The 56,413-nt window shown below is 70.9% G+C and carries 54 protein-coding genes and 2 riboswitches (1 of these 56 cut by a window edge); of the genes, 22 read left to right on the top strand and 32 right to left on the bottom strand.

From position 1 onward, the window contains the following. Positions 1 to 142: 142 nt before the first annotated feature. The 4 genes from IT780_RS39205 (at position 143) to IT780_RS39220 (ending at position 4,132) form a co-directional block, all read left to right on the top strand. Positions 143 to 1,684, top strand: a complete 1,542-nt coding sequence (locus IT780_RS39205) for a sugar ABC transporter ATP-binding protein (protein WP_199516953.1) — start codon at positions 143 to 145, stop codon at positions 1,682 to 1,684. After that, positions 1,674 to 2,645 (top strand): ABC transporter permease, encoded by a 972-nt coding sequence (locus IT780_RS39210; RefSeq protein WP_199516954.1) that lies wholly within the window; start codon positions 1,674 to 1,676, stop codon positions 2,643 to 2,645. Before IT780_RS39205 ends, IT780_RS39210 begins: the two co-directional genes overlap by 11 nt. Then, on the top strand, positions 2,642 to 3,661 hold the full coding sequence (locus IT780_RS39215) for an ABC transporter permease (protein ID WP_307831624.1): 1,020 nt from the start codon (positions 2,642 to 2,644) through the stop codon (positions 3,659 to 3,661). Before IT780_RS39210 ends, IT780_RS39215 begins: the two co-directional genes overlap by 4 nt. 69 nt (positions 3,662 to 3,730) lie before the next feature. After that, on the top strand, positions 3,731 to 4,132 hold the full coding sequence (locus IT780_RS39220; RefSeq protein ID WP_199516955.1) for a thiol-disulfide oxidoreductase DCC family protein: 402 nt from the start codon (positions 3,731 to 3,733) through the stop codon (positions 4,130 to 4,132). 3 nt (positions 4,133 to 4,135) lie between these two features. Here the strand turns inward: IT780_RS39220 and IT780_RS39225 are convergent, their stop codons facing one another. The 3 genes from IT780_RS39225 to IT780_RS39235 form a co-directional block, all read right to left on the bottom strand. Further along, the gene (locus tag IT780_RS39225; RefSeq protein ID WP_199516956.1) at positions 4,136 to 4,831 is read right to left on the bottom strand and encodes a zf-HC2 domain-containing protein; all 696 of its coding nucleotides are present in this window, start codon (positions 4,829 to 4,831) and stop codon (positions 4,136 to 4,138) included. Further along, positions 4,828 to 5,349 (bottom strand): sigma-70 family RNA polymerase sigma factor, encoded by a 522-nt coding sequence (locus tag IT780_RS39230; RefSeq protein ID WP_199516957.1) that lies wholly within the window; start codon positions 5,347 to 5,349, stop codon positions 4,828 to 4,830. Before IT780_RS39230 ends, IT780_RS39225 begins: the two co-directional genes overlap by 4 nt. A gap of 130 nt (positions 5,350 to 5,479) precedes the next feature. After that, positions 5,480 to 6,670: a neprosin family prolyl endopeptidase gene (locus IT780_RS39235; RefSeq protein WP_199516958.1), complete on the bottom strand. Its 1,191-nt coding sequence runs from the start codon at positions 6,668 to 6,670 to the stop codon at positions 5,480 to 5,482. A 644-nt stretch (positions 6,671 to 7,314) separates the two neighbouring features. Here IT780_RS39235 and IT780_RS39240 point away from each other — a divergent pair. Both IT780_RS39240 and IT780_RS39245 read left to right on the top strand, forming a co-directional pair. Continuing rightward, the gene (locus IT780_RS39240; protein ID WP_199516959.1) at positions 7,315 to 7,788 is read left to right on the top strand and encodes a cysteine dioxygenase; all 474 of its coding nucleotides are present in this window, start codon (positions 7,315 to 7,317) and stop codon (positions 7,786 to 7,788) included. Continuing rightward, positions 7,785 to 8,192, top strand: coding sequence for a rhodanese-like domain-containing protein (locus tag IT780_RS39245; protein ID WP_199516960.1), 408 nt, complete (start codon positions 7,785 to 7,787; stop codon positions 8,190 to 8,192). Before IT780_RS39240 ends, IT780_RS39245 begins: the two co-directional genes overlap by 4 nt. A gap of 39 nt (positions 8,193 to 8,231) precedes the next feature. Here IT780_RS39245 and IT780_RS39250 read toward each other — a convergent pair whose 3' ends face one another. Continuing rightward, complete coding sequence (locus tag IT780_RS39250) at positions 8,232 to 8,936, bottom strand: anti-sigma factor family protein (protein ID WP_233414256.1); 705 nt, start codon at positions 8,934 to 8,936, stop codon at positions 8,232 to 8,234. Then, positions 8,933 to 9,436, bottom strand: a complete 504-nt coding sequence (locus IT780_RS39255; protein ID WP_233414268.1) for a sigma-70 family RNA polymerase sigma factor — start codon at positions 9,434 to 9,436, stop codon at positions 8,933 to 8,935. The genes IT780_RS39250 and IT780_RS39255 overlap by 4 nt, the downstream gene beginning before the upstream one ends. 253 nt (positions 9,437 to 9,689) lie before the next feature. Between IT780_RS39255 and IT780_RS39260 the strand changes: the two genes are divergently transcribed. Next, positions 9,690 to 10,412, top strand: a complete 723-nt coding sequence (locus IT780_RS39260; protein ID WP_199516962.1) for a hypothetical protein — start codon at positions 9,690 to 9,692, stop codon at positions 10,410 to 10,412. Here IT780_RS39260 and IT780_RS39265 read toward each other — a convergent pair. Then, positions 10,396 to 11,328 (bottom strand): DUF1996 domain-containing protein, encoded by a 933-nt coding sequence (locus tag IT780_RS39265; protein ID WP_199516963.1) that lies wholly within the window; start codon positions 11,326 to 11,328, stop codon positions 10,396 to 10,398. The two genes, IT780_RS39260 and IT780_RS39265, sit on opposite strands and share 17 nt — an antisense overlap. A 116-nt stretch (positions 11,329 to 11,444) precedes the next feature. Here IT780_RS39265 and IT780_RS39270 point away from each other — a divergent pair, with 116 nt between their 5' ends. Then, positions 11,445 to 12,992 carry a GGDEF domain-containing protein gene (locus IT780_RS39270; protein WP_233414257.1) on the top strand — a complete coding sequence of 516 codons (1,548 nt, stop codon included), beginning with the start codon at positions 11,445 to 11,447 and terminating at the stop codon, positions 12,990 to 12,992. Here IT780_RS39270 and IT780_RS39275 read toward each other — a convergent pair. Continuing rightward, positions 12,989 to 13,555, bottom strand: a complete 567-nt coding sequence (locus IT780_RS39275; RefSeq protein WP_199516964.1) for a hypothetical protein — start codon at positions 13,553 to 13,555, stop codon at positions 12,989 to 12,991. The genes IT780_RS39270 and IT780_RS39275 overlap by 4 nt on opposite strands. A gap of 39 nt (positions 13,556 to 13,594) precedes the next feature. Next, positions 13,595 to 13,939: a hypothetical protein gene (locus IT780_RS39280; RefSeq protein ID WP_199516965.1), complete on the bottom strand. Its 345-nt coding sequence runs from the start codon at positions 13,937 to 13,939 to the stop codon at positions 13,595 to 13,597. 149 nt (positions 13,940 to 14,088) lie between these two features. Here IT780_RS39280 and IT780_RS39285 point away from each other — a divergent pair, with 149 nt between their 5' ends. Continuing rightward, a complete protein-coding gene (locus IT780_RS39285) occupies positions 14,089 to 15,525 on the top strand; it encodes a glycoside hydrolase family 76 protein (RefSeq protein WP_199516966.1) in 1,437 nt (478 codons plus the stop codon). On the opposite strand, the gene IT780_RS39290 is transcribed toward IT780_RS39285, so the two are convergent. Then, a complete protein-coding gene (locus IT780_RS39290) occupies positions 15,522 to 16,127 on the bottom strand; it encodes a TetR/AcrR family transcriptional regulator (protein WP_233414269.1) in 606 nt (201 codons plus the stop codon). The genes IT780_RS39285 and IT780_RS39290 overlap by 4 nt on opposite strands. 165 nt (positions 16,128 to 16,292) lie before the next feature. On the opposite strand from IT780_RS39290, the gene IT780_RS39295 reads away from it, so the two are divergent. Both IT780_RS39295 and IT780_RS39300 read left to right on the top strand, forming a co-directional pair. After that, positions 16,293 to 17,201, top strand: a complete 909-nt coding sequence (locus tag IT780_RS39295) for an ABC transporter permease (protein WP_199516968.1) — start codon at positions 16,293 to 16,295, stop codon at positions 17,199 to 17,201. Continuing rightward, complete coding sequence (locus IT780_RS39300; RefSeq protein WP_199516969.1) at positions 17,158 to 17,964, top strand: ABC transporter ATP-binding protein; 807 nt, start codon at positions 17,158 to 17,160, stop codon at positions 17,962 to 17,964. Before IT780_RS39295 ends, IT780_RS39300 begins: the two co-directional genes overlap by 44 nt. Positions 17,965 to 18,019: 55 nt before the next feature. On the opposite strand, the gene IT780_RS39305 is transcribed toward IT780_RS39300, so the two are convergent. After that, positions 18,020 to 19,096 (bottom strand): coiled-coil domain-containing protein, encoded by a 1,077-nt coding sequence (locus tag IT780_RS39305; RefSeq protein WP_199516970.1) that lies wholly within the window; start codon positions 19,094 to 19,096, stop codon positions 18,020 to 18,022. A gap of 3 nt (positions 19,097 to 19,099) precedes the next feature. After that, positions 19,100 to 19,234, bottom strand: a riboswitch (cyclic di-AMP (ydaO/yuaA leader). A 281-nt stretch (positions 19,235 to 19,515) separates the two neighbouring features. Further along, a riboswitch (cyclic di-AMP (ydaO/yuaA leader) is annotated at positions 19,516 to 19,652 on the top strand. 4 nt (positions 19,653 to 19,656) lie between these two features. Between IT780_RS39305 and IT780_RS39310 the strand changes: the two genes are divergently transcribed. Both IT780_RS39310 and IT780_RS39315 read left to right on the top strand, forming a co-directional pair. Then, positions 19,657 to 20,676, top strand: a complete 1,020-nt coding sequence (locus IT780_RS39310; RefSeq protein WP_199516971.1) for a coiled-coil domain-containing protein — start codon at positions 19,657 to 19,659, stop codon at positions 20,674 to 20,676. Between the two features lie 2,108 nt (positions 20,677 to 22,784). Continuing rightward, positions 22,785 to 23,351, top strand: coding sequence for a hypothetical protein (locus IT780_RS39315; protein ID WP_199516972.1), 567 nt, complete (start codon positions 22,785 to 22,787; stop codon positions 23,349 to 23,351). 284 nt (positions 23,352 to 23,635) lie between these two features. Here IT780_RS39315 and IT780_RS39320 read toward each other — a convergent pair whose 3' ends face one another. The 7 genes from IT780_RS39320 to IT780_RS39350 form a co-directional block, all read right to left on the bottom strand. Then, the gene (locus IT780_RS39320) at positions 23,636 to 26,002 is read right to left on the bottom strand and encodes a glycoside hydrolase family 65 protein (protein ID WP_199516973.1); all 2,367 of its coding nucleotides are present in this window, start codon (positions 26,000 to 26,002) and stop codon (positions 23,636 to 23,638) included. A 47-nt stretch (positions 26,003 to 26,049) separates the two neighbouring features. Beyond that, positions 26,050 to 26,790 carry an HAD family hydrolase gene (locus IT780_RS39325; protein WP_199516974.1) on the bottom strand — a complete coding sequence of 247 codons (741 nt, stop codon included), beginning with the start codon at positions 26,788 to 26,790 and terminating at the stop codon, positions 26,050 to 26,052. Between the two features lie 78 nt (positions 26,791 to 26,868). Beyond that, on the bottom strand, positions 26,869 to 27,381 hold the full coding sequence (locus tag IT780_RS39330) for an ATP-binding protein (RefSeq protein ID WP_199516975.1): 513 nt from the start codon (positions 27,379 to 27,381) through the stop codon (positions 26,869 to 26,871). 61 nt (positions 27,382 to 27,442) lie between these two features. Continuing rightward, the gene (locus IT780_RS39335; RefSeq protein ID WP_199516976.1) at positions 27,443 to 28,336 is read right to left on the bottom strand and encodes a hypothetical protein; all 894 of its coding nucleotides are present in this window, start codon (positions 28,334 to 28,336) and stop codon (positions 27,443 to 27,445) included. A gap of 131 nt (positions 28,337 to 28,467) precedes the next feature. Beyond that, the gene (locus IT780_RS39340) at positions 28,468 to 29,766 is read right to left on the bottom strand and encodes an ABC transporter ATP-binding protein (protein WP_199516977.1); all 1,299 of its coding nucleotides are present in this window, start codon (positions 29,764 to 29,766) and stop codon (positions 28,468 to 28,470) included. 210 nt (positions 29,767 to 29,976) lie between these two features. Beyond that, the gene (locus IT780_RS39345; protein WP_199516978.1) at positions 29,977 to 32,151 is read right to left on the bottom strand and encodes a bifunctional glycosyltransferase/CDP-glycerol:glycerophosphate glycerophosphotransferase; all 2,175 of its coding nucleotides are present in this window, start codon (positions 32,149 to 32,151) and stop codon (positions 29,977 to 29,979) included. Then, the gene (locus tag IT780_RS39350; protein ID WP_199516979.1) at positions 32,148 to 34,163 is read right to left on the bottom strand and encodes a DUF5941 domain-containing protein; all 2,016 of its coding nucleotides are present in this window, start codon (positions 34,161 to 34,163) and stop codon (positions 32,148 to 32,150) included. Before IT780_RS39350 ends, IT780_RS39345 begins: the two co-directional genes overlap by 4 nt. A gap of 218 nt (positions 34,164 to 34,381) precedes the next feature. Here IT780_RS39350 and IT780_RS39355 point away from each other — a divergent pair, with 218 nt between their 5' ends. Together IT780_RS39355 and IT780_RS39360 are read left to right on the top strand one after the other, a co-directional pair. Further along, positions 34,382 to 34,564 (top strand): PspC domain-containing protein, encoded by a 183-nt coding sequence (locus IT780_RS39355; protein WP_199516980.1) that lies wholly within the window; start codon positions 34,382 to 34,384, stop codon positions 34,562 to 34,564. A gap of 138 nt (positions 34,565 to 34,702) precedes the next feature. Next, positions 34,703 to 35,344, top strand: coding sequence for a hypothetical protein (locus IT780_RS39360; RefSeq protein ID WP_199516981.1), 642 nt, complete (start codon positions 34,703 to 34,705; stop codon positions 35,342 to 35,344). 275 nt (positions 35,345 to 35,619) lie between these two features. Here the strand turns inward: IT780_RS39360 and IT780_RS39365 are convergent, their stop codons facing one another. The 7 genes from IT780_RS39365 to pdxH form a co-directional block, all read right to left on the bottom strand. Beyond that, positions 35,620 to 36,402, bottom strand: a complete 783-nt coding sequence (locus IT780_RS39365; protein ID WP_199516982.1) for a DUF4230 domain-containing protein — start codon at positions 36,400 to 36,402, stop codon at positions 35,620 to 35,622. A 110-nt stretch (positions 36,403 to 36,512) separates the two neighbouring features. Further along, positions 36,513 to 37,676: an acyl-CoA dehydrogenase family protein gene (locus IT780_RS39370; protein WP_199517027.1), complete on the bottom strand. Its 1,164-nt coding sequence runs from the start codon at positions 37,674 to 37,676 to the stop codon at positions 36,513 to 36,515. Between the two features lie 25 nt (positions 37,677 to 37,701). Next, positions 37,702 to 37,998, bottom strand: a complete 297-nt coding sequence (locus tag IT780_RS39375; protein ID WP_199516983.1) for a type II toxin-antitoxin system VapB family antitoxin — start codon at positions 37,996 to 37,998, stop codon at positions 37,702 to 37,704. A 114-nt stretch (positions 37,999 to 38,112) separates the two neighbouring features. After that, positions 38,113 to 38,742, bottom strand: coding sequence for a nitroreductase family protein (locus IT780_RS39380; RefSeq protein ID WP_199516984.1), 630 nt, complete (start codon positions 38,740 to 38,742; stop codon positions 38,113 to 38,115). A gap of 3 nt (positions 38,743 to 38,745) precedes the next feature. Next, positions 38,746 to 39,675 carry an aldose 1-epimerase family protein gene (locus tag IT780_RS39385; RefSeq protein WP_199516985.1) on the bottom strand — a complete coding sequence of 310 codons (930 nt, stop codon included), beginning with the start codon at positions 39,673 to 39,675 and terminating at the stop codon, positions 38,746 to 38,748. A 90-nt stretch (positions 39,676 to 39,765) separates the two neighbouring features. Next, positions 39,766 to 41,013 carry an MFS transporter gene (locus IT780_RS39390; protein WP_372443912.1) on the bottom strand — a complete coding sequence of 416 codons (1,248 nt, stop codon included), beginning with the start codon at positions 41,011 to 41,013 and terminating at the stop codon, positions 39,766 to 39,768. A 71-nt stretch (positions 41,014 to 41,084) separates the two neighbouring features. Then, a complete protein-coding gene (pdxH, locus tag IT780_RS39395; RefSeq protein WP_199517028.1) occupies positions 41,085 to 41,711 on the bottom strand; it encodes a pyridoxamine 5'-phosphate oxidase in 627 nt (208 codons plus the stop codon). A gap of 181 nt (positions 41,712 to 41,892) precedes the next feature. On the opposite strand from pdxH, the gene IT780_RS39400 reads away from it, so the two are divergent. The 3 genes from IT780_RS39400 (at position 41,893) to IT780_RS39410 (ending at position 45,500) form a co-directional block, all read left to right on the top strand. Then, complete coding sequence (locus IT780_RS39400) at positions 41,893 to 42,999, top strand: citrate synthase 2 (RefSeq protein ID WP_199516987.1); 1,107 nt, start codon at positions 41,893 to 41,895, stop codon at positions 42,997 to 42,999. Between the two features lie 57 nt (positions 43,000 to 43,056). Beyond that, positions 43,057 to 44,178, top strand: coding sequence for a phosphoserine transaminase (gene serC, locus IT780_RS39405; RefSeq protein ID WP_199516988.1), 1,122 nt, complete (start codon positions 43,057 to 43,059; stop codon positions 44,176 to 44,178). 62 nt (positions 44,179 to 44,240) lie between these two features. After that, positions 44,241 to 45,500: a pyridoxal phosphate-dependent aminotransferase gene (locus tag IT780_RS39410; RefSeq protein ID WP_199516989.1), complete on the top strand. Its 1,260-nt coding sequence runs from the start codon at positions 44,241 to 44,243 to the stop codon at positions 45,498 to 45,500. On the opposite strand, the gene IT780_RS39415 is transcribed toward IT780_RS39410, so the two are convergent. Next, on the bottom strand, positions 45,497 to 45,940 hold the full coding sequence (locus IT780_RS39415) for a GNAT family N-acetyltransferase (protein WP_199516990.1): 444 nt from the start codon (positions 45,938 to 45,940) through the stop codon (positions 45,497 to 45,499). The two genes, IT780_RS39410 and IT780_RS39415, sit on opposite strands and share 4 nt — an antisense overlap. Positions 45,941 to 46,195: 255 nt before the next feature. Between IT780_RS39415 and sepH the strand changes: the two genes are divergently transcribed. Then, entirely contained in the window at positions 46,196 to 47,281 is a 1,086-nt protein-coding gene (sepH, locus tag IT780_RS39420; RefSeq protein WP_199516991.1) for a septation protein SepH, read from the top strand. Here the strand turns inward: sepH and thpR are convergent. The 3 genes from thpR to IT780_RS39435 all read right to left on the bottom strand — a co-directional run bounded on the left by thpR (position 47,278) and on the right by IT780_RS39435 (position 49,554). After that, positions 47,278 to 47,769, bottom strand: coding sequence for an RNA 2',3'-cyclic phosphodiesterase (gene thpR, locus IT780_RS39425; RefSeq protein WP_199516992.1), 492 nt, complete (start codon positions 47,767 to 47,769; stop codon positions 47,278 to 47,280). The two genes, sepH and thpR, sit on opposite strands and share 4 nt — an antisense overlap. Positions 47,770 to 47,778: 9 nt before the next feature. Next, on the bottom strand, positions 47,779 to 48,219 hold the full coding sequence (locus tag IT780_RS39430; RefSeq protein WP_199516993.1) for a hypothetical protein: 441 nt from the start codon (positions 48,217 to 48,219) through the stop codon (positions 47,779 to 47,781). A 129-nt stretch (positions 48,220 to 48,348) separates the two neighbouring features. Next, a complete protein-coding gene (locus tag IT780_RS39435) occupies positions 48,349 to 49,554 on the bottom strand; it encodes an MFS transporter (RefSeq protein WP_233414260.1) in 1,206 nt (401 codons plus the stop codon). 22 nt (positions 49,555 to 49,576) lie between these two features. Between IT780_RS39435 and IT780_RS39440 the strand changes: the two genes are divergently transcribed. After that, positions 49,577 to 50,239 (top strand): FadR/GntR family transcriptional regulator, encoded by a 663-nt coding sequence (locus IT780_RS39440; RefSeq protein WP_199516994.1) that lies wholly within the window; start codon positions 49,577 to 49,579, stop codon positions 50,237 to 50,239. A 1-nt stretch (position 50,240) separates the two neighbouring features. Here IT780_RS39440 and IT780_RS39445 read toward each other — a convergent pair whose 3' ends face one another. The 3 genes from IT780_RS39445 to IT780_RS39455 form a co-directional block, all read right to left on the bottom strand. Then, positions 50,241 to 51,551: an MFS transporter gene (locus IT780_RS39445; protein ID WP_199516995.1), complete on the bottom strand. Its 1,311-nt coding sequence runs from the start codon at positions 51,549 to 51,551 to the stop codon at positions 50,241 to 50,243. A 73-nt stretch (positions 51,552 to 51,624) separates the two neighbouring features. Further along, positions 51,625 to 52,071, bottom strand: a complete 447-nt coding sequence (locus IT780_RS39450) for a MarR family winged helix-turn-helix transcriptional regulator (RefSeq protein ID WP_199516996.1) — start codon at positions 52,069 to 52,071, stop codon at positions 51,625 to 51,627. Between the two features lie 102 nt (positions 52,072 to 52,173). After that, positions 52,174 to 53,652, bottom strand: a complete 1,479-nt coding sequence (locus IT780_RS39455) for an NCS2 family permease (RefSeq protein WP_199516997.1) — start codon at positions 53,650 to 53,652, stop codon at positions 52,174 to 52,176. 260 nt (positions 53,653 to 53,912) lie between these two features. On the opposite strand from IT780_RS39455, the gene IT780_RS39460 reads away from it, so the two are divergent. Further along, the gene (locus tag IT780_RS39460; protein WP_199517030.1) at positions 53,913 to 54,128 is read left to right on the top strand and encodes a DUF2530 domain-containing protein; all 216 of its coding nucleotides are present in this window, start codon (positions 53,913 to 53,915) and stop codon (positions 54,126 to 54,128) included. Positions 54,129 to 54,170: 42 nt separating this feature from the next. On the opposite strand, the gene IT780_RS39465 is transcribed toward IT780_RS39460, so the two are convergent. Next, entirely contained in the window at positions 54,171 to 55,043 is an 873-nt protein-coding gene (locus IT780_RS39465) for a DUF3027 domain-containing protein (RefSeq protein WP_199516998.1), read from the bottom strand. Between the two features lie 42 nt (positions 55,044 to 55,085). Between IT780_RS39465 and IT780_RS39470 the strand changes: the two genes are divergently transcribed. Next, on the top strand, positions 55,086 to 56,413 hold the 5' portion of the coding sequence (locus IT780_RS39470) for an MFS transporter (RefSeq protein ID WP_199516999.1). It continues 532 nt past the right edge of the window; the window shows 1,328 of its 1,860 coding nt (coding positions 1-1,328); its start codon is at positions 55,086 to 55,088; the stop codon falls past the right edge of the window.

Consider the following 56,413-nt stretch of genomic DNA (forward strand, 5'->3'; position numbering starts at 1 on the left):
GGGGGGGGGGCCCCCCCCCCCCCCCCCCCCCGCCCCCCGGCCGCCCCCCCCCCCCCCCCCCCCCCCCCCCACCCCCCCACCGCAACCCCAAGACAATGTTCAACTCTTGACGGATTATGTTGAGAAGTGAGTGAATGCGTTCATGGCGCTGCTAGAAGTCGTCGATGTCTCCAAAGTGTTCCCGGGCGTCCGAGCCCTGGACGACGTGTCCTTCACCCTGCAACCCGGTGAGGTCCACGCGCTCGTCGGCGAGAACGGCGCCGGGAAGTCCACCTTGATCAAGGTCCTCACCGGCGTCTACCAGCCCGACGGCGGCGAGCTGCGCTACCGCGACCAGGCGACCCGCTTCGACACCCCGATGGCCGCCCAGCATGCCGGGATCTCCACGATCTACCAGGAGGTCAACCTCATCCCGCTGATGAGCGTGGCCCACAACCTCTTCCTGGGTCGCGAGCCGCGTAACGCGTTCGGCCTGCTCGACGAGAAGCGCATGTTCCGCGAGGCCCAGGAGATCCTGCTGCGCTACGGCGTCACCACCGACGTCCGGCGGCAGCTCGGCACGTTGGCGCTGGGCGCTCAGCAGATGGTCGCCCTCGCCCGGGCCGTCATGATCGACGCGAAGGTCGTGATCATGGACGAGCCCACCTCGTCGCTGGAGCCGCGCGAGGTGGAGACCCTCTTCGGCGTCATCCGGGACCTGCACGCGCAGGGCATCGGCATCATCTACGTGAGCCACCGCCTCGACGAGCTGTACCAGATCTGCGACGCGGTCACGATTCTGCGCGACGGCAAGGTGGTGCACACCGGCAGGCTCGCCGACCTGGAACGGATCAAGCTGGTGTCGCTGATGCTGGGCCGCGACATGTCGGCCGTACGCCGCGAGGGCTTCACCGGGTTCGCCGGCGAGCACCCTGAGGCCGTCGACGCCGCGCCGGTCCTGAAGGTCACGGACCTCAACAGCCGGCACAAGCTGCACGACATCAGCTTCGCCGTGAAGCCCGGTGAGGTGGTCGGGCTGGGCGGGCTGCTCGGCGCCGGGCGCAGCGAGACGATCAAGGCGATCGGCGGCGCGTACCCGGTGGACAGCGGCGAGATCCAGGTCGACGGCAGGGACCTGAAGCGGCCCACCACCGTGCAGGCCGTCAAGGCCGGCATCGCGGTGCAGCCCGAGGACCGTAAGGCCGAGGGCATCGTGGCCGGCCTGTCCGTCCGCGAGAACATCGCCTTGGCCGTGCTGCCGCGCATGTCGAAGCTCGGCCTGGTCTCCGACAAGAAGATCGACGAGATCGTCGACACGTACATGAAGCGGCTTCAGATCAAGGCGTCCAGCCCGGACCAGCGCGTCGGCGACCTGTCCGGCGGCAACCAGCAGAAGGTGCTGCTGGCCCGCCTGCTCGCCACCCAGCCGAAGGTGCTGCTGCTCGACGAACCCACCCGCGGCATCGACGTCGGCGCGAAGGCGGAGGTCCAGGGGCTCATCGACGAGCTGGCTGCCGAGGGTCTCGGCGTGGTTCTGGTCTCCTCGGACGCCGAGGAGCTCGTCGAGGGCTCGGACCGGGTGGTGGTGCTGCGCGACGGCGCGGTGGTCGGCGAGCTGCGCGGCGACGACGTGACCACCGAGGCGCTGCTCGAGACGATCGCCGCGGCGGCGGTCGAAGCGAAAGAGGTAGGCAATGACGACTGAGGCTGCGACCGCCCCGCGGCCCGCCCTCGACCTCGCCCGGGTCCGCGCCTGGCTGCCGAAGTACGGCGTCTACGTCGCGATCCTGGTGCTGGTCGGCTACAACGTGCTGTTCACCCCCAACTTCCTGACCCTGAGCAACCTGCGCATCCAGCTCGTCCAGGTCGCCCCGATCGTCATCGTGGCGCTGGGCATGGCCCTGGTCATCGGCACCGAGGGCATCGACCTGTCGGTGGGTTCGGTCATGGCCCTGGCCGCGGCGCTGATCCCGCTCTACCTCGGGTACGGCGTCATCGCCGCGATCCTCATGTCGCTGGTCGCCGGCGTGCTGGTGGGCCTCGTCAACGGCACCCTGGTGGCCCGGGTGGGGCTGCAACCCATCGTGGCCACCCTGGCCCTGTTCGTCGGCGGCCGCGGCCTGGCCCTGGTGATCTCCAACGGTCAGCTCAAGGATGTCCGTAACGAGGACCTCATCTTCCTCGGCTCCGGCAACGTCTTCGGCATCCCGATGCTGGTCTGGATCGCCGCGCTGCTGGTACTCGTGGTCGCGTTCGTGGTGCGGCGTACGGTCTTCGGCCGCCGGCTCCTGGCGATCGGCGGCAACCGGCCGGCGACGGAGCTGGCCGGCGTCCCGGTGAAGCGGGTCCTGATCACGGTCTACGTGATCTGTTCGGTCCTGGCCTCCATCGCCGGCGTGCTCGCCGTGGCACGCATCCAGTCCAGCGACGCTTCGGCGGTCGGCCTGCTCATCGAGCTCTCCGCGATCACCGCGGTGGTGGTCGGCGGCACCCCGCTCACCGGCGGCAAGGTCCGGGTGCTGGGTACGGTGGCCGGCGCCCTGCTCATGCAGCTCGTGGTCGCCACCATGATCAAGCACAACCTGCAGCCGTCCACGACCGAGATGGTGCAGGCCGTCATCATCCTCATCGCCGTGTACGTCGCCCGAGAGAGGAAGAGCCGGTGACCCAGCAGATGACGTCGCCACCGCCCGCCGCCGCGGTGGTGGCAGCCGACGAGCGCCGGGCCCAGCGCACTGATCGCGTCGTCGGCCTGGTGCAGCGGCAGGGCGCCCTTGCCGTGCTCATCACCGTCGTGGTCATCGCCTCCGTGGCCTTCCCGAACTTCCGCAGTTACGACAACGCCGGCACGATCCTGGTCGCGGCGGCCCCGCCCGCCCTCATCGCGCTCGGCATGACATTCGTGATCATCACCGGTGGCATCGACCTCTCCGTGGGCTCGCTCTACGTCCTGGGTGGAGTGGTCTCAGCCTATGCGTCGCAGTGGGGACTGATTCCTGCATTCCTCTTACCGTTGGGCGTGTGCGGGCTGATCGGCGTGGTGAACGGGCTGCTGATCGCGTACACGAGGATGGCGCCCTTCATCGTCACGCTGGCCGCGCTGCTCGGCGCCCGGGGGCTCATGCGGGCCCTGAGCGACGAGGGCTCGACGACGTACCTGGTCACGAACGACGCGTTCCGCAGCTTCGGCACCGGCTCCTTCCTCGGCATCGGCTACCCGGTGTGGCTCGTCGTGGTCGTCTTCGCGCTGGGCATGGTGCTGCTGTCGCGGACGCGCTTCGGGCACGCCGTCTACGCGGTCGGCGGCAGCGAGGACGCGGCGAGCCTGATGGGCATCGCCGTACGCCGCACCAAGGTCTGGGTCTACATCATGTCCGGCCTGCTCGCCGGCCTGGCCGGGGCGATCAACGCGGCGAAGCTCGGCTCGGGCGTCACGGTGCTCGGCACCGGCATGGAGCTCGACGCGATCGCGGCCGTGGTCATCGGCGGCACGCTGCTGACCGGCGGCGCGGGCACGATCGCCGGCACCATCGCGGGCGTCCTGCTGCTGGGCGTGATCCAGAACATGATCAACCAGGTCGGCAACGTGCCGAGCAGCTACCAGCAGGTCATCAGCGGCGCGTTCCTGGCCGTGGTGGTCGTCGCCCAGACGTACCTGGTCAAGCTCCGCCGCGTGACCTGACAAACCCGGCATGACCGACTGCACCGCAGCGAAGCAAGGGCCAGGAGGGCATGCCATTAGGCTCGGCCCATGAACACCCCGACCTTCGTGTACGACGGCGACTGCTCCTTCTGCACGACGTGCGCGCAGTTCATCGAGCGTCGCATCCCGTCCCGCGCGACGGTGGTCCCGTGGCAGTTCGCCGACCTCGACGCCCTCGGCCTGACGCTGGAGCAGGTCGAGGAGGCGGTGCAGTGGGTAGGCCCGGACGGCACGGTCGCCTCCGGGCCGGACGCCATCGCGCTGCTCCTGCGCGACGCCGGCCGGCTGTGGGAGGTGCCGGGCCGCGCGCTGCAGGTCAAGCCGGTCGGGCTGCTGGCCTGGCCGATCTACCGCTGGATCGCCGGCCACCGTCACCTGCTCCCCGGCGGCACCGCGGCCTGCTCACTCCCCCAGGCCCAGCGCGAGAAGCTGTACGGCCCCGGCGCCTGAGCGTCACCGCACCCGGGCCGTACCCAGGATGTGCCCTTCCTGGTCGGCCACCGCGACCGTGCTGACGCTCGGCAGCTGGATCGAGCTGGCGCCGGTGACCCGGGCGTTGCCGCTCGGCGTGGGTCCCCAGATCGCGGCCTGCTCCGTCATGCCGTCGGCCCGGCGCACCTGGCAGACGAACGGCCCCCGGCCGCTCAGCCGGGACACAGTGAGATCCACCGACACCCCCCACGTCTTGCCGGTGAGCACCGCCCGGCCCGCGAGCCCGCTGCCGTCGGCCGCCTCGAACTGCGCGGTGACCAGCGGCGGACGGCTCGCCGCGGCCTGCGGCGACTCGGGCACGTCCCGGTCCCGGGTCAGCACGACGCCGAGGGACACCGCGGCGAGCAGCAGGACGGCGGCCGCGGCCAGCCACCGGACGCCGGCGCGGCGGCGTTCGCGCGCCCGTTCGGCGCGCATCCGGCCGAGCAGACCCTCGACGCGGGCCTGGCTGGGCCGGGTGCCCGGCGCGACGACCAGCGGCGGGGCGTTGGTGAGGGACCGGAGCAGCTCCGGTACGGGCCCCAGCCGCTCCAGTTCGGCACGGCATCCGTCGCAGTGCAGCAGGTGCGCGTCGAGGCGGTCGGTGTCGCCGTCGTCCAGGCCGCCGAGCAGGTAACCGCCGAGCAGGCGGCGCAGCTCGTCGTGGTCGGCACTCACCGCAGCACCCCCATCTCCTCGAAGGCCTGCCGAAGGGCCCGTACGGCGTAGTACGCCCGCGACTTCACCGTGCCCTCCGGCACCGACAGCTTCCGGGCCGCGTCCGCGACGGTCTGGCCCTCGTAGTACATGGCCTGCACGACCGCGCGGTGGTCGGCGGAGAGCCGCTCCAGCGCCTCGGCGACCAGCCAGCCCTCGACCAGCTGGTCGACGTTGTCGGCGGCCGGGGCCGACTCCACCGCCGCGTCGTCCGCCACGAGGTGCGGGCGGCGCTGCTCGGCCCGCCAGGCGTTGGTCACCACGTTGCGCGCGATGGTCAGCAGGTACGAGCGGGTCCGCCCGGGATCGGGCTCCAGGTGGTCGATGTGCCGCCACGCGCGCAGCAGCGTCTCCTGCACCAGGTCCTCGGCCTTGTGCCGGTCGGACACGTAGCGCGAGACGAAGCTGAGCAGCACCGCGTAGTGCTCCGTGTAGAGCGCGGTCATCAGCTCCTCGGCGGGACTCACCCGTCGCCTCATTCGCTGCCTCCCACCAGGGGTGTCGCCTCGTTGTACCCCGGCGGGCGGCTTCCGGTTCGACACCTGCGGACACAAAGCTGCCCGGCCCCCTCGGGCGGGGACCGGGCATCGCGTCCGGCGCGTACGCGGCTCAGCAGGCTCCCGATCCGCCGAACCGGAACGTCCGGTCGGTCAGCGACTGCACGCTGTAGTAGGGGCTCGTGGCCCGTACGGCGGCCAGCGGCAGCGGCCCGTTGGTCATGGAGATCGACCCGATCCGCGCCGCCGAGATGTCACCGGCGGGCAGGCTGTTGCCCATGTCGGTGCAGGGCTGGTTGGTCGAGGCGGCCACCTCGCCGAACCACTGGGTCAGTCCGGCCCGGGTGTACGTGCCGTTCCAGAGCGAGTCGGGGAAGTACCCGATCCACTCCGAGTCGTACGCGATCCACCAGACCCCGTCGAAGTGCTGGATGCCGAAGCGCTTCGTGGCCCCGACGGGCAGCGTGTCACCGGGCTTGACCGAGCTGCTGTACATCGTGAAGCCGCAGGCGTTGTAGCAGCTGGGCACCCGGTCCTTCCAGTAGTACACGAACAGGTGCGGGTCGCTGTCGCCGTTGACCCCCCGGTCGACGGTCCAGCCGACCTCCACGATCTGACGGCCGTCGGCGGACTGCACCGCGATCTCCGTCAGGGTGTGGAAGTCGCCGCTCGCGAGGTACGGCTTGGCGATCGTCAGGTTCGCCCAGCTGCCGTCGGTGTCGCCGATCTGGGTTCCGACCGAGTAGTGGAAGAAGACGTCGTCGAGGGCGGCCGCCGCGCCGGCCACCGGCGGGGCCGGCGGCACCACGGTCGTCCTGGCGCGCTTGAGGATGCCGGAGCGCGAACTGCGCCCCTTGGGCGCGTACTCGGGCACCGGCTCCAGAGATCCGCTGGTGTCGGCCGGTGCGGCATCCGCGTCGGCGGCGGCGACCTCCTTGCTGGTCGCTCCGGCCCAGGCGCGCTTGAGCTTCGAGGGCCGCTGGCCCCACGGCAGCAGCCTCGGCGGCACGGGGGCGTCGACGCCCCTCGCCGCCGGTACGGGTACGGGATCGGCCGCCGGCTCCACGGCGGCGGGTGACGTGACGTCGGCCGGCTGGGCCACCTCGGCCGGCTGGGTGACGTCGGCGGAGGGCGCCGCGGCATCTGCGTCGCCCGCCGGGTCGGCGGACGCGGTGACGGCGGCGGGCGTCTCCGGAGCGGGAAGTTCGTCGGCATCGGCGTTCAGGGTCCACACGACCCCCATGGAGCCGACTACGGCGGCGGCCAGGCCGGCGGCGAGCAAACCGCGGCGGGAGTTCGACACGTGTCCGTCCTCGTTCATCGGGGGGCTCGGAGGTGGCGGGCGAGGGGTGACCTCCGGGCACCGGCTCTCGCAGGCGTCGCCGACCATATAACGCTGCGGATAGCGACTGCTGCCGTCGTCACTCCATTCCGCCTGAACGGTTGAGGTCATAGGCCGATCCGGTGATTCAACAGCCGTCGGGAAAAACGCAGAGTATTCGTACGGTCGCTCCAGGTCTATTTCTGGAGACCTTCCAAGAAAGAAGCAAAGTCGCGTGAGGCTCTTTCGTGTCCCGCGTGGAGCTGCTTCAAAGGCACGCTTCACGCGCGGCCATACCATTTTAGGATTTATGTTACTTATGTCCGTTCTCAACATATTACCGATGCTTTGCCAGCAAAGACAGTGTAGACATTTACGATCATCGCAATTGCGTATTCTAGGCGCGGGCCACCGTGTTTCACATTCACATTTTCCGGCCTTCCGTGGTTGCCCCGGAAATTGCTGCGCAATACATTTCATCCATGGCGGCGAATTTCCCCGCACGCCACGGACCGGCCGAGGCGGTTCCCACACTGTGGTAGATCCCGCGCGTCGCGACCCCGCCCCCGGACCGACGCGGTAAACCTATAGGACCAATAGGTTTTGTATGGGAACCGGGAGCCGTCATGACCGTCACCGATCTCCGCCTCGACCACCTCGCCGTCGCCCAGCGGTTCGCCGCCGATCCCCAGGCGTGGCCCGTCGCGCCCCGCTTCGACGCGTCAGCGCGCTGGTACCACCGGCTCGCCGAGGCCGACGACCACGAGGTCTGGCTGCTGACGTGGCTCCCCGGCCAGGGCACCGACCTGCACGACCACGGCGGGTCCGCCGGCGCGTTCCACGTCTTCTCGGGCACCCTCACCGAGGACACGGTCGGCGTCGCGCCCGGCAGCCCGCCCCGCATCACCGCGCGCGAGCTGGGCGAGGGCGCCGGGCGGCGGTTCGGCAGCCGGCACATCCACCGGATCACCAACCGTACGAACCGGCCGGCGATCAGCATCCACGCGTACGCCCCCGCGCTGCGGACCATGACCCGCTACCGCATCGGCGCCTCGGGCCTCGACGTGGTGACGGTCGAGCGGGCCGGAGCGCAGTGGTGAGCGCCCCGGTGCTGCGTATCGCCCCGCCCGGGTCCCGCGGGATCGACGACCTGCTCGCCACTGCCCGTACCCGGCTGGACCGGCTCGGGCCGCTCGAGACCCACCAGGCCATGCAGCGCGGGGCCGTCCTCGTCGACATCCGGCCCGCCGCCCAGCGCGCCGAGCACGGCGAGATCCCCGGCGCGATCGTCATCGAGCGCAATGTCCTGGAGTGGCGGCTCGACCCCCGCAGCGACGCCCGGCTGTCGTTCACGCACTACGACCTCGACGTGATCGTCACCTGCCAGGAGGGCTACACGAGCAGCCTGGCCGCGGCCGCCCTGCAGGACCTCGGCCTGCTGCGCGCCACCGACCTCGAGGGCGGCTTCAAGGCCTGGCAGGCCGCCGGGCTCCCGACGCTCTGACGGTTCCAGCGGGATGCGGGGCGGCCGGGCCGCCCCGCGTCACACGTTCACGCTGGTGTACGTCTTGCCGCCCTCGGTCACCACGCGGACCGAGGCGACCTGGTCGGGCGGGATGAGCGCGCTGCCGTCGAGCGTCGTCCCGTCCGCCGCGCCCGCCTCCGAGACGAGCCAGCTGCCGGCGAGGACCGCCGTACCGTTTCTGGCCACGACCTCGAGCCGGCACCGTTCGCCCTGAGGGATCCCGGAGACCGCGGCCTTGATCCGTACCCAGCCCGGTGCCGGCGCCACGGCGACCGTGATGCGCGCGCCCGTGCCCGGGTCCACCGCCGTCGCCGTGCGGGTGCCCGGCGCGGTCGTGGGCTGCGACTGGGTGACCGGCGGCCGGGCCACCGGGGTGCCCTCGTCCGCCGTCGACCGGCCGACCGCGACCCCGGAGGCGATCGCGGCCGCGACCACTACCGCGGCGGCGGCTCCCACCAGCGCCGTACGCCGATGCCGCCTCCCGGCGGACTCCGACCGGATCTGCCGCAGCGTGCGTTGCAGCAGCAGGTCGGCATCGTCGGGGGGCCCGTCCAGCAGCATCGCCTCGGGCACGGCCTCGAGCGCCATCGTCCACTCCTGCAGGGATTCCACCTCGGCCCGGCACTCGTCGCAGTCGGCGAGGTGCGCTTCCACCTCGCGGCGCTGCTCCGCGTCCAGCGACTTGGTCAGGTAGCCGGCGAGGTCCACGTGATTCGTGTTCATGATGCAGACCGTTCCGTTCCGGCGGGGCTCAGCGATTTCAGCTCGCGTAAGGCCCGGAGGGCATAGAAGGAGCGCGACTTGACGGTCCCGGGCGGGATGCCCAGCGTCTTGGCCGCCTCCGTGACCGTGCTGCCCTGCAGGTACAGCTGTTCCAGGACCTCACGGTGCTCGGTGGAGAGCCGGCTGAGCGCATCCACCACGACCATCGAGTTGACCACCCGTTCGGCGTGGTCGTCGTCGGAGGCCACGTCCATCGGGCTCTCCCGCACCTCGGGGGCGCGGGCGTTGCGGGCCCGGATCTGGTCGGTGACGATGTTCCGGACGACCGTCAGCAGCCAGCCGCGGACCGACCCCTTGCCGTTGACCAGGCTGTCGGGGTGCCGCCACGCGCGGACCAGGGCCTCCTGAACCACGTCCTCGGCGGCCGCCCGGTCCCGGGTCAGCTGCGTCGCGTACGCGAGCATCGCCCGTCCGTGCTCGGCGAAGAGCGATCTGACCAGTGCCTCATCAGCCACCTCCCGGCGACGTTGGAGCCTCAAGCCCGGCATCTCATCCCCCCGGTCACGGCGGTCCACATGCCGAGGCTGGCCGGACGGAGCGCGTGTCCGGCCACCCTCGACCCCCGTTTCGTCGGTCTGACTCCCCTCACACGCACGCCCGGCGGATGCGGTTCACCGGGTTCGGAAGATTTCTCTGAACCGGATCGGGACCGGTGGCGTGTGTGAGGCATTCGCTTCGTCCACAGGGGGAATCATGAAGCGCATCAGCTTGGCATCCGCGGCCGTGGCGGTGAGCATCCTCGCGCTGACCGGCTGCGCCCGTACGGACGTGCCTCCGGCCGTGGAGTTCGTGGCCGCGCCGGCCGCCGGGCCCAGCGCCGACGTGCCGCCGGAGCCGGACGACGGGCCCCCGGCGCCGGGGCTCGCCGCGGAGACACCCGACCCGCCCGCCGCCCCGGTGCCCGAGCCCACCGTCGCCAAGAAGCAGAAGTGGGTGAAGATCTACAGCGGCCAGTCCAGGAAGGACGTCACGCCGCCGCGGAGCATCCGCAAGGGCAGCAGGACCGTCGAGCTCAACGCCACGGAGAACGAGCAGATCGGCACGTATGTCACCGACGGCGCCGGACGCACGCTGTACCGCTTCGACAAGGACAGCAACAAGCCGCCCAAGGCGACCTGCAACGGTGACTGCGCCAAGGCGTGGCCACCCCTGCTGATCAAGTCGCCCGGCAAGATCTTCCCCAAGGGCCTGGACCCGAAGATCCTCGGGTACGTGGAACGCGCCGACGGTCACTGCCAGGTGACGATCAACGGGCAGCCGGTCTACTACTTCGCCCGCGACGAGAAGCCGGGCGACATCCTCGGCCAGGGCGTCAACGGCACCTGGTTCGCGGTCGGCCCCACCGGCGGCCGGACGAAGCCCCTGCCCGACGCCATCCAGCCGGCTCCGGCCGACCCGGTCACCCCCGGGAACTGACACACGTGCGGCCGGCGTTCAGGCACTCGACGACCTCGTCCATCAGGGCGTCCGGCATCAGATTGACGAAGAAGGCGTGATCGGTACGCGGACTGTGCCGCTGAGCGTCGAACGCGTCGATCCGGTAGCGGGCGCCCGTCGGCACGGCGTACGCGACGACGACCTCGAGCCGGGGCACCGCGAAGGTCGACTCCGGACACCCGCCGCCCGGCTCGGGGAAGATCAGGTGCCGGCGGTGTCCCGGGCTGTCGAGGCGGCGCCCGTCCCAGCAGCTCGGAAAATCGAAGATCCGCAGCACGGCGTGACCCGCGGGGCAGATCGGATAGCGCGTCGCCCGGCGCAGTTCGTCGCCGGCGCAACTCCACACCGGTGCGGCCAGCGCGCCGCCGTTCGTCACGGCGTACGCGTCCCCGACCGCTCCCCGCAGCAGGCGCGGCATCTGCACGACGGGGCTGCGGGGGTTGCCGAAGAAGGTGAGCGTGACCGCCGCCGGCACCTGGATCGTCCCGCCGTGCCCGTCGGCGCCGTCGCTCACGACCCGCAGGACCGGCCAGTAGTACGTCGATTCGTCGCCGTTCGGGCAGGTCGTGCCGCCGCCCGGCAGGCTCTCGACGGTGGCGCCCACGTCGTTCGCGAGGTTGCCGACGTAGTCATGGACGTGGTGGGGCGGCCCGGCCCGGCGCGGGGTGACCACGATGTTCGCGGTGTTGCGGTGCCCGATCTCGTTGCGCCCGCAGTCCCACGTGTACGACCCGGCGGCCGGCCCGGCGACCGTGGCGGGGACACGCCGGATGGGCACGTAGTCGGGGCCCAGCTCCGGTGACGTGACGCGGGCGGCGCCGATCGCCACCCCGGCGAGCACGATCTCCACCGCCAGGGCAGCCGCGACGGCCCGTCGCCGGCTCCACGCGCCCATGAACTCACGATACGCATCGATGGCTGGAGCCGGACTGTCCCGAATAGGACGGTCGACGGACCTCGATCGGCGACGTCGGGGATTTACTTGACGCGCGAACTGCCGATACTGGGGTCATGGCGGATTGGATCTCGCACGAGCGGTTGCCGGTGCCGGTGACCGCGTACGGTCCGCTGCATCTGCTCGCCACCACCGTGCACCGGATGGCCAACAACGGGCTCGCGTACGAGGCGGTCGAGGCCGCCGACGCCTACCTGGCCATCGCCCGCGCCGTCGGCGACGACAAGACCACCCGCTTCCTCATCCAGGGCAAGATGTACGCGATGCTCGCCCTCGGGCGCATCCCGGAGGCGAACACCCTGGGCTCGTCGCTGCTGCACGAGTACCGCCGCATCGGCTCGGCCCTCGGCGAGGCCAAGGCGCTCTGCGACCTGGCACAGGTCCACATGCTCGGCGGCCACTACGTCGACTGCATGCGCAACCTCGCCCGCGCCGGCGTGCTGCTGGACGAGCTGGACGCCGACACGGATCGGCGCAGGTCGGCCATGTGCTCGTTCGCCGAGGCGGCCACCGCGGCGGAGCTGTACGAGACGGCGGCCTGGGCGTACGAGCACCTGCGCCACCATTCCGCGTCGTTCGATCTGGTGCACGCGGTCACGCTGCTCTACTGGGGGCTGCGGCTGTCGCATGTCGGACGATCCGATGAGGCGCGCAGCCGCCTGCGCCGCAGTGCCGAGATCACCCGCGCCTGGCTGGAGGATCACCCCGATCCCACGGTCACCGCGGTGCACGCCCTCGCGCTGGCGAAGCTCGGCGAGACCACCGTGGCCGAGAAGCTGGCACGCTCGGTGATCGGCGAGCTGCGCGCGGCCGGCACCCATCAGTACGCCCGCATGGCCCACCTCGCGCACGGGATCAGCCTGCGCGAGCACGGGTTCCTGCACGAGGCGCGCCGCGAGTTCATCGCCGCCCGGGACCTGCCGGGGTACGGCTCCCGCCCGGACGAGCGCCCGATCATCCGCTTCGAGCTGGCGCTGACCGCGCTGGCGCTGGACGGCGGCCAGGCGAGCCGGGACCTCTTCCAGACCGTGGAGGCGCAGGTCCGCGAGCTGTGGCAGTTGCGGCTGCAGCGGCTCGCGATGCTGCGCCAGGCGCGCCAGCGGGAGGAGATCGAGGCCGCCCGCGCCCGCGCCGAGCGGGAGATCCTCCGGGATCCGCTCACCGGCCTGGGCAACCGCCGCCGCTTCGACGTGCTGATGGACGGCATCTCGCCGGCCGGCGAGGAGCCGCTCTGCCTGCTGCTCATCGACCTCGATCACTTCAAGGCGGTGAACGACGCGTACTCGCACAGCGCCGGCGACCAGGCCCTGCGCGAGGTGGCGACCATCCTGCGGGCGCACTGCCGGGCCGGGGACGAGGCCGTCCGCTACGCCGGCGACGAGTTCGTGATCTTCCTGCGCGGGGACGCGACCGTGGGGGCCGAGGTCGGCGAGCGCATCCGTACGGCGGTCGCCCGGGCCGCGATCCTCGCCGACGTCCGCCTGACCGTCAGCGTCGGCGTGGCCGGCTGGAAGCCGGGCATGACCGGTGACCAGCTGTTCCGGGTGGCCGACGACCGCCTGTACGCGGCCAAGTGGAGCGGCCGCAACACCACGGCGACCTAGTTGGGGTAGACGACCCCGGACCGCCCGCTGTACGGGTGCCGCGCACCGTCCCGCTCGTATCCGGTGCCCGGCGCGTCCAGCCAGACGATGTACGGCACCTTCGGGGTGAGCCCGGCGATCGTGGCGGTGACCGTGCAGCCCTTGCCCGCCGGAACCTTCTGCCACGTGTACGGCGCCTGCGTGCCCGACACGAGCGGCTGCTTGACCGCCGTGATCCGGTAGTCGGAGTCGTACTGCCGCGGCCAGGTGACGGTGAGCTTCCCGGCTCCCGGCTTGACCTCCAGCGGGATCAGCACCGGATCGACGGTCCACGCCTTGGCGCAGCCCGGCGGCGGGGTGGGCAGGAACGAGACGGGCGGCAGGGCGGGTGATCGGGAGCCGCGGTAGCTGACCGTCGGGCTCGGCGTGGGGCTGCCGCTGGCGACCACGATCCAGTCGCTGCCCGGCGCGGGGGTGGCGCTCGCGCTCGGCGTGGCGGTGCCGGACTCCAACCCGAGCGCGCTGCACCCACCGGCCGCGAGAGGCAGGGCGAGCAGCGGGAGCAGGAGCTTGATGGGCCGCATGTCTGTTCGATCGGCCCGTCGCCGGGATCTTTTAGCGGCTCACGCCTTGTAGAGCTGATGACCGGCCATCTCGAGGCCGTACTCGGCGACCACGACGGGGGTACGCAGCCCCGATTCGTCGCTGAGCTCCAGGAGCGATCCTTCGCGGCGGTACGTGCCCTTCGCGCTGCGGCGGCGTCCCGCGACGCTGCCCTCGTACGACCAGTCGGCGGCGAGGCAGAGCCGGACGGTCCCGTCGGCGTTGCGCCACAGGCCGGTGAAACCCTCGGGCGGGCCGTCGGGCCGCTCCGGCTCGGGCCGCAGGGCGTCCTCCGCGCCGCCGAGCGCGAGCGCGAGCAGGGAGGCAGTGCCGAAGATCGTGGTGTCGACGCGGATGTCTCGCATGGTGCTCCGGGGGCGTACGGGGGCGGGGACCTCTCCTTTCGGTCCGGCGGCGTTCGGCTTGAGAAAATCTTGAACATTGACTGTTAACGATTTCACTACATTATTAACTGTTACCGACGTGTATCCCCCACACGAGAGGTGACATCCCCATGCGCCACAAGAAGTGGATCGCGCTCGCCGCGATCGCCGCCACCGCAGCCCTGCAGCTTCAGGGCATCCAGGCCGCCCGGGCGGCCACCGTCTGCAACCGCTACTGCGACGGCCGCGACCCCGCCCTCTCCCCCGGCGACCGGGTCCCCGTCTCCGCCACGCTGTACGGCCGCACCTTCAAGGTGCACGTCAACGACACCGACGCCATGATCTGGGCGACGCTCGACAACGGGCAGCCCGGAGATCAGGTCTGGCTGGACCGCTCCTTCGACGGCGGCCGCAGCTGGACCGGGGACAGCCGGCTCGGCGACACCACGGTCCCCGCCGGCGCCGCCGGCTGGCGTACCGCCATGTTCAACGTCGACGACTGGAACACCCGCGGCGTCGGGGTGCTACGGGCCTGCGGCAAGGCCGGCGACCGTCCGGAGCTGGTCTGCACGCCGTGGGCCCGGAGCAACTGGAACGCGGCGGACCGGCGTACGGCCGCGGCCACCGCGCTCATGATGCGCTACGACCGGAACACCGGGCTCTTCGACACCAACGGCTGGTGGACCGGCGCGAACGCGCTGACCGCGCTCATCGAGACCAGCCGGGTCACGGGCATGCACAGCTACGACTACGCGATCGCCACCACGTACGACAAGCAGATCAACGCGCTGCAGGGGCAGTTCCGCAACGACTACCTGGACGACAGCGGGTGGTGGGGGCTGGCTTGGGTGGCCGCGTACGACCGCACCGGCGACAGCCGCTACCTCAACACCGCCCGGGCCGACGCCGACCACATGCACGCGTACTGGGACACCCGGTGCGGGGGCGGCATCTACTGGAGTACCGGCCGTACGGTGAAGAACGCCATCGCCAACAGCCTCTACATCCAGCTCAACGCTGCGCTGTCGCAGCGCATCGGCGGTGACACCGTCTACCGCGGGCGGGCACAGGCGGGCTGGGCGTGGTTCCAGGGCAGCGGAATGATCAACAGTTCGAATCTCGTCAACGACGGCCTCAACCTGAGCACCTGCCGCAACAACGGCGACGTGACGTGGACCTACAACCAGGGCGTGCTGATCAACGCGTTGGTGCAGCTCAACCGGCTCACCGGGGACTCGAACGCGCTCACGGTGGCACGGCGGGTGGCGGACGCGGCCACCACGAGCACGTACCTCAACAGCAACGGGATCCTGCGCGAGCCCAACGAACCCGACCAGTGCAGCGGCGACGGGGTGACGTTCAAGGGCGCGTTCATCCGCGGGCTGGGCGTGCTCAACGCGGCGGTGGGCCGGCCGTATGACGCGTACCTGCGGCGGCAGGCGGATTCGGCGTACGCGAAAGACCGGAACAGCTTCGATGCGTACGGAAGCCACTGGGCCGGCCCGTACGTCAGCACCAACCACAGCTGCCAGCACAGCGTGCTGGACCTGCTGAACGCCGCCCCTTAGGGCTTGCCCACCCGCAGGGCCCCGGTCACGGCGGCTGCCAGGTTCTCCAGGTAGTCGTCGTCGATCGGGGTCCGCGCCACGGCCAGCCGCCAGTACAGCGGGCCCAGCATGAGGTCCACGGCCAGCTCGGGGTCCGTACCCGCGGGCAGCTCGCCGCGCTCGACCGCCTGACCGACGATCTTCTCGCCCACGGCCAGCTGGTGGGTACGCAGCGCGCGCTGCAGCGTCTCGGCGATCTTCGGGTTCCGGGCGGCCTCGGCCATCAGGTCGGGGATGATCTGGGAGGCGATCCGGTGCTGCAGCGCCTTGCTGACGATGAACATCAGCAGCTGCAGATCGGTGGCGAAGCTACCGGTGTCGGGCATCGGCACGCTACGCTCCGCCACACCGGAGACGATCTCGAGGACCATCTCCAGCTTGTTGCTCCACCGGCGGTAGATGGCGGTCTTGCCGACCCCGGCCCGGCGCGCCACCGCCTCGATGGAAAGCCGCCCGTAGCCGACCTCGGCCAGCTCGTTCATCACCGCGTTCCGGATGGCCGCGGTGATGTCACCGCGGAGCACCGCCGCTCCGGCAGGTGCGCGTTTCGCTGTCGCCACCAGGTCACTATACGCGAGGACGCAACGGTTGCGTTTCGACGCTTCGTCGGTTAAGTTCTGCGCAACGTCGATACGATAGCGTTTCATCGCGTCAGACTGTTTACTGTGTTCCCGCGCAAGTCACCCAGGTCCCACCCCGACGGACCGACCAGATCGGAGCGCCACCCCATGACACAGACGGCGGTCGCCGATTCGGACACCGGCCTCCCCCTGAGAGAGCTGGCCCGCCGGCACGGCCTCACCGCGGCGGGCAAGTTGCCCAGCCTGCCGGCCTACTCGCGGCAGCTGTGGTCGTACCGGTACTTCATCGCCTCGTACGCGAATGCCAAGGTCACCTCGGCGCTCGGCAAGACCCGGCTCGGCATGCTGTGGCAGGTGCTGACGCCGCTGATCAACGCGGCCGTGTACTACGTGATCTTCGGGCTCGTGCTGAGCACCGCGCGGGGCGTGGACAACTTCGTCCCGTACCTGTGCACCGGCGTCTTCATCTTCCAGTTCACCCAGTCCGTGGTGCAGGCCGGCGTCCAGGCGATCAGCGGCAACCTCGGGCTGATCCGCGCGCTGCACTTCCCGCGCGCCAGCCTGCCGCTCGCGATCACCATGGTCGAGGTCCGCAACATGTTCGCCTCGATGGCCGTACTGATGATCATCGTCCTCGGTTTCGGCGAGCCGCTGACGTTCGAGTGGCTCCTGGTCGTGCCGATCTTCCTGCTGCAGTCGGTCTTCAACGCCGGCCTCGCCATGGCCGCCGCCCGGCTGGGTTCCAAGGTCGCCGACATCAAGCAGCTCGTGCCGTTCATCATGCGGATCTGGCTGTACGGCTCCGCGGTGCTCTACCCGGTGACCAAGTTCAGCTCCAACGAGCACCTGCAGGCCCACAAGTGGGCGCTGTACGTCGTCGAGGCCAACCCGCTGCTCGTCTTCATCGACCTGATGCGCCACGCGCTGATGGAAGAGGTACCGCTCGCGGCGAGCCCGATGGTGCTGTGGCTGGAGGCCATCGGCTGGGCGCTCGTAGTCGGGCTCGGCGGATATGTCTACTTCTGGCGCGGAGAGAAGGGGTACGGCCGTGGCTGACCAGCGCGAACCCACCGTGATCGTGGACGACGCGCACGTCGTCTACCGGGTCCACCAGGCCGGCACCGCCGGTACGGGCAGCCCGCTCGCCAGCTTCAAGCGGATCGTCACCGGCACGAAGCCCGCCACGCTGCGCGAGGTTCACGCCATCAAGGGTGTGAGCTTCGTCGCGTACAAGGGCGAGGCGATCGGCCTCATCGGCACGAACGGCTCGGGCAAGTCCACGCTGCTGCGCGCCATCGCGGGCCTGCTGCCGGTGGAGAAGGGCGCCATCTACGCCGCGGGTCAGCCGTCGCTGCTCGGCGTCAACGCGGCCCTGATGAACGACCTTCCCGGCGAGCGCAACGTGGTGCTCGGCTGCCTGGCCATGGGCATGTCCCCGGCCCAGGTGAAGTCGCAGGTCAAGGAGATCATCGACTTCTCCGGCATCAACGAGCGGGGCGACTTCAGCTCGCTGCCGATGCGGACGTACTCGTCCGGCATGGCCGCCCGGCTGCGCTTCTCCATCGCCGCCGCGAAGAAGCACGACGTGCTGCTGATCGACGAGGCGCTGGCCACCGGCGACGCCAAGTTCCGCAAGCGCAGCGAGCAGCGGGTCCGTGACCTGCGCGCCGAGGCCGGCACGGTGTTCCTGGTCAGCCACAGCGAGCAGTCGATCCGGGACACCTGCGAGCGCTGCATCTGGCTCGAGTCGGGGCTGATCCGCGCCGACGGGCCCACCGAGGAAGTGCTCAAGCAGTACGAGTCATTCGTCAAGAAGTGACTTTCTTGCAGAAAAGGGGCGGCCCTCAGGCCGCCCCTTTTCTGCGTCCGCGGCGCTACCGCATCGACAGGTGCACGTGGTTCGTGTGGTCGCTGGACGGGTCGCCGTTGCCCCGGCTGTACGCCTTCCAGCCGCTGCTCGGCAGCCAGATCCGTTTGAACCAGATGACGTAGAGCACGCCCAGCCGGCTCGCGTTGTTGATGAAGTAGTTCGCCAGCCGGTTGCCGTAGTCCCGGCTGCTGCCGGACGCCACGCCGCCGAAGCCGTTCTTGTCGGCGGCGAAGTCGCACGCCCGGCCCTTCGGATGCTCACCGCTGTTCTGATGGCGGAAGCAGGCCACGTAATGGTTGAAGCCGGCCCCCTGCGCCTGCTGCATCGCGTGCAGCGTGCGCGGCGTGATGCAGCCGCTGGTGGTCGGGTCGTTGACGCTGCACGACTCGTCCGGCAGCGACCCGTCGGAGTTGCGCGGCGCCGCCGACGCCCGGGAGCTGTTGCCGCTCGACCCGCTGGAGCCGCTCGACGCTCCGTTGGAGCCCTCATCGCCGGCGGCCGCGTTGGCGGCCTTCAACGCGTTCTCCGCCTGCGCCTTGCGCTTCGCCATGATGGTGACCTGGCGCTGCTGGTCGCGGATCTCGGCGTCGATCGCGGTCTTCGCCTGCGCCTGCTTGGTACGCGCGTCCTTGAGATCCCGGATGGCGCGGTCCTGCTTCACCGCGACCGTCTGCAACGTCGCCACGCGGTCCATCAGACCGTCGGTGGAGTCGGCGGTGAGCAGCGCGCTCATCGGGCCCAGCCGGCCGGTGCGGTACGACTGCCGGACGATGTCATCCAGCGCGCCCTGCTTCGGTCCGAGCTCGGCGTCGATCTCCTTGAGGCGCGTCGCCAGTTGCTGCTGGCGCCGCTTCGAGCGGTCGAGCGCCTCCTTCGCCTCGACGAAGCCCTTGGACGCGGCCTCCAGCTGCTCGACGAGGGACTTGGAGCCGCCCTCACCGTCGTCGCCGGAGTCTCCGGGCGCGGCGAGCGGGCGGGGAGCCGCGGTGGCCGCGGCCGGGGCGACGAGTGCCAGCCCCGTGGTGGCGGCGAGGACGGCGAGCACCGTGGCTAATCGCCGGCGGACAGGGTCGAGCCTCACGTACGTTCCTTCCGTCGGCCGCCGACCGGGTTAGCTGACGGGTTCGGGATGGAAGTGATCCCTACCGCGACCTGCGGATTCACCCCATTACCGGATGGGTCCCCGGCTCGCCTCGCGGCGATTGGGCGGCGATTCCGTGATGGAACCGTGACGAACACTACCCATCGATTCGCCTTATCGACAGGTGTCGCACTCTCGGTTGCGGAATGACCACGCATCGTCAGAATTCGCAGAAGAATATGTAACGACTCACATTGATGAACGGTTACGCGGTATGACCTGGGTCATTCCATCGAGTGGTGACGCAAAGTCGTTGTGACGTAACAGATTCTTCGAGCGTCGCGAGTCCTGAGGACCGGCCCGGAGTCAGGTAAGCTTTCCGCCGGTCACTGCCAAGAAGGCACCGCCCCCGAGGTGCCGGCGGACCACCGCTCAATCGCCGAGAGGCGAGCCGGGGAACCACGTAGTAATGGGGTGAATCCGCTCAGCCAGCGGTAGGGATCGCTTCCGTCCCGAACCCGTCAGCTAACCCGGTCGGCGGCAACACGGAAGGAAACTGGATGACGGCAAGAGCACGCCAGTGGCTCGTTCTCGCCCTGGCACCCCTCGTCGCGATCTCGCTGATCGCAGCCCCGGCCTCGCCCGCCGGCGCGGCACCGGGCGGCGGCAACTCGTCGACCGCGGACGACGGCGACGACAACCCCATGCTCAACGAGGTGCTCGACAGCACGGGCCGCCGCTACCTCGCGGCGAAGGCGGCGGTCGCCAAGTCGACCAAGAACCAGCTCGCGCTCGCCCTGCAGGTCAAGGACGCCGAGGCCAAGCGCGACGCGCTGCTGCCGCAGGTCGGCGCCGTCGCGGCCCAGCAGTACCGCACCGGCGGCCTGTCCACCATGGGCTTCCTGCTCAACGTGCGCTCGCCCGGCGGCTTCATCGACAAGGCCGTCTCGCTCGAGGAGATCAACGCCCTCAACGACGGCAAGCTCCGCGAGCTCGACGCGGCCATCGACGCGGTCGCCACCGCCAAGGCCCGGCTCGACCAGGAGGTCAAGGCGCAGAAGCAGAACCTCCAGGCGATGCAGAAGCAGAAGGAGTCGGCCGAGAAGGCCCTCAACCTGGTCGGCGGCGACACCGTGACGGGCGGCTTCGTCCTCGCCAACTCCCCGAAGGCGGCCCCCGCCCCCCGCAACGCCGACGGCGAGTTCGGCCCCGAGGCCTGCAACGTCAACGACCCGACGACGAGCGGCTGCGTCACGGCCCGCACGCTGCACATGTACAAGGAAGTCAAGAAGGCCGGCTTCAACCGCTTCGTCGGCTGCCACCGCAACGGCGGCCCATTCGAGCACCCCAAGGGCCGCGCCTGCGACTGGTCCCTGCAGAAGAGCGGCTTCGCACCCTGGCACAACCAGGACACCCGCGAGTACGGCAACAACCTGATGGCCTTCCTGGTCCGCAACGCCGACCGACTAGGCATCCTCTACGTCATCTGGAACCGCATGATCTGGTTCCCGGCAACAGGCTGGAAGAACTACCACGGGGTCAGCAACCACACAGACCACGTCCACGTCTCCATGCTCTAGCCACGCCCCACGCCCCACGCCCCAGGCCCCAGGCCCCACCGCGCCGGAAGCCCCCATCCCCCGCCCAGAGCGAGGACATGGGGGCTTCTTGCTGCAACCACCCCCGAGTGACGGCGACCGGAACCCGCCCAAAGCCCGCCACCGCCGACGACCGCATCAACCCAGCCCACCGCCGTCGCTGCCCAAGCCGATTCCGCCGAAACAGCCTCACCGCCCGCTGTCGCGCGCCCCCTTTGGCCTCGTGGCCCCGACCCGGCCGGAAGCACCGCACGGCCCGACCCGCCGACCCCCGGCTATTCGGCCCGGCTACAAGGAACGCGAAGAACGATCGGCTGACCCCGACGCCCCCCTGCCGCTGCAAGTAGCCCCCACCCGGACCCTGACCCCCCGGCCTTGCTGGCGCCCCGCCGGGACCACCGGCCGACCCCCACGCCCCAGCGTCCCCTAAGCCCGCGGCGACCCACCCACCGACGCCGACGCCCTCCGCCTCGACCCCGGCCTCGCTGGAGCCCCGCAGAGATCCGCCCGTTGATGCCGGCGCCCCCGGCCTCGCCGGAGCCCGCGGCCACCCACCCACCAATCCCCACGCCGCCATCCCCCTGGAGCCCACCCGGCCACCCACCCACCGGCGCCGGCTGGCGACGGGGCGGCCACGGGCGCCGCGCTCTCGCAGCCATGGGTCGCAGCGCTGCCCGCCGCGACGTCGACTCCGGGTACACCGAGCCCGGCTGGCACAACGTGGTCGTGAGCTCGCGTGCCCGATTCGACCGACTCGTAGGCCGCCGGCGAATGTGGACGTGGACGTGGCCCATGGCGACCTACGGCCGTCGCCACAGTCTTCAGCCCTGCCTTGAAGAAGACATTCCGAAGTCACCCCCCGGCCGCATTGGTCAGCATTCACGCCCGCCACCATTACACCGGCCTTACCGGGACCATTGCCGACCCCGAGTATTTGTTACCGCCGACGCCGCGGGGAATGATGCGCCCGACCCGGCCTTAATCCGATCCTACCGAAGTCGACGGACACTTCTCTGTGACAGTCATCGCGTTTTCGGCGTGATCATTTAGTACAGCTTGAAGGCTGGTTGCGGAACAATTCTCCTATGCGACAGCTCCAGTTGTTCTCGACGGCCGAATTGGCCGCGATGCGGGACCGGACCGCATCACGTGGCTATTCGCCCGCGCGGGAGGAGTTTCGTCGCGAGCACGCTCGCCACCGGGCGTGGGGCCTGACGCAAAGGCACGCCACAAAGCTGCGCCGCCTGCACGGCGACCGCGCCCCGAACCGGCCGGCGGACGACCGGAGCCCCGCACGACCGACGCACAGCCGCAGCCCAGCACAACCGACGCACGGCCGCAGCTCCGCACGACCGACGTATGGGCTGAGCACGGCACGGCCGACGCACGAGCGCACCCCAGCACAACCGGCACACGGGCCGAGCGCAACACCGCCGGTGCACGAACACACCCCAGCACAACCCACGCATGGGCTGAGCACGGCACGGCCGACGCACGAACGCACCCCAGCACAACCCGGCACACGGGCCGAGCGCAACACCGCTGGTGCACGAACACACCCCAGCACAACCCACGTATGGGCTGAGCACGGCACGGCCGACGCACGAACGCACCCCAGCACAAACGGCGCACAGGCTGAGCCCGGCAGGGCCGGAGCGTGAGCTGAGCTCAGCCCAAGTGGTACGTAGGCGCAGCTCAGCCCATGCGGCACGTCGGCGCAGCTCAGCCCAAGTGGCACGTCGGCGCAGCTCAGCCCATGCGGCACGTAGGCGCAGCTCAGCCCAAGTGGCACGTCGGCGCAGCTCAGCCCAAGTGGCACGTCGGCGCAGCTCAGCCCATGCGGCACGTAGGCGCAGCTCAGCCCAAGCGGCACGTCGGCGCAGCTCAGCCCAAGTGGCACGGAGGCGCAGCCCAGCCCAAGCGGCACGTCGGCGCAGCCCAGCCCAAGCGGCACGTAGGCGCAGCCCAGCCCAGGCGGCGCACAGGCGGATCCCATCCCGGCTGGCGGAGGATCGCAGCTCGGCGCGGCCGATGACACATCGGATTGCGGTCGTCGCAGGCGCTGAACATCGAAGACCAAGCGTTGCGGTATGCGCGGCCTTCGTGTGTCGATATCGTCGAGCGTCGAGCGGACAGCGGACAGCGGACAGCGGGCGGCCGATGAGGTGGTACAGAAAGCGGCAGACTTTTGGTTGCCGTTATTGCGTTTTGAATTGCTGCGACGATCGGTGACAGTCATGGCTCAGAAGGTTCTTCGACTGATCGGGTACTGGCGTGAGAGTCCGGACGATTCGCGCTGGCCGGACGTACGCGACTTCGTGAGCTCGGGCACGGCGACCGGCGCCGCGGGTAGCGCAGTGGCCGCGTATTTGCGGTCCGGGACGCCCTTCGCCGCCGCTGCTGGGTTTTCGCCGTGCAGGATTTGCGGGGGAGCTAACGGCGGGGCGGAGCTCACGGATGGTGAGTACTTTGTCTGGCCGGAAGGGCTCAGCCACTACGTCGAGGTTCATGGCGTGGTGTTGCCTGAGGAGGTGGTTGCCGTGGCTCGGCGGGGCGTGGCTCGGGCGGTTGATTCGTCGGAGTTTGTGCGGAAGGTGTTCGACAGCGGCGAGATCGCGATTGATGACGAGTGGTGGGGGCGGGTCGGTGACCGCTGATACATGCCCGGCAGATCCAGGCGTCAGAACCTGCCCAAAAGAGGGCGACGGGTCAACGCCGCCGGCTCGCACACAACGAAACGGGCGGCAGGCGGCAGGCGGCAGGCGGCAGGCGGCAGGCGGCAGTACAGAACGGGACTAACGCCGGGGTGGCCGCGGGACCGCACGGGACAACGGAAAGAAGGCCGAGGGCCAGCGAATGCTGGGCCCCCGGCCGGACTCGACGGGGAGTTTCGATCTGTACCACCCGCCGAGTTACGACAACGTGCCGTGATCTTTCGGGCCTATGACCCTGTGGCGCGGCGGACTGGGGCGCGGCCGGCTGGTTGGGTGGGGGCCGGGCCGGTCGGCGGGGCCGGTGGGATCGGGAGGACGACCGGTTTCACCTGGGTGATCGTCACTTCCTTGCCGTGGTGGATGAGGTCGAGGCGGGCTGAGCCGCCGCCGTTGCGCAGCGAGTACGTGACCTCGGTCGGTGCCACCTCGACGCGGAGTCGCAGGCCGCGCCAGAGCAGGGAGAACTCCAGGTTGTTGATGCGGCTCGGGAGGCGCGGGGCGAACGAGAGCTGGCCGTTGTAGTCGCGCATGCCGCCCAGGCCCGCCACGAGGGCGATCCAGGAGCCCGCCAGCGACGCCACGTGCACGCCGTCGCGGGCGTTCTGGTGCAGGTCGTGCAGGTCCATCAGGGCCGCTTCGCCCAGGTAGTCGTGGGCCAGCTCGACGTGGCCCACCTCGGCCGCGATGACCGCCTGGACGCAGGCGGACAGCGACGAGTCGCGGACCGTACGGGCGTCGTAGTAGGCGAAGTTGCGCGCCTTCTCCTCCGGGGTGAACGCGTCACCGCGGATGTACATCGCCATGACGAGGTCCGCCTGCTTGACGACCTGCTTGCGGTAGAGGTCGAAGTACGGGTAGTTCAACAGCAGCGGGTACGCCTCCGGCGGAGTGTTCTCGAAGTCCCACTCCTGCAGGCGCGTGAAGCCCTCCGACTGCTGATGCACGCCCAGCTCACGGTCGTACGGGATGTGCACGGCAGCCGCCGCGTCCCGCCAGGACGCCGACTCCTCGTCGTCCACGCCGAGCTTGCGCGCGAGGTCCGGGTGGCGCTTGGCCGCGTCCGCCGCCGCGAACAGGTTCTGCTGCGCCATCAGGTTGGTGTAGACGTTGTCGTCCACCACCGCCGTGTACTCGTCCGGGCCGGTGACGCCGTCGATGTGGAAGCGGCCGTGGCGGTCGTGGTGGCCGAGGGACCGCCAGAGCCGGGCGGTCTCGACGAGCAGCTCCAGGCCGACCTCGCGTTCGAAGTCGTAGTCGCCGGTGGCCGAGACGTAGCGGCGGACCGCGTCGGCGATGTCGGCGCCGATGTGGAAGCCGGCCGTGCCCGCCGGCCAGTACGCCGAGCACTCCTGCCCGCGGATGGTTCGCCACGGGAAGGCCGCGCCCTGCAGGCCGAGGGTCTGCGCGCGCTCCTTGGCGAGATCCAGCGTGGAGTGCCGCCAGCGCAGCACGTCCGCGGCCGCCGAGGGCTGGGTGTACGTGAGGGCGGGCAGCACGAACGTCTCGGCGTCCCAGAACGTGTGGCCGTCGTAGCCGGGGCCGGAGAGGCCCTTGGAGCCGATCGGCCGCTGCTCGGCGCGGGCGCCGGCCTGCAGCGTGTGGAACAGCCCGAAGCGGACCGCCTGCTGCACCTCGGGGTCGCCTTCGACCTTGACGTCGGAGTGGTCCCAGAACTCGTCGAGGTACTCGCGCTGGGCGTCGATCAGGCCGTCCCAGCCGTCGAGCCGGGCGCTGGCGAGGGCGGCGCCGACCTGGTCGCGTACGGCGGGCAGCGAGCGGTGGCTGGACCAGCCGTACGCGGCGAGCTTGACCACCCGCAGCTTCTGGCCGGGCTCGAGCTTGCAGGCCACGGTCGTACGCAGCCAGTCGGGGTGGCCCTCGGTGGTGATGGCGTGCTTGCCGGGCGCGTCGACGAGGTGTTCCATCGCGGCGGCCATCCGCAGCCCGCTGGCCTTGGTCTGGTGCACGAGCAGGCCGCCGGTGCGCTGCTCGAGCATCTCCTCGGCCTGCAGCGGGTGGTCGAGCACTGCCGCGACGCGCGGGTCCTTGCTGGTCGGCGGCAGCTGCTCGTTGGCGACGAGCTCCGACTGCAGGATCAGCCGGGCGGAGGCGTCGATCGGCTCGACCTCGTAGAGGAACGCCACGACGGACCGCTGGGTGAAGGACACCATGCGTACGGTGCGCACGCGGATCGCCTGGCCGGACGGCGACACCCACTCCACGGTCCGCTCGAGCGTGCCCGCCCGCAGGTCGAGGGTGCGCTCGTGGGACCGCAGCTCGCCGTAGCGCACGTCGAACGGCTCGTCGTCGACCAGCAGCCGCATGAGCTTGGCGTTGGTGACGTTCACCATGGTCTGCCCCGACTCCGGGAAGCCGTAGCCGGCCTCCGCGTACGGCAGCGGCCGCAGCTCGTAGAACGAGTTGAGGTAGGTGCCGGGCAGGCCGTGCGGCTCGCCCTCGTCCAGGTTCCCGCGGATGCCGATGTGGCCGTTGGCCAGGGCGAAGACCGACTCGGACTGGGCCAGCAGATCAAGGTCCAGCCGGGTTTCCCGGATGTGCCAGGGGTCGACGGGATAGGCCCGTTCACGGATCACGGTGGTGCCTCTCGCAACTGAGAAAGAGAAAGTCAGATATGGGGGTGTTACCGGGTGAGGAGCTCGGCGAGGTCCTGCACCACGATGTCAGCGCCGTGTTCCCGCAAAGCGTCGGCTTGACCCACCCGATCAACGCCGATCACGATGCCGAACCCACCGGCCCTGCCGGCCTCGACGCCGGCGAGCGCATCCTCGAAGACCGCGCAGTTCTCCGGGGGGATGCCGAGCAGCTTCGCGCCGTGGAGGAACGTGTCCGGCGCGGGCTTACCGGGCAATTGTTCCGCACGAGCCGTCACGCCGTCCACGCGCGCCTCGAGGAGATCAGCGATCTTTGCTGCTTCCAGCACGTCTTTGCAGTTGGCGCTCGCCGACACCACGGCGCGGCGCAGACCCGCGTCCATCGCGGCGTGCAGGTAGTCCACGGATCCGGGGTAGACCTGTACGGCGCCCTCACGGATCTTCTGCAGGACCAGCAAGTTCTTGCGGTTACCGATGCCGTTGACGGTCTCCTCGTCGGGACCGTCCTCGGGCGCGCCTTCGGGCAGGGTGATGCTCCGCGAGGCGAGGAACGTGCGGACCCCGTCGGCGCGCTGCCGGCCGTCGACGTACCGGTGATAGTCGGCACCGGTGTCGAACGGCACAAAGGGCTGGCCGTGCCGCGCGGACCACTCCTGGAGGAACGCGTCGAAGGTCTGTTTCCACGCCGCGTTGTGAACCAGGGCGGTCTGGGTGAGCACGCCGTCGAGATCGAAAAGGCATGCCGTCACATGAGGAGGTAGTCCGAGCACCGGCCTAATGTAGTCGCCCGCGTCGGCCGACGCGCTTGAATGCCGTTGTCGACATTTCCACGGCGTTTCATCCGTGGTTCAGGTTCCGCTTGTAGCCCCATTGACCAGGTCGGAGCTGGTATGCCGGCCGGGCAGGTCGACCCGCAGTCCGATAGTCGTCCCGATCGGGCCGGTCGCCATCGTGACCTCGTCGCACAGCTGGTACGCCAGCCAGATCCCCCGGCCGCCGTCCTCGAACGCCGCCGGCACCGCGGGCGGCCGGCGGAACCGCTCGGGGATGCCGGGCCCGGAGTCGGTGACCGTGCACCACACCGTGTCCGCCGTGCGGGTCAGCACCAGCCGGCCGCTGCCGCCGGCGTGCAGGACGACGTTCGTGATCACCTCGTTGACCGCGAGCACGAAGCCGTCGAGCCGGTCGCCGAGCAGGCGGCGGTCGAGGTGCTGGAGCACCTCGTGCCGCAGGACGGTGATGTCGTTGCGCCCGAACACCCGGTCGAGCAGCCGGCCGGTTTCTCCGTACGCCGAGGGGGCGCCCGAGGGCTCCCTGCCCGGAGCCGGACGCAGCACTTCGTGGTCGACGGTTTCCTCCACCGCCGAGCAGCCTACGCTGTGTACCGCCTCCGTGGCAGTCGTGGAGCCCTGTGACATCGGGTCAGAACAGGTGCGAGAGCGTCCGGAAGATCTCCGCGTAGAAGTTGCCGTCGATCTCGCGGTAGAGGCTGAACTTCATGCCGGGGCTGCCGAAGAAGGGCCGCAGCGTCCACGCCAGCTGGGTGCCGACGAAGCCGAAGAGCAGGATCCAGACGTAGAGCAACGTCATGCTGGGCGGGGCCGGCTGCTTGACCGGCCGCGGCGCCGGACGGGGGTGGCCGATCGGGGTGAGCATGTAGCCCGGCGGGACGGCAGGCTGAGCCGCCGGGGCGGGCGCGGGCGGCGCGGAGGCCGGCGGCGTGCCGTTGGCCGCGGCGCCGACGGCGACGGGCTCGGCCACGGTGACGGCCGGGCTGACCGGAGCCTCGGCCGGCACGTCGGCCTTGGCGGCGGGCGCCAGCAGGCCGTGCTCGTTGAGCACCCGCATGCCGCCGGTGAGGAAACGCAGCCCGACCAGCGCCGACAGCGCGAGGATCACGACGTTGAGAAGCTTGAAGAAGCTGTAGTCGGGCGCCGTGATCAGGAAGAACAGCGCGATCGGCGCGAACGCCAGCGCGAGCATCGCGGTCACGGTCAGTGCCACCATGACCAGGGCCAGGGACTGGCGTACGGACAGCCGCGCGCCGAACACCAGGTTGAACAGGTACAGCGTCGGCAGGCAGATCGCCAGCGTGACCAGGAACAGCAGCGGAAGCTTCACCGCGGAGGTCAGCGCCATCAGGACACTGTGGAAGGAGCCGAGGACCGCTCCGTAGCAGGCCAGTGCGATCATCGAGCTCACCATCATCTGCCCGGTGAGCTTGGACAACGACCGATCCTCGACCACCTGCTGCCAGATGCTCTGCCGGTCGCGCAGGATCCTCTCGATCACCAACAGTCCGGACGCGTTCGCCATCATCGCCACCCTTCTGGGGTTGGACGTCGATACGCCCTCGCACCGACGTGCGGCGAACGGTACGGCACCGTGTCAACGGAACCGGAGCGTCGAGGGGTCGCAGCTCTCAGAAGGTGCAAGAACGGGTGCTTTCAGCGCCAGCCGATGTCGATGCGGTCGCCGCGCTCGTCGAAGAAGTGCAGTGCGTCCATCCGTACGCCGACCGCCAGCGGATGCCCCGGCGACACGGCCGGGTACGGGGCCAGCCGCACCGCCAGCTCCGCGGGACGCCGGTGGTGCCGCCCCGGGTCGCTCAGCACCGACGCCTTCTCCTGCCCCTCGCGTTCCAGCGCCGCCCGCTCCGTACGCCCGGTCAGCCGCTGCAGCGCGCCACCGAAGCGCCGCAGCGCCCCACCACCGGCCGCCGGCGTGTCCGTCACGCCGCCCATCTCGTCGACGACGATCGCGGTGGCGCCGATGTCGAGGAACGCCAGCGACTCGTGTCCGTGGTGCTCGAGGTAGCGGATGCGGCCCTGCAGCACGTCGCCCGGCGCGTCGGGCGCGACCGGGGTGAGCGCCTCGGCCCGCATGCCGACGACGATGCGCTCGCCGTGGTAGTGCGCGATGGCCCGGGCGCGCAGGTCGGTCCAGGGCAGGTAGAGCGCCTGCTCGCCGAGGTTCAGGGCGATGTAGCGGTCGAGGTGCACGTACACCGAGGCCTCGAGCAGGTTCATCCGGGGCGAGCCGAGGAACGCCGCGACGTAGAGGGTCGCCGGGCGTCCGTACACCTCGGTGGGGGTGCCGATGTCCTGCAGCACGCCGCGCCGCATGATCGCGACGCGGTCGGCCATGGTGAGCGCCTCGGCCTGGTCGTGGGTGACGTACATGGTGGTGACGCCGAGCTCCCGGGTCAGGCCGGTGATCTCCGCGCGCAGCTCGGCCCGCAGCCCGCTGTCGAGGTTGGACAGCGGCTCGTCCATGAGGAAGAGGCCGGGGCGGCGGACGATGGCCCGGCCCATCGCGACCCGCTGCCGCTGGCCGCCGGAGAGCTGGGCCGGCTTGCGGCCCAGCACGTCGCCGATGCCGAGCGCGCTGGCCACGTCACCGATCCGCTCGCCGCGCGAACCCGGCTCGACGCGGGAGAGCTTGAGCGGGAAGCCGATGTTGTCCCCGACCGTCATGTGCGGGTACAGAGCGAAGTCCTGGAAGACCATGGCGATCTGCCGGTCCCGCGGCGCCAGGTCCATGACCGGTTCGCCGTTGAGCAGGATCGCGCCGTCGCTCGGGTCCTCCAGACCGGCGATCATGCGCAGCACCGTCGACTTGCCGCATCCGGACGGGCCCAGCAGGACCATGAACTCGCCGTCCTGCACATCGAGGCTGACCTTGTCGACGGCCACGGTGCCGTCCGGCCAGACCTTCGTGACGTCCTTGAGCGCGACGGTGGACACCGTCAACCTCCTGCATATGAGCTGCGACGATGGCTTAGCGTGACCAGGCGCATCGATGCTTGCCATCGGGTGAACGGCCATTCGCCGTCAGTCACCAGACCGTCACACCCATGAATGCCTTGACAAGATCGATAAATATGATCGTTGCCGCAGGCCAGCCGCGTACGCCGCTTCCGGTGCAGGTGGGACCCGTTTACCCGGATCAGGAAATTAACCGGCCAGTTCGCCGAGCAGGACCCGGCGCACCACCCGCTCGGCCGCCTTGCCGTCGTCCAGGTAGCAGAAGCGCTCCCGGAACCGCGCCCGCTTCGCCGTCGCGTCCGCGCTCGCGTACGAGCCGTCGGCGAAGACGTCGACCAGGCCGGAGAAGGTCGTCGCGACCTCCCCGGGCGGCAGCTCCATGAGGTCGAAGTACACCCCGCGCAGCTCCCGGTACGCCTCCCAGTCCGGCGCGTAGATCACCAGCGGCCGGTCGAGCACCGCGAAGTCGAACATGGCCGACGAGTAGTCGGTCATCATCACGTCGGCCGCGAGATAGAGGTCCTCGACCACCGGGTACGCCGACACGTCCACGACCCGCCCGCGCCGAGTCTGCACCCGCTGATCGGGAGCCACGTAGAAGTAGTGGGCGCGCACCAGCAGCACGGTGTCCGGGCCCAGCCGGTCGGCGAAGGCCTCGACGTCGAGCACCTGGCGGCCCCGCGGCAGCCACTCCCGGTGCGTCGGCGTGTAGAGGATTACCCGCTCGTCCGGCCGGATGCCGAGCTTCTCCCGTACGCCGGCAGCGTCGGCCGGGGTCGCACCCGCCAGCCGGTCGTTGCGCGGATAGCCGACCTCGAGGGTCTCGTGCCGGCACGGGTACGCCCGCTCCCACGCGATCGTGGTGTGCGCGTTCGCCGTGATGCTGAAGTCCCAGCGGTCCGCCCGGCGCATCTGGGCGTGGAAGTTCTGGTCCTTCGCGGCGGCCGGGTGGTCGGCCTGGTCCATGCCCATCATCTTCAGCGGGGTGCCGTGGTGGGTCATGACGTGCGTCGCGCCGGGCCGCTTGACCACCCAGTTCGGCCAGTTCACGTTGTTGACCAGCCAACGGGCGCGGGCCAGCGCGCGGTAGTACGCAAGCGAGCCCGCGACCACGTAGTCGGTGCCGGGCGGCACGGACGCGGCTCGGGCCCGGCCGACGACCCAGACATTGCGGACGCCGGGAGCCAGCTCCTCCGCCTTGCTCGCGATCGCCGCCGGGTTGCAGGTCACCCCGCGATACCAGTACGCGGCGTACAGGGCGAGCCGGTCGTCCACGGGCAGCCGGAGCTGGAGCTTGTAGTAGGCCCGGTACGCGGCCTGGCGTACCCGTTTGACCAGGCCCTTCGCCTTCACCAGGGGCAGCTTGCGCACCCGCTCGGTGGACTTGACGACGCCGATGACCCGCTGCAAAGTCCGGAACGCGAAGAATGACCCGCGCGCGACGAACCTGTGCCGCAGGCCCTGCGCGCCCGGCGGCGGCTCGTAGCCCTGCGCCGGCTTGTAGCGGTGGAAGTCCTCGGTGATCCGGTCGAAGAAGCGCTTGCGGGACGCCTTCTTCACCCGTTGGGCGTTGCGCAGCACCGTCAGGTAGTGCCAGATCATCCGCTGGAACAGCGCCGGGCGCAGCGCCTCGGGCCGGTCGGCGTACTGGTCCACGAGGGCCATGGCGTGCGCCCAGTGGTCGAAGATCTCGAAGTGCCGGTCGCCCAGCGTCCGGGTGATCGCCCCGGTCCGGCGCTGACGGTAGTGCACGCAGACCCGGGCCAGGCCGCTGATCCGCGGCGCGGCCGAGAGCAGCGGGAAGGTGAACGAGACGTCCTCGTACCAGCCCTCCTCGAACCGGAAGCCCAGCTTGACCAGCAGATCCCGGCGGACGACCTTGTTCCAGGCCACGTGCAGGACGTTCAGCACCCGCGGCCACTGCTCGACCGTGAACGACTCGGGCGCCTCGGCGAGCGCCTTGACCGAGCCGGACGGCGTGACCCGGCCGTCCCAGTGCACCCGGTCGAAGCCGACGATCAGCACGTCCGCGTCCGTGTCGGCGAGCCGGTCGGCCACCGCGGTCAGCGCGCCCTGCGCCAGCCAGTCATCGCTGTCGACGAACCACACGTACTCGCCCGTCGCGTGGTCCAGCCCAGCGTTGCGCGCCCGGCCCAGGCCGACGTTCTCGGCGAGGGAGACGACGCGGACGCGGGGGTCGCGGGCGGCGTACTCGGCGAGGATCGCACCGCTGTTGTCGGGCGAGCAGTCGTCCACCGCGACGATCTCGAAGTCGGTGAACGGCTGCTCCAGCAGCGAGTCCAGGCACTGACTCAGATAGCCCTGCACCTTGTAGACGGGCAGCACCACGCTGAGCAGGGTCATCGTCTTCCTCCGGTTCGCCAGTCCTGGACAGCCCCCGTGAGGAAATGCACGCCGACCGCGACGGCGAGCAGCAGCTCCCCGGCCGTGGCGACGCCCGCCAGCGCAAAGATCACCAGCAGGAGGACCCGGCCGTCCCAGCCGAGCAGGGCCCGCTTCCCGACGATGCCGGGCGCGCCCTTCTCCATCCGGGCGGTCAGGTCGTAGTGGTGCAGCGCGAGCGCGAACAGCAGTGCGAACAGCACCGCCGGCGGCACCTCACAGATCAACGCGACGGCCACCGCCATCAGATACTCGGCCGCGCGCAGACCGGCCGGCACGAGCCAGTCCAGCGGTCCGCCGTGCGACGACCGGGCAGCGGCGCCGGCGCTCAGCACCAGCAGCGCCGCGACGACGAGCCAGACCCCGGCACCACCCGCGCGGACCAGCTCGACGTGCAGGTCACCGCCCCACCACGAGCCCCAGCGGGTGCCCCGCGGCACCACCTCCGCGGCCACCGCGCCGATCAGGATCAGCGGCGCCACGGCCGCCAGCGCGGCCCACACCAGCGGCCGGGACAGGTTGGCCGCGCTCACCGTGCCGCGCACCAGCCGGCCGTCGTCGCGGTGCCGCGACGTGTCGACCGTGTCCAGCACACCGACGCGCATCGAGACCGACCGCAGAGACCTCAGGGCCAGCGTGTACGCCGCGGCCAGCAGCCCCCACGCCACCACGGCGGTCAACGCGACCCGCCCGTTCGTGACGGCGGCGAGGATCGCCATCAACGCCCAGCGCTCGCCGATCGGGAAGACCACGATCCGCTTCAGCCAGTACGCGACCGACCCCGTGTCCGCCTGCACCTTGTTCGAGGCGCGGCTCAGCTTGGCGCCCACCCCGCCGCCCGCGTCGGTGTTGCCGGCCGTCCCAACCGTCTGCCGGGCCGCCGCCTCGTCGTGCAGGGCGCCGTACCAGGTGTCGGTCATGTGCCGGACCGTCTGCAGCACGATCGCCGTGATCGCCAGGGGCCACGCGTACGGCAGCCCCACCCGCTCCGCGCCGGCGGCGAGACCGGCGTAGACCGCGTACTCCTTCGCGCGGTCGGCCATCGTGTCGAGCCAGCCGCCGAACGCCCCGAACTGCCGGGTGTAGCGGGCCAGCTGCCCGTCGACGCAGTCCAGGACGAAGCCCAGGTAGAGCAGCACGGCGCCGATCACCATCGCCGGGCGCGACGCCTGCCAGAACGACAGCGCGGCGGCCACGGCGAACAGCACCGACAACGCGGTCACGCCGCTCGGCGTGAGGCCCGCACGGGCGCACCACTTCGTGACCAACGGCGACCAGGTGCTCACGGCGTACGTGGTGAAGAAGTCGTCCTTCTCCTTGACCGCGAGCCGCAGCAGCGCCTTGTCCTCATCCACGGCAGCGACCGCGGCGCGGGCACCGGCGAGGGCGGCGTCGGTGTGCACCCGCTCGGCGTGCAGCAGGCGTACGCGGGTCGCGATCGGCACCAGCCCCGCGCTGAGCAGCGCCGGCATCAGGGCATCGATCGCGTTGCCGGTGGCCCGCCGGGTCAGCACGTCGGCGTCACCACCGCGCTCGGCGGCCTCGGCGGCCTCCCGAGCGGCCGTGGCCAGCAGGCCCAGATCGGCGGGGGCGACGCAGAGCGCGCCGAGGAACCGGACGGGACCGTCCCCGGCCGCGACGAGCCGGCCCCGATCCTCTCGGAGGTCACCGCCCGCGCCGGTGCCGGTGGCCGCCACCAGCGCGGTGCTGCGCCCGGCCGGCTCGGTAGCGAGCGTCCACAAGAGACTGGGATGGGCGACGAGATCGTCGGCGCAGAGCAGCAGCGGCTCACTCGCCTCCGCGGCGATCCGGGCGGTCTCGCGCAGCTGAGCGGCCACGTCGGCGCGCGAGAGAGTCAGCACTGCCGATGCCCCGGCCGCGGTCAGCGCCACGGTCAGCTCGTCCGCGAGCCTGCCGGCCGCGGCCGGATCGAGGTCGTTGCCGGTGCTGCCGCACAAAACGGCAAGCGTCACCGAGTCATCCCTCCCATAGAACCCGCCCAAGCCACAGGGAGTAGGGGGCGAATGAGCCCCGATGTTAACAGCGGCGCCGAGCCGGGTACGGGGTGCCCTTACGGGAACGTGAGACGGCTTCTCCCCCTCCAGACCGAGGGCGGAGGGTCCGGCGCTGCCTACTGTTGACCGTGGTCGAGGCGCCAGCCCGGCCGACCCCGACACGAGGAGTGAGCGACATGCCCCGCCGATTGGCCCGACCCCGCGACGACCGATGGATCGCCGGCGTGTGTTCCGGCCTGGCGCGCCGGTTCGGCGTGTCCTCGTCCGTCATGCGGCTGATCTTCGTCCTGTCCTGCCTCCTCCCCGGCCCGCAGTTCATCGTCTACCTGGTCCTCTGGGTCCTCCTGCCCAACGAGTGACGACGGCATGACAAAGGGACGGCGTTCCCGCGGACGCCGTCCCTTTGCTTATCCGCAAGCCCTTCACGACTATGACCCCGAATGGGGTCAACGCAGGCCGGACCGTCGGATATTGACCGGACATGCGACGGTTTGAGCGTGCCGCCATCGCAGGACCAGAGCTCCCCGAGCCGCCCGAGCTGGACCGACAGAACGTCCCAGATCGCCACCGCCGTCGCGGCCGGGACATTCGTCAACGTGTTCAGTGACCGCACAGCGCTGCAAGGACTGGCGGTTGCCGCCGTCACGGCCCTCAGCCTGGTCACCGTGAAATGGCTGCGGAAACGACCCGGCGCCGCGATGACCCGCTACGCGACCCGCATCGCCGCGTGTGGCGCTCTGGCCGGCTCAGCGTGGGCAGCGACGGCCTCGACCACCCTGGCCGTAACCATCGCCGTCATCTCGGCGGTCTTCGGCGGTGCGGCAGTGATCATGCAGAGCGATCCGACCAGAGCGATCAAGCTTCTGATGCGCATGATCGCCGCCGGGACAACGGTGACCATGGTGGGTTCCGGCGCCCAAGCACTTCTGAACGGCGATGATCGGATCGCGTTCGTATGCGTCATCCTCGGTTGCGCCTTGGCGGGGGTCACCGTCTGGGCCGACGACCTGCTCGAGCATGCCACCGGCGCGTTCGCGGTGACGATGGCGGCGGCCGCCCTGTCGCTCCTCATGGCCGGCATCGCGATCATGCCGGGAGAGAGGCGCTGCTCACCTCGTCGACGATCCCGTTCGGCCTGAGCCTCCTCGGAAACGGCATCGGCTTCCTCTCCGATGCAACGATGTTCGGCACGATGGGACTGATCATCGGGTCGGCGCTCATCGTCCTCGGGCTTGGACGAATGCGTCCCACCTTGGCGATGCTGCGACGGAAGCTGATCGAGATGTCCGAGGAACCCGGCCAGGAGCACGTCCCGAGCAGCGTCCCGATGCAGGCGCGAGTTATCCCATCATCGGGGGATATCCGCACTTGTCCGGTGAAGAGGGTGCCTCAGGTGCAGTGATACCCCGCGGGGTTACGGGCTGGCGAACTCCACCGTGACCGTCGTGTACCCGAGCCGCCCGAACAGGCTCTGCAGCATCTTCTCCGTGTTCTGCTGGGCCCGCTGCTCCAGCCCGCTGCTGCGCGCCGCCTCGGTGATCCGCTGCTGCGCCGACTGGTAGACCCGTTGCTGCTGGTTGGGGTCGTTGCTGAAGGCGTCGCCGATGCGGTTGAGCAGGCCGCGCTCCTCCGCCACCACGTAGCTGCGCTGCATGTCGAGCGCTGCCTGACCGAGCTGCGGCGGGGGCAGCTTGATCGTGGCCTTCTTGTTCGCCTCGTCGAGGGAGAGCGCGCCGGTGGAGAGCTGGCCGAAGTCCACGTACGCCTCGACCGTGCCGGCGCCGACGAACAGGGTGCGCTTGTTGAGCAGGAAGTCGGGGACGTTCTCCTTGTTCTCCTGCAGGTCGACGATCACCTGGAAGTTGCCGTCGGCGGCGACGTAGCGGCTCAGGTCGCGCATCGACTGCAGCAGGACCGGCTGGCTGCGGTCCGTCGTCTTGTCGGAGAACGGGTTGTCGAAACCGGGCAGCACGTTGATCGCGCGCAGCCCCAGGCACATGGCGACGATCAGCGCGAACACCACGCCGGTGAAGATCAGGACCCGGGCGAACGCGCCCATGCCCCGCGGCGTTTCGGCCGGCACCTGCGCGTCGGCGGGCGGCGCCGCGGCTGGCGGTGGCGCCGCGGCGGGCGGTGCAGCCTCGTCGACGGCCGGGTATTCCTTGGTCGGCTCGTCCACACCGGGCGACTGGGCCATCGTCGACCACCCCTTCCTCGGTCCGCGCTCCGCGGGAGACGCTTGTCCGCGCTCCGCGGGAGACGCTTCTGGTACCCACGGTACGGAAGGGGTACGACACCCGCAGCCGCTCAGCCGCCGAACGCGTTCAGACCCGTCAATTTCTGGCCGATGACCAGCTGGTGGATCTCCGAGGTTCCCTCGTACGTGAGCACGCTCTCGAGGTTGTTGGCGTGCCGGAGCACGGGGTACTCGCCGCTGATGCCGTTGCCGCCGAGGATCGTGCGGCATTCCCGGGCGATCCGGATGGCCTCGCGCACGTTGTTGAGCTTGCCGACGCTGACCTGCTCCGGACGCAGCCCGGCGGCGTCGCTGCGGCGGCCCAGGTGCAGCGCCAGCAGGTAACCCTTCTGCAGCTCGAGGGCCATGTCGGCGAGCTTGGCCTGGGTGAGCTGGAAGCCGGCGATCGGGCGGCCGAACTGCTCGCGGGACGTCGCGTACGCGATGGCGGTCTCCAGGCAGTCACGCGCCGCGCCCAGCGAACCCCAGATGATGCCGAACCGGGCCTCGGTCAGGCAGGACAGCGGCGCCTTGAGGCCCTTGGCCAGCGGCAGCCGGGCCGACTCGGGCAGCCGGACCTCGTCCAGGGTGATCTCGCCGGTGGCCGAGGCCCGCAGCGAGAGCTTCATCTTGACCTCGCGCACCGAGAACCCCGGCGTGTTCGTCGGTACGGCGAAGCCGATCACGCCCTCCTCGGCGCGGGCCCAGATGACGGCCACGTCTGCGACCGGGGCGTTGGTGATCCACATCTTGCCGCCGTGCAGCACCCAGTCGTCGCCGTCGCGGCGCGCGCGGGTGGACATGTTGCCCGGGTCGGAGCCGTGGTCCGGTTCGGTCAGCCCGAAGCAGCCGATGAGCTCTCCGGCGGCCATGCCGGGCAGCCACTGCTGCTTCTGCTCCTCGCTGCCGTAGCGGTGGATGGCGTACATGGCGAGCGAGCCCTGGACGGAGACGAGCGAGCGGACCCCGGAGTCGGCGGCTTCGAGCTCCATGCAGGCCAGGCCGTACTGGACCGCCGAGGCGCCGGCGCAGCCGTACCCCTCGAGGTGCATGCCGAGCAGGCCGAGCTTGCCGAACTCCAGCGACAGCTCACGGACGGGGACCTCGCCGCGCTCGTACCAGTCGGCGACGTGCGGGCGCACGCGGTCGTCCACGACGCGGCGCACCAGCGACCGTACGTCGCGCTCCTCGTCGCTGAGCAGCTCGTCGAGGTCCAGCAGGTCCAGCGGTGACACGGCCATGCGAATTAAACTAACAGTGTTAGTCCTCGATGACGAGAACCCGCGCGTGAATCTGGTTGCGCTGCTGCAGGGCCGCCCGCAGCGCCCGGTGCAGACCGTCCTCCAGGTACAGGCCGCCGTTCCACTCCACGACGTGGGGGAACAGATCGCCGTAGAACGTCGAGTCCTCGGCGAGCAGCTTGTCCAGCGCCAGCTCCCGCTTGGTCGTGATGAGATCGGCCAGGCGGATCGGGCGGGGCGGGATCTCGGCCCACCTCTTCAGCGTCGTGTGGTGGTCGGGGTACGGCGCTCCGTCCCGTACCGCTTTGAAGATCACGACGGCACGCTCCCCTCCGGTCCCTCGCTTCTGGCCTTACCCGGCGGACGGGCGGATACGCCTGCCAGCCTAACGAGCCGCCGGGCCGGCGATGGCCCACGGCGTTGCCCGCTGTCAGCCGGCACCCGCGGACGCCGTGCCGGTAGCGGTCCATCGGCCATGATGCACCACCTCGTCCACCGGGCGATGCCCCCGGCGTAGTGACGGTGACCTCTTGTCGGGTGCCGGATATCCCACCGTCAGCGCGCCGACCGGGGTGAATTCGTCCGGTACGCCGAATGCCGCCCGGAATGCGGCGACCTTGTCCGCGGGTACGCCGAAGAACAGCGACCCCAGACCCTCATTCACCGCCGTCAGGTGCATGAGCAGCGCGGCGAAGCCGGTGTCGACGTCCCAGTACGGCACCGGCCACCGGCGCTCGTCGCGGTCCGTCCAGCCCTTGTCCGCCTGCGCGTACCGCTCGATGTACACCGACTTGTTGGAGAGCGCGACGACGATCAGCGGCGCGGTACGCATGCGCTGCAGCCACGAGTCGTCCGGCCCGCCCGACGACGTGGCCGCCCAGTAGCGCTCGCGGTCCTCCGGCTCCTGGAGCACGAGGAAGCCCCATCCCTGCGAGAAGCCCGCCGAGGGCGCCCGGAGTGCGTGCCGGACCAGCTTGTCGACGATCTCGGGCGGCACCGGCCGCTCCGGGTCGTACGTGCGCACCATCCTGCGCCGGCGGACGACCTCGTCGAACTCCACGGCTCAGGCCGCCGAGGGCCGGATGCCCCAGGACGCGCGCCAGGTGGCTCCCGGCTCCAGCACGATCAGGTCGCGGCCGCTGCGGAAGGCGTCCGGCGGGCAGGTCATCGGCTCGATGGCGAACGACCGGCGGAACCGCTCACCGGTCAGGGTGTCCCCGCTGAAGACCTGCCACCAGTGGAAGTTCTCGTCGCCCCAGACCGTCACGGCCCGGCTGCCGTCCGGCGCGGCGATGGTGACCGACGAGCCGCCGTCCCCGTCCCGGATGAGGTCGCCCCACGTGGTGTCGAGCACCGCGCCCGCGACCCGGCGCGGCTCGGTGTAGTCGAACTCCGTCCCGGCCACCCGTACCGCGCCGATCGGCAGCAGCCGCTGGTCGGCCAGGATCTTGCTGCGCCCCGGCACCCGGAGCAGGGTGTCGTCGACCGCGACGCCGGGCAGCTGCACGTACGGGTGGACCGAGAAGCCCCACGGCGCGTTCGCGTCGCCGGTGTTGGTGACCTCCTGGTCGGAGCGCAGGCCGTCGGCGGAGACCGTCCAGCGGGTCCGCAGCGTCAGCGCCCAGGGGTAGCCGATCTGGGGCGGCAGATCGAACTCGAGGGTCACCGAGTCCGGCGCCTGCTCGGCGAGCCGCCAGCGCGACCAGTTGGTCAGCCCGTGGATCGCGTTGTGCTTGTCCGGCTCGGTGAGCGGCAGCTGGTACGCCGTTCCCTCGAACGTGTAGTGCCCGTCGCGGATGCGGTTGGGCCACGGCGCGAGCATCTGGCCGGCCGAGGCGGGCGAGATCTCGTCCGGTCCGAAGCCGTCCACCACCTCACGGTCGCCCACGGAGTAGCCGCGCAGCACACCGCCGACCTCCACGACCGTGGCCCGGTGACCCTCCGCCTCGATGGTCCACTGGGTCCCAGATTTCGCCGCAACCACGCCCCTCACGACCCCGCCTCGCTTCGCTCCCCGGCGCCGCGAGGCACGAGCCGGCTGCGCTTACTGATGCCGTCGCTGCGCTCCGTCATGGGCAGAACATTAGTGGTTGCTCTCCGCGTCCGAGGGAGGGCGGTACCGAACGAGGGCGGGGAAAGCCAGGGCCAGAACGACGGCGAGCCCCGCGGCCGCGAATCCGCCGCCCGCCCAGGACGCGGTCGCGCCGGTCACGCCGGCGGTGGCACCGGCGCGCAGGTCGCCCAGGCGCGGGCCGCCGGCCACCACGACGGTGAAGACGCCCTGCAGCCGCCCGCGCAGCCGGTCCGGCGCGTACACCTGCAGGATCGACTGCCGGTAGACCGCGCTGACCAGGTCGGCCGCGCCGCCCACCGCGAGCAGTAGCACCATCAGCCACAGCGAGGTGGCGAAGCCGGCGAAGCCGATGGCCAGGCCCCAGCCGACCACGGCCGCCACCAGGGCGACGCCCTGGCGCTGCACCCGGCCGATCCAGCCGGAGGTCAGGCCGCCGAGCACGGAACCGATGGCGATCGCGGCGAACAGCCAGCCGACCGCCCACCCGCCGCCGAAGCGGTCCTCGGCGATCTCCGGGAACAGCGCCCTCGGCATCGCCAGCACCATCGCGATGATGTCGACCCCGAACGAGAGCAGGAGGACCGGCTGGGTGGTGAGGAAGCGCAGGCCGTCGATGATGCCGCGAAGGCCCGCTGTCGGCCGCTCGCCGTCGCCGTCGTCGTGCACCGGCGGGATGGGCGGCAACCGGTAGGTCGCCCAGAACGAGATGGTGAAGAGTACGGCGTCCACCGCGTACGCGATCGTGATGCCGGCACCGGTCGACCAGGCGCCGAAGATGAGCCCCGCGGCGAGCGGGCCGAGCACGCCGCCCGCGGTCGTCGCCGTGTAGGAGAGCGTGTTGGCCGCCGGGACCAGCTGCGCCGGGACGATCCGCGGGATGATCGCCTGCCGGGTCGGCGAGCTGACCGCGAACCCGGCCGACTGCACCGCGGTCAGCGCGAGCAGCAGCACCCCGCTGCGCACCCCGAGCAGGGCCTGCGCCAGCAGGCCGACCGTGGAGAGCCACGCCAGCGTGGAGCTGGCGAGCAGCAGCTTGCGGCGGTCCACCACGTCGGCGGCCGCGCCGCCCCACAACCCGAAGACCATCAGGGGTACGAGCCCCGCGATGCCCAGCAGCCCCACCCACGCCGACGAGTGCGTGATCGAGAACATCTCCACCGGTACGGCGACCGCGGTGAACTGGAACCCGAAGTACGAGACGCCGTTGCCGACCCACATCCGCCGGTACGCGACCCCGCGCAGCGGCCGGACGTCGATGACCCAGCTCCTGCGCTCCTTCCCGACGCTCTCCTCGGTGACCCGCTCCGCGGCCTCGACCGGCTCCTGACTCACGGGGCCAGCCGCTCGACGACCCAGCCGCCGTCCGCCGAGCGGTACCGGAGCCGGTCGTGCAGCCGATTGCTGCGGCCCTGCCAGAACTCCACCGTCTCGGGCAGGACGCGCAGCCCGCCCCAGTGCGGCGGCGCGGGAACCGCACCGTCGGCTCCGAACCGCTCGACCGCCGCGGCCAGCCCCGCCTCGACCGCCTCCCGGCCGGGCAGGACCTGGCTCTGCGGGCTCGCCCACGCGCCCAGCTGCGATCCGCGCGGCCGGGTGGCGAAGTACTCCTCGGTCTCCGCGCGGTCCACCTTCTCGACCGCGCCGCAGACGATCACCTGCCGCTGCATGGGGAACCACGGGAAGACCAGGCTCGCGTACGGGTTCGCCGAGACCTCCGAGCCCTTGCGCGAGGTGTAGTTGGTGAAGAACACGAAGCCGCGCTCGTCGTACCCCTTGAGCAGCACCGTACGGGCACTGGGCCGGCCGGTGGCGTCGGCGGTCGCCACGATCATGGCGTTGGGCTCGGGGAGCGCGAACTCGAGGGCGTCGGCGAACCAGCGCGCGAACTGGTCGGGCCAGGCGGGGGCGACGTCGGACTCGAGCAGCGCGCCGCGTTCGGTGTAGTCGCGGCGCATCTCGGCCGGCGTCGGTCGGTCGGGGATCACCCAACGAACCTAAGTCGCCCACGCCGGTGCGTCCGCTCAGCGAGGATAGGTGTCACAGACAGCACATTCGGCGTGGGTCGACCTGCCGGTCAGCGGACGGCAAGATGAGACACCCACGGCTTTCGTCCAGCCGGGATCCCCAGGAGGCGTCGTGTCGGATTTCAAACCGGGCCTGGAGGGCGTCATCGCCTTCGAGACCGAGATCGCCGAGCCCGACAAGGCCGGTGGCGCCCTGCGGTACAGGGGCGTCGACATCGAGGACCTCATCGGTCACGTCTCGTTCGGCAATGTCTGGGCGCTGCTGGTCGACGGCCGGTTCGGCCCCGGGCTTCCGCCGGCGGAGCCGTTCCCCGTGCCCGTGCACTCCGGCGACATCCGCGTCGACGTCCAGTCCGCGGTCGCGATGCTCGCGCCGTACTGGGGCCTGTCCCAGCTGTTGGACATCAGTGACGAACAAGTCCGCACCGATCTGGCGCGGGTGTCGGTGACCGCGCTGTCGTTCGTGGCGCAGGCGGCGCGCGGCCTCGGCCTGCCCGCGGTGCCGCAGAAGGACATCGACAAGGCGCAGACCATCGTCGAGCGGTTCATGAAGCGCTGGCGCGGCGAGCCGGACCCGCGGCACGTCAAGGCGGTCGACGCGTATTTCATCTCCGCCGCCGAGCACGGCCTCAACGCGTCCACCTTCACGACCCGGATCGTCGCCTCCACCGGCGCCGACGCCGCGGCCTGCATCTCCTCCGGCATCGGCGCGCTCTCCGGGCCGCTGCACGGCGGCGCGCCCTCGCGGGTGCTGCACATGATCGAGGCCGTCGAGCGCAGCGGCGACGCGGAGGGGTACGTGAAGGGCGTGCTCGACCGCGGCGAGCGGCTGATGGGCTTCGGGCACCGCGTCTACCGCGCCGAGGACCCGCGCGCCCGCGTCCTGCGCCGCACCGCCAAGGAGCTGGGCGCGCCCCGCTTCGAGGTGGCCGAGGCGCTCGAGCGGGCGGCGCTCGCCGAGCTGCAGGCCCGCAAGCCCGACCGGGTGCTGGCGACCAACGTGGAGTTCTGGTCCGCGGTCGTGCTGGACTTCGCCGAGGTGCCGGCGCACATGTTCACTTCGATGTTCACCTGCGCCCGGGTGGCCGGCTGGAGCGCGCACATCCTGGAGCAGAAGAAGCTCGGCCGCATCGTGCGCCCCAGCGCTCTCTATGTCGGCCCCGCCTCCCGCAAGCCGCAGGACGTCGAGGGTTGGGACGCGGTCCCGCATAATCTGTAGTCACCCTGGCCGCCCGGCCACCGCTGGGAGCACCTGCCCCGCCTGGAAGGACCCCCCGTGACCGACTCGATCCGCATCCCGGACGACCTCAAGCCCGTCGACGGCCGGTTCGGTTCCGGTCCGAGCAAGGTCCGCCCGGAGGGCGTCGAGGCGCTGTCCCGGGTCGCGAAGACCTTCATGGGTACGTCGCACCGGCAGAAGGCGGTCAAGGAGCAGGTCGCCCGCCTGCGCCGCGGCATCGGTGAGTTCTTCTCGATCCCGGACGGCTACGAGGTGATCATCAGCAACGGCGGCACCAGCGCGTTCTGGGAGACCGCCACGTTCGGGCTGATCCGCGACAGGGCCCAGTTCGCGGAGTTCGGCGAGTTCGGCGCGAAGTTCGTCAAGGCGGTCAAGGACGCGCCGTTCCTCGGCGAGCCCACCGTGCACAAGGCGCCCGGCGGCTCCGCGGCGTACCTGACCGCCGAGGCGGGCGTGGACGCGTACGCGAGCGTGCACAACGAGACGTCGACCGGCGTGGCGGTGCAGGTCAAGCGGGTCGCGGGCGCCGACCCGGGCGCGCTGCTGCTCACCGACGCCACCTCGGGCGGCGGCAGCCTGGAGGTCGACCTCACCGAGACCGACGTGTATTACCTCGCGCCGCAGAAGGCGTTCGGTTCGGACGGTGGCCTGTGGATCGCGCTGATGTCGCCGGCCGCGATCGAGCGCGCGCACGAGATCAAGGCGTCGGGCCGGTACATCCCGCAGTTCCTCGACCTGGTCACCGCCATCGAGCAGTCGCGGCTCGAGCAGACGTACAACACCCCGGCGCTGGCCACGGTGTTCCTCGCCGCGGAGCAGGTGGACTGGATGAACGCGCAGGGCGGGCTCGGCTGGGCCGCCAAGCGCAGCGCGGAGAGCGCCGCGGCGATCTACGGCTGGGCGGACCGCTCGGCCGTGGCCACGCCGTTCGTCACCGACCCGACGCTGCGCTCGAACGCGGTCGCCACGATCGACTTCGCTGACGGGGTGGACGCGGCCGCGCTTGCGAAGGTGCTGCGCGCGAACGGCATCGTGGACACGGAGCCGTACCGCAAGCTGGGGCGCAACCAGCTCCGGGTGGCGCTCTACCCCACGGTCGACCCGGCCGATGTGGAAGCGCTGACCCGCTGCATCGACTACGTCGTCGAGCGACTCTGAACCCTTGAGCGGCGCCGCCCGTACTGACGGGCGGCAATGTCGCTGCGGGAGAGGGAGTCGTCATGGCGCGGACCGGAATCGACACCTCGATCCTGCACAAGGGTGCGCACAGCGCCTCTTATTTCGATCTCTCTCGAAGCATGGGCGAGGGTGCGGAGATCGTCGACTTCTGCATCCCGTGCAACCCGTACTTCCCGACGCCGGAGATGTTCGACGAGCTCTCCCGCGACCTGAAGAACATCCTGAAGTACTACCCGAGCGACTCGACCAGCATCACCAACAAGCTGGCGGCGGTGCTCGGGCTGCACCCCCAGACGGTGGCGATGGCGAACGGCTCGACCGAGCTGATCACCTGGATCGACCACCTGCTGATCACCGAGAGCGTCGCGATCCCGATCCCCACGTTCGGCCGCTGGACCGACCAGCCGCTGGAGACCGGCAAGCGGGTCGACATGTTCCCGCTGCAGGAACGCGACGGCTTCCGGCTCAACCTGGACGAATACGTACGCTTCATCCGCGACCGAGGCTCCCGCGTCGCCGTGGTCTGCAACGTCAACAACCCGGACGGCGGCTACCTGGCGCGCCGCGACGTCATCCGCTTCATGGACGCGCTCGGCGACCTCGACCTGGTCGTCGTCGACGAGTCCTTCATCGACTTCTCCGACGCCGAGCAGTACCCGTCGGTCGGGCCGGACGCCGTGATCCGCCCCAACGCCGTGGTCCTCAAGAGCCTCGGCAAGAACTTCGGCCTGCACGGCATCCGCTTCGGCTACCTCATGGCCAACCCGGCGATCGCCGGCAAGCTCGGCAAGGCGCTGCCCAAGTGGAACCTCAACTCGCTCGCCGAGAAGGTGGTCTACATGATCCAGGACCACGAGGAAGAGTACGAGGACAGCCTGCGCCTGCTCAGCCGCGACCGCCGCACGATGGCCGGCGAGCTGGCCCGCATCCCCGGCCTCACGGTGTTCCCGTCGCAGGGCAACTTCATCCTGGTCAAGCTGCCCACCGAATGGTCCGGCGTGGCGCTGCGCGACTATCTGGTCGCCAACCACGGCGTCTACACCCGCGAGTGCGGCAACAAGCTGGGCATGACCAGCCAGTTCATGCGCCTCGTGGTGCGACCGGCCCGCGACGTCGACCGGCTGATCGACGGCATGCTGGACTACGGCCGCCAGTTCCGCGTCCGGCCCGCGTACGACGAGGACCCGCTCGACACCCGCCGCACCTGGAACACCGCGCTCGACGAGGAACCGGACAACCTCATCCCGTACCCGTCCCACCGCACCACCGAGTACGCCGCCCGCCGCGCCGTCAACGGCTAAGTCCGGAGCTTGCGGACCATGACGGTCTCGCCGTACTCGACTTCCCCGGTCTCCTCGAAACCCGCGGAGAGGTAGAGCGCCCGGGCCCGCTCGTTCGACGGCACGAAGGTGAGGCGTACGGACTGCGCGGCGTATTCGCGCTCGGCGTGGTCGACAGCGGCCTCCAGCGCCCGGCGGCCCAGCCCGCGGCCCTGGAACCGGTGATCGATCATCAGCCGGACCAGCTCGGGCTCGCCGGGCCGGATGCCCGGGGCCAGCAGCACGAAGCCGACGAGCTCGTCGTCCGCGTAGACCGCGCGCGGCTCCGCGTTCGGCCGGATGTACGTCTCGGCAATGCTCACCGCGTTGGACGCGACGAAGTTCGACTGTTCGGGGAGCACCTCCAGCTTGATGACGTCCCGGAAGTTGGCTCTGGTGACCGGACGCAGCTCGACGCTCATCCCGCCTTTCTAGAGGGGGGTGGTGGTGCGCGCAACGCGATATCCCCGTGTGCGGGGCCGGCGCGGTGTTGCTTCTGTCCAGCGCCTGGCGCCGTACCTGTGAAGTGCCGGTCTTTGAAGATCATCTTTGCTGGTCAATGAGTTCGACGGCGTGGCTTACCACCATTGGGTGACCGGGGCGCGTACCGTGTTGTCGAAACGCGCCCGGGTGGCTGACTCTCGGGATCAAGGCCAGCGACGGGACGGAGGCAACGCATGCGGCCGGTACGCTTCGTCGCCATCTCCGAGGACGGTCAGGCCCTGGTGCTCGCCGACGAGGTCGGCAGGCTCCTGGCACTCCCCATCGACGATCGGGTGAGCAGCGTCCTGCATCACGAGGGCGGTTCCCCGGCATCGGGCTCACCAGGCACCGCGGTGGCGGTGTCCGGCCCCGACACCATGGCATCACTGTCCCCGCGGGACATCCAGGCGCGGATCCGCTCCGGCGAGTCCGCCGAGGACGTCGCGCGCGTCGCCGGGGTGCCGGTCGACCGGGTCCTGCGGTACGCGGGCCCCGTGCTGCAGGAGCGGGCCATGCTCGCCCAGCACGCCCGCCGCACCCGGCTGAAGACGTCCGACTCGGGCGCGCCGCTGGCCGAGGTGGTCGACAGCCGGCTCGCGCAGCACGGCATCGACACCGAGAAGATCTCCTGGGACGCGTTCCGCCGCGACGACGGCACCTGGCGCATCGTGGCGACCTGGCCGTCCGGCAAGGCGACCGCGCAGGCCGTCTGGGACCTGGACAAGGGCCGCCAGGTCGTGTCGCCGCACGACGACATGGCGCAGTACCTGTGCGCCGAACGCCCCACCCCGATCCTCGGCCAGGAGCCGGCCCCGGAACGCGGCGCGCACGAGCGCGGCGGCCACGGCCTGCCCGGCCCGTCCCGTGTCGCCGAGCCGAGCCGCGGCGGTCGCGGCCTGCCCGCGGCGGAGCAGCCCCGCCCCACCCGCGACCCGATCCGTGCGGGACGCGATGCCCTGCTCGCCTCGCTCGACCGCCCGCTCGGCAACGACCGACCGGGCCGCGGCCTCGAGCCGGCCGCCCAGGACACCCGTCGCCCGGTCGCGGGGGGCGCCGCGGCGCTGCTCGGCGGCGGCGCCGGATCGGCCTTCGACGACGACGCCGACCTGCCCAAGGAGGTACCGGCCGTGCCCAGCCTGGCGGTCCTCCGCCCGCGGCGCACGGTCGGCACCCAGCCCGGCGAGGCCGAGCCCGACGAGACCGCGAAGCCACGCAAGCGGCTGCCGAGCTGGGACGACGTGCTGTTCGGCGGCGGCCCGGCCGCCCGGGAAAGCTCCTAACCGGCCCAGAGCGTCGTGTAGGTGCCGCCGGGATCGCTACGGACCAGCTCGATCCGGTCGAGCTGCCACGCCGGTCCCTCGTATTCCTCCAGGGCGGCCCGCACGCGGTCGTCGTGGGCGTACATCACGGTCAGGTGCGGGGTGAACGGCTTGTCGTCGGACGGCAGCCCGGCCGCGACCAGCGCCGCGCGGACATCGGCGGCCACCTCGCCGAGCTGACCGTCCACCCCGGCCCACGTCACCCGCCGCCCGAAGCCACCACCGCCACGGATGCGCAGCTCCCGCCCCCGCGGAACCTGTACCGTGTCCAGGGCCCGTTCGACCTCGGGCCGGCTTTCCGGTGCGACCTCGCCGAGGAACGCCAGCGTGACGTGCCACTTCTCGATGCCGGTGAGACGCGCCCTCCGGCCGGCCACCGCGGCGTCGAGGCGCCGGCGCAGGTCCCGGCGTACGCCGTCCGGCGGGTAGACCGCCACGAAGAGCCGCACGCCGCGACCCTAGCGAAGCTGAAGCCCGGCCGCCCGCAACCGCTCCTCGACGCGCATCCGTTCCAGCTCGCGGTCCATCCCCTCGAGCTCCGTCAGGTGGTGGCGCACACCGTACGCCTCGCTGGCGATGAGCAGCCGGTCGTCGTACGCCCGCATCACCGCGGCCAGCCACACGGCCGAACCGGTCGTCGGTCCCCCGCACCGCTGCCGCCGCAGCCGGCGCAGGTCGGCAGCGACCTCGTCCAGGCAGGGTGGACCGTCGCTCGGGCGCAGGGCCGCGCCCGGACCGCTCAACTGCCGGTCCAGGCAGCGCAGGGCCCGGAGGTCCTGCCGCCCGCCGCGGCTCCACACCCGGCGTCGGGGCAGGGTGTCCGCGCAGACGACGATCGCCACGGCACAGGGCAGGCACAGCAGAACCGTGACGAGCACAACGACGTGCGTGATTGCCACGGGATGACGCTAAGCCGTCGGGACGGGAAACCGAGACAGCCGTTCGGATGACCCGGCCTGCCAGATTCCGGATCCCGCAAAAAGGACCGTCATCCAGCAGGGAGATCGCGCTCAGAACCCACGGAGCAGTCAGCCGAGCTGGCGGTCCCGGCCCGCGAGGAAGCCGGCGATCATCTGCGGGATCATCAGCGCGGCCATCAGCGCCAGCGGCACCCTCCAGCTCCCGCTGTGCTGGTAGAGCGCACCGACGACGATCGGGCCCGGGATGGACAGCAGGTAGCCGGTGCTCTGCGCGAACGCCGAGAGCCGTACGACCACCGCGGTGTTCCGCCCGCGCAGGGCGATCATTGTCAGCGCCAGCGGGAACGCGCAGTTCGAGACGCCGAGGAGCACGGCCCACACCCAGGGCGCGGCGGCCGGGGCGGCCCAGAGTCCGGCGTACCCGGCTATGCCGAAGAGTCCGGTGCCGACGGCGAGGCCGCTCTGCCGGGGGAGACGGCCGGCGACGGCCGAGAGGGCGAACGACAGCGGGACCCCGAGCACGGACGTCACGGCGAAGAGCAGACCGGCCGTGCTCGCGGACAGGCCGGCGTCGCGGAAAACCTGCGGGAGCCAACCCATGATCACGTACGCCGCGGTGGACTGCAGGCCGAAGTAGACGGCGAGGGCCCACGCGACGGGCTGGTGCCGCAACCGCAGGTCCGGCGCGACGTCCGCCGCCACCTGCGGATCTTCCCGTACGCGATCCCGCGCGAGCAGGATCCACGGCGGTACGGCCACCGCCGCGACGAGGGCCCACACGCCGAGGCCGAGCCGCCAGTCGCCGCCCAGCACGCCGGTCAGGGGCACGGTGACGGCCGCCGCGGTGGACGCCCCCAGGTTGAGCGCCACGCTGTAGAGGCCGGTCATCGCTCCGACCCGCAACGGGAACCGCTGCTTGACGACGACCGGGAGCAGCACGTTGGCGAGCGCGATGCCGGCCAGCGCGAGCGCGGTGAGCGCGATGAAGAGCCCGGTCCCGCCGGCGAAGGGGCGTACGGCGAGGCCGAGCACGAGCGCCACCGCGCCCACCGCAACGGCACCGCCCGTGCCCCATCGGCGGGCGAGCAGCGGCGCCGTCGACCCGATCAGCGCGAAGCTCACGGCCGGTACGGACGTGAGCAGTCCCGCCACCGCGGCGCTCATCCCGAGGCTCGCGCGCACCTCTTCGAGCACCGGTCCGAGGCTGGTCACGGCCGGCCGCAGGTTGATCGCCGCCAGCACGAGCGCGGTCACGGCCAGGACGGGGGTGGCACGACGCCGGGTGTCCGCGCGGTCGGTGCTGGTCATCGCCATGCTCCCATCATAGAATCATGGGATGAATTTGGCCCCCGTGCCGCGGGAAACCCTGTCCGGGCAGGTCATCGCCCGGCTCCGGCAGCAGATCACCTCGGGCGCGTGGCCCGTCGGCTCGCGCATCCCGACCGAGCCGGAGCTGGTCGCGCAGCTCGGCGTGGCCCGCAACACGGTCCGCGAGGCGGTTCGGGCCCTCGCGCACAACGGCCTGCTCGACATCCGCCAGGGGTCGGGGACGTACGTGGCCGCCACCAGCGAGCTGGCCGGCGTCATGCAGCGACGCTTCGCGGCCGCCGACCCCGCGCACATCCGGGAGCTGCGCGGCACGCTCGAGGCTGCGGCAGCGGGGTTCGCGGCGCGCCGCCGCACCGACGCGGACCTCAAGCTCCTCGCCACCCTGTACGACCAGCGCGAACAGGCGTGGTCGAGCGGCGAGCGCGACGCGTTCGTGGACGCCGACTCGGCGTTCCACCTGGCTGTCGTGGCGGCCTCGCACAACGAGGTGCTGATCGAGCTCTACGCCGACCTGGGGCAGGTCATCCGCGAGTCGCTGCGCGAGCATTTCGGCGCCTCGCTGCGGCCGGAGGAGTACATGGACCACAGCCGGCTGCTGGAGGCCGTACGCGCCGGCGACGCCGAGGCCGCGTCGTCCGAGGCAGCCGCGTACACGGCGACCTGCGAGTGACTCAAGCGGCGATCTTGGCAGGAGCCTCGCGTTCGAGCGGCTCGCTGTGGACCAGGCTGAGCCGGGGCCGCGGTCCCACCCGCAGCCGCAGCCGGTCGCCGCTGGACCGGAGCTGCCAGGTCAGCGCCACGACCGCCGCGACGAGGCAGAACGCCCCGGCCGCCCAGATGCTCGACGGCACCCCGAAGTGCTCGCCCCACCAGCCGGCCAGGGACGCGCCGATCGGCGTGGTGCCGAGGAACACGAGCACGTAGAGCGCCATCACGCGGCCGCGGTACTGCGCGTCCACGCCCATCTGCACGCGGTGGTTGGCCGCCTGCGCGAGGTAGATCGAGAAGAAGCCGGTCGGCACGAGCAGGAGCATCGCGACGATGAAGCTCGGCGCGAAGCCCACGGCGATCTCGAAGACCCCGAAGGCGAGCGCCGCGCCCAGCACCACGTACGCCCCGGGTCGGCTGCGGCGGCCACTGCCGGCCAGCGCGCCACCGAGCGCGCCCACCGCCAGGGCCGTGGTGAGCAGTCCGAAGGACGACGGCCCGGCGTGAAAGTTGATCTTTGCGAGGGAAGCGAGGGTGACCGGGAAGTTGAAGCCGATCATGCCGATCGCCGCCATCAGGCCGATCGGCAGCAGCAGGTCCTGCCGCTTCCACACGTACTTGAGGCCGTCGACGATGCGGGTGTCGCCCGGCTCCGCACGCTTGTCGGAGCGGTACAGGTCGCGCGCGCTCATCCGCCAGTAGCTGAAGACCGGCGCGACCGACAAAGCCGTGGCGATGAGGAAAACCGAACCGGTCGGGAAGACCGCCAGCGCGACGCCGGCCAGCGCCGGGCCGCCGATCCGGGCGGTGTTGAACGTCGCCGCGGACAGCGCCAGCGCGTTGGGCAGCAGGGGCAGCTCGACCAGCTCGGAGACGAACGCCTGGCGCACCGGGGTCTCGATCGAGTTGGCGATGCCCAGCAGCAGCGCGAACAGGAACACGTGCCACAGCACGACGACGCCCGAGGCGACCAGGAGAGCGAAGACGATCGCCGTGACGGCGAAGACCGCATTCGCGAGGATCAGCAGCTTGCGCTTGTCGTACCGGTCGGCGAGCTTGCCGCCCCAGAGGGTGAGCACCAGCACGGGTACGAACTGCAGCGCGGTGACCACCCCGAGGGCGCCCGGCGAGTTGCCGGAGAGGTCGAGCACCAGCCAGTCCTGCGCGGTGAACATCATCCACACGCCGACCAGCTTCACGAGCTGGCCGGTGGCGAACAGTCGGTAGTTACGAACCTGCAGGGACCGGAAAGTCGTGCTCAGCACTGCCCGCACTCGGGTGCGCCTCCTCGTCGGTCGTACGCGTCATCGCCGTGTGACGGAACGACCAGAGGTGGGGCGAGGGCAGTTACTGGGCCCGGGCCACCTGCTGCAGGATCTGCGCGGCCCGCTCGAGCGTGTCGCGTTCGTCCGGGCCCAGCTCGGCGAGCTGCCGGGCGAGCCATTCGTTGCGTGCCCTCTCGAACTGCGCGAACACGGCCCGGCCCTGCTCGGTCGCCGCCAGGATGACCTGGCGGCGGTCGGTCGGGTGGGGCGTACGCGCGACGAGACCGCGATCCTCCAGCTTGCCGACGATCTTCGTCATCGTCGGCGGCTGGACCCGCTCGACGTCGGCGAGCTCCCGCGGGGTCAGCGCCCCGGCCAGCTGCAGGCTCGTCAGGGCCGACAGCTGGCTGAACGTGAGATCGCCGACCGGTCGCTCCTGGCGGACCCGGCGGTTGAGCCGGGTGATCGCATCGCGCAGCGCAACGGCCAGTTGCTCGGCTTCCACCCGCTCCGCCACCGGCCGCTCCATCACAGTTTCTTAGCCTAGCTAATGAGCTTGGCTAACGACATTCGGAATGCGTATGACCGTAGTCACCGGGCACGGTAACGCACCCGGTGACCACGACGGCTGTCAGAGCAGTACGGCCTCCAGCGGACCGCGCAGGAAGTAGAGGACGAAGAGCACGGCCACGCCGTACAGCAGCGGGTGGACCTCCCGGCCCTTGCCGACGGCGACCTTGAGCAGCACGTACGAGACCACGCCCGCGCCGATGCCGTTCGAGATCGAGTACGTGAACGGCATCAGCGTGATCGTGAGGAACGCCGGGATCGCGATCTCGTAGTCGGTCCAGTCGATCTGCCGGACCGCCATCATCATCAGGAAGCCGACCACCACCAGCGCCGTCGACGCCGCCTCGAACGGCACCACGGTGACCAGCGGCGCGAGGAACGTGGCCAGCAGGAACAGCACGCCGGTGACGAGGTTCGCGGCGCCCGTACGCGCACCCTCGGCCACACCCGAGGCGCTCTCGATGAACGACGTGTTGCTGGAGACGCTGGCCGCACCGCCGGCCGCCGCCGCCACGGAGTCGACGAGCAGGATCTCCCGGGTCCGCGGCGGCATGCCCTCCGCGTCCAGCAGCCCGCCCTCCTGGCCGACCGCCACCATCGTGCCCATGGTGTCGAAGAAGTCGGTGATCAGCAGCGTGAAGATGAACATGATGACAACGAGCCAGCCGGCCCGGCCCCACGAGTCGAGCACGTTGAAGTGCCCGAGCAGCGACAGGTCCGGGGTGTCGACGATCTTGTCGGGCAGCGTCGGCACGTTCAGCGACCACCCGGAAGGGTTCGGCTTGCCGTCCACGAACGACGGCCCGATGTTGCCGATCGCCTCGACGACGATCGCCAGCACGGTCGTGCCGAGGATGCCGAGCAGGATCGCGCCCTTCACCTTGCGCACGAAGAGCACGAGCGTGAACAGCAAGCCGACGCAGAAGACCATCAGCGGCCAGCTCGTCAGCTTGCCGCCGAGGCCCAGCTCGACCGGCACGGTGGTGCCCGACGCGTCCGGGATGCGGCGGACGAACCCGGCGTCGACCAGACCGATGATCATCAGGAACAGACCGATGCCGACGCCGATGGCGGTCTTCAGCTGCGTGGGCACGGCCCGGAAGACGGCCGTACGCAGCCCGGTCAGCACCAGGACGGCGATGATCACGCCCTCCAGGAAGACCAGGCCCATCGCGTCGGCCCAGGTCATCTCGGGCGCGATCTCGTACGCGACCAGCGCGTTCACGCCCAGCCCGGCGGCGAGCGCCAGCGGGAACCGCGCCACGACGCCCATGAGGATCGTCATCACGCCGGCGACCAGGGCCGTACCGGCGGCGAGCGCCGCGACGGGCAGCTTCCCGCCGGTCTTGTCGACGCCGGCGGCGAGGATCAGCGGGTTGAGCACGACGATGTAGGCCATCGTGAAGAACGTGGCGAGGCCGCCGCGCACCTCGCGCCCGACGGTCGAGCCGCGGGCCGAGATCTCGAAGAACCGGTCAAAACCGTTTCGGGGGGTACGCCCGGACGAGGCGAGTCCCTCGTCGGCGGAGGTAGTGGACATCGGTGCCCTTCCACGGGAGCGAGCGGCAACTGTTACGCGCATCGAATCAGACCGCTGACCTCGGTAAAAGATCAGTACTGTTACAACCGTCACGGAACCCCACGGACGATCACCGCCGACGTACCCTCAGGGACGTGGCCGACCTGTCCCCCGCATCGCCCGCCGCCGCGCCGGGCCCCCGCCCCGCGCCGGAGCCGCACGTGCCCGGCCTCGACGCGGTGACCGGGACGAAGCCACGCCCCGAGCCGCTCGACCCGCCGATGGTCCCGTTCGCCGTGGGCGGCATGGCCGCATTCGCGGTCGCCGCAGTGGTGCTGCTGCTGGCGCACGGCCCCTCGGACTGGCTGCGGATCGCGGTCGCCGGCCTGCTGGTCGGCATCCCGGGCCTGATCACGATGCTGCGCCACGACGCCCACCGGCGCCGCCGCCGCGCGCTGACGCACCCGGACTTCAAAGTCACCGACACCGCCGGCTGAGCCCCCGCGCCGGTCCGGCCGGGAGCCGCGCCGCGCCGGCCGTCAGCTGTGGCCGTAGTCCTCGGCGGGCTCGCTGCCCTCGACCGAACCCGGGGCCCGGCTCACCGCGACCGCCTCGACCTCGCTGTCGTCGTACACCGTGGGCAGCTCCTCGACCGGCTGCTCCGTCGAACCGAGCAGCGCCTCCGAGTGCGCGCCGCAGCCGTGGTCGGCGCTGACCGCGCGGGCGTCGTCCGGGGCGTACAGGTTGCCGCAGACGCCGAACATGCTCCGCAACGAGCCGGCGAGCGGCAGGTAGAAGCCGCAGGTGCCGCACTTGGCGTTGCGCGGGGCGGCCGTCGCGATCGGGGCCTCGGGGCCGGAGTCGCCGTCGTACCAGCGCTGGGCGGTGTCGAGGCGGCCCTCGCGGGACATCACCCGGGACCGGCCGAGGCCGAGCTCCCAGGAGACCTCCTCGACCGCGGCGTCGTCGCTGAGCACGTACCCCGGGGCGAGCCGCTCGTCGTCCGGCGCGGTCGGCATCAGGTCGCCGACCCCCAGGTCGCCCGGCTGGACCCGCTCGTTCCACGGCAGCCAGCCCGGGGCGAGCAGCGCGTCGGGGCCGGGCAGCAGCACGGTCTCGCAGACCGTGACGTGCCGGGACCGCGGCACCCGGGTCACGGTGACGGCCCACCGCCAGCCCTTGTAGCCGGCCAGCCTGCTGTCGAAGAAGTGCGTCACGACCCGGTCGCCCTCGGCCACGGCCTCGAGATGCTCGCCGATGTCGGCCGGATCAACCTCGGTGATGGCGCCTCGCGCCACCCCGACCGCGTCGGCGCAGACCTGGTCGAGTCGGGCGGCACGGCCCGCGGTCCTGGTGGTCACGGACCCATTCTTCCCCACGCATGGGAGCCGGTGGCAACGACTCCCCCACATCCGGACGTTGGAGGGCTCGCGCCGATGCGACAGGATGGGGCGATGCCGCTGCTTCCCACCCTCGGACGCACCGCCGGCACCGGTATCAAGGCCCTGCGGATGCTGGTGCGCGGTGGCATGCGGGGCAGCGCCTGGGCGACCCGGCGGGTCGGTGACGCCCGGGCCCGCGGCGCGGCGAACGAGGTCGGCATGATCCGCCTCTTCGACCTGCACGCGCTGTCCTGCGCCGGCGACACGCTCATCGCGATCGGGCTGGCCGGCACCATCTTCTTCAACGTGCCGCTGGGCGAGGCCCGCAGCAAGGTCGCGCTCTATCTGTTCATCACGATGGTGCCGTTCGCGCTGCTGGCACCGGTGGTCGGCCCGCTGCTCGACCACTTCCGGCACGGCCGGCGGTACGCGCTCGCCGTGACGATGCTGGGCCGGGCGTTCCTGGCGTACGTCATCTCGGACAACCTGCTCGGGTGGGGCCTCTACCCGGCCGCGTTCGGGGTGCTCGCGCTCTCCCGGGCGTACGGTGTGGCCCGCTCCGCCGCCGTGCCCCGGTTGCTCCCCGAGGGGGTGGGCCTCTCCCAGGTCGGCGCCCGGGCCAGCGTGTACGGCACCTTCGCCGGCGCGGTGGTGGCCCCGATCGGCCTGCTCGCCTTCAAGTTCGGTCCGCAGTGGCCGCTGCGCGTCTCCTCGGTCATCTTCGTGGTCGGCATGGTGATCTCGCTGCGCCTGCCGCCCCGGGCCGACTCCGACCCGCCGGAGGCGGTGCCCCGGCCGTTCCGCACGATGCTGCGCCTGCGCCGCGGCCCGGACCGCCCGCTGTCCGGCAGCCTGGTCATCAACACGCTGATCGGCAGCGCGAGCTTTCGCTGCCTGTACGGCTTCCTCCTGCTCTACCTCGCGTTCGCGGTGAAGGCCGGAGGGCTCGGCACCGACCTCTTCGGACGCGACGTCGGCAGCCAGGGCGCGGTGGCAGTGGTCGGCGGCGCGCTGGCGGTCGGCACGTTCCTGGCCACCGCGGTCGGCACCCGGCTGCGGATCCGCCGCCCCGCCGCCCTGCAGTCCAGCGGCCTGACCATCACCGCCGGCGTGGCCGTCCTGTCGGCGATCTTCTTCACGCTGCCGATGGTGGCGCTGCTGTCGCTGGTCGCCTCGATCTTCAGCGGCATCTCCAAGCTCGCGGTCGACGCGAGCATCCAGGAGCGGGTCCCCGAACGCCTGCGGGCCAGCGCGTTCGCGCACTCGGAGACGGTGCTGATGATCGCCTGGGTGGTCGGCGGCGCCGTGGGCATCATCCCGCTGGACGGCCGCGTGGGCATCGCCGTGGCCGCGGTCTTCGCGGTGGCGGCGGCCGTACGCGGCACGATCGTGGCGGGCCG

Source organism: Nucisporomicrobium flavum (genome assembly GCF_016464385.1).
In the GTDB taxonomy this organism is placed as follows: Bacteria; Actinomycetota; Actinomycetes; order Mycobacteriales; family Micromonosporaceae; genus Actinoplanes; species Actinoplanes flavus_A.

What these genes read in the sequence shown, in the direction of transcription:
- IT780_RS39205 (WP_199516953.1), top strand. Translation starts at nt 143, where the DNA reads ATGGCGCTGCTAGAAGTCGTCGATGTCTCCAAAGTGTTCCCGGGCGTC.
- IT780_RS39210 (WP_199516954.1), top strand. Translation starts at nt 1,674, where the DNA reads ATGACGACTGAGGCTGCGACCGCCCCGCGGCCCGCCCTCGACCTCGCC.
- IT780_RS39220 (WP_199516955.1), top strand. Translation starts at nt 3,731, where the DNA reads ATGAACACCCCGACCTTCGTGTACGACGGCGACTGCTCCTTCTGCACG.
- IT780_RS39230 (WP_199516957.1), bottom strand. Translation starts at nt 5,349, where the DNA reads ATGAGGCGACGGGTGAGTCCCGCCGAGGAGCTGATGACCGCGCTCTAC.
- IT780_RS39240 (WP_199516959.1), top strand. Translation starts at nt 7,315, where the DNA reads ATGACCGTCACCGATCTCCGCCTCGACCACCTCGCCGTCGCCCAGCGG.
- IT780_RS39250 (WP_233414256.1), bottom strand. Translation starts at nt 8,936, where the DNA reads ATGAACACGAATCACGTGGACCTCGCCGGCTACCTGACCAAGTCGCTG.
- IT780_RS39260 (WP_199516962.1), top strand. Translation starts at nt 9,690, where the DNA reads ATGAAGCGCATCAGCTTGGCATCCGCGGCCGTGGCGGTGAGCATCCTC.
- IT780_RS39265 (WP_199516963.1), bottom strand. Translation starts at nt 11,328, where the DNA reads ATGGGCGCGTGGAGCCGGCGACGGGCCGTCGCGGCTGCCCTGGCGGTG.
- IT780_RS39270 (WP_233414257.1), top strand. Translation starts at nt 11,445, where the DNA reads ATGGCGGATTGGATCTCGCACGAGCGGTTGCCGGTGCCGGTGACCGCG.
- IT780_RS39275 (WP_199516964.1), bottom strand. Translation starts at nt 13,555, where the DNA reads ATGCGGCCCATCAAGCTCCTGCTCCCGCTGCTCGCCCTGCCTCTCGCG.
- IT780_RS39280 (WP_199516965.1), bottom strand. Translation starts at nt 13,939, where the DNA reads ATGCGAGACATCCGCGTCGACACCACGATCTTCGGCACTGCCTCCCTG.
- IT780_RS39285 (WP_199516966.1), top strand. Translation starts at nt 14,089, where the DNA reads ATGCGCCACAAGAAGTGGATCGCGCTCGCCGCGATCGCCGCCACCGCA.
- IT780_RS39295 (WP_199516968.1), top strand. Translation starts at nt 16,293, where the DNA reads ATGACACAGACGGCGGTCGCCGATTCGGACACCGGCCTCCCCCTGAGA.
- IT780_RS39300 (WP_199516969.1), top strand. Translation starts at nt 17,158, where the DNA reads ATGTCTACTTCTGGCGCGGAGAGAAGGGGTACGGCCGTGGCTGACCAG.
- IT780_RS39310 (WP_199516971.1), top strand. Translation starts at nt 19,657, where the DNA reads ATGACGGCAAGAGCACGCCAGTGGCTCGTTCTCGCCCTGGCACCCCTC.
- IT780_RS39315 (WP_199516972.1), top strand. Translation starts at nt 22,785, where the DNA reads ATGCGCGGCCTTCGTGTGTCGATATCGTCGAGCGTCGAGCGGACAGCG.
- IT780_RS39335 (WP_199516976.1), bottom strand. Translation starts at nt 28,336, where the DNA reads ATGGCGAACGCGTCCGGACTGTTGGTGATCGAGAGGATCCTGCGCGAC.
- IT780_RS39345 (WP_199516978.1), bottom strand. Translation starts at nt 32,151, where the DNA reads ATGACCCTGCTCAGCGTGGTGCTGCCCGTCTACAAGGTGCAGGGCTAT.
- IT780_RS39355 (WP_199516980.1), top strand. Translation starts at nt 34,382, where the DNA reads ATGCCCCGCCGATTGGCCCGACCCCGCGACGACCGATGGATCGCCGGC.
- IT780_RS39365 (WP_199516982.1), bottom strand. Translation starts at nt 36,402, where the DNA reads ATGGCCCAGTCGCCCGGTGTGGACGAGCCGACCAAGGAATACCCGGCC.
- pdxH (WP_199517028.1), bottom strand. Translation starts at nt 41,711, where the DNA reads ATGCGCCGCGACTACACCGAACGCGGCGCGCTGCTCGAGTCCGACGTC.
- IT780_RS39410 (WP_199516989.1), top strand. Translation starts at nt 44,241, where the DNA reads ATGGCGCGGACCGGAATCGACACCTCGATCCTGCACAAGGGTGCGCAC.
- IT780_RS39415 (WP_199516990.1), bottom strand. Translation starts at nt 45,940, where the DNA reads ATGAGCGTCGAGCTGCGTCCGGTCACCAGAGCCAACTTCCGGGACGTC.
- sepH (WP_199516991.1), top strand. Translation starts at nt 46,196, where the DNA reads ATGCGGCCGGTACGCTTCGTCGCCATCTCCGAGGACGGTCAGGCCCTG.
- IT780_RS39435 (WP_233414260.1), bottom strand. Translation starts at nt 49,554, where the DNA reads ATGGCGATGACCAGCACCGACCGCGCGGACACCCGGCGTCGTGCCACC.
- IT780_RS39440 (WP_199516994.1), top strand. Translation starts at nt 49,577, where the DNA reads ATGAATTTGGCCCCCGTGCCGCGGGAAACCCTGTCCGGGCAGGTCATC.
- IT780_RS39450 (WP_199516996.1), bottom strand. Translation starts at nt 52,071, where the DNA reads ATGGAGCGGCCGGTGGCGGAGCGGGTGGAAGCCGAGCAACTGGCCGTT.
- IT780_RS39455 (WP_199516997.1), bottom strand. Translation starts at nt 53,652, where the DNA reads ATGTCCACTACCTCCGCCGACGAGGGACTCGCCTCGTCCGGGCGTACC.
- IT780_RS39460 (WP_199517030.1), top strand. Translation starts at nt 53,913, where the DNA reads ATGGTCCCGTTCGCCGTGGGCGGCATGGCCGCATTCGCGGTCGCCGCA.
- IT780_RS39465 (WP_199516998.1), bottom strand. Translation starts at nt 55,043, where the DNA reads ATGTGGGGGAGTCGTTGCCACCGGCTCCCATGCGTGGGGAAGAATGGG.